Source organism: Mesorhizobium sp. B3-2-1 (assembly GCF_006439515.1).
In the GTDB taxonomy this organism is placed as follows: domain Bacteria; phylum Pseudomonadota; class Alphaproteobacteria; order Rhizobiales; family Rhizobiaceae; genus Mesorhizobium.
Genome location: NZ_VFTI01000001.1, coordinates 1 through 55825, shown reverse-complemented (window position 1 = coordinate 55825; position 55825 = coordinate 1). Strand labels below are relative to the sequence as shown.

57 protein-coding genes are annotated in these 55825 nt (G+C 64.3%); 30 read left to right on the top strand and 27 right to left on the bottom strand.

Annotated features, from left to right (window positions below; translation table 11 throughout):
- Positions 1 to 47 precede the first annotated feature (47 nt).
- Entirely contained in the window at positions 48 to 695 is a 648-nt protein-coding gene (locus FJW08_RS00285) for a GNAT family N-acetyltransferase (RefSeq protein ID WP_140807967.1), read from the bottom strand.
- A 180-nt stretch (positions 696 to 875) separates the two neighbouring features.
- Here FJW08_RS00285 and FJW08_RS00280 point away from each other — a divergent pair, with 180 nt between their 5' ends.
- Genes FJW08_RS00280 through FJW08_RS00265 form a run of 4 tightly spaced genes read left to right on the top strand, consistent with a single transcriptional unit; the run spans position 876 to position 5198 of the window.
- A complete protein-coding gene (locus FJW08_RS00280) occupies positions 876 to 2177 on the top strand; it encodes an ArgE/DapE family deacylase (protein WP_181182795.1) in 1302 nt (433 codons plus the stop codon).
- Positions 2174 to 3232, top strand: a complete 1059-nt coding sequence (locus FJW08_RS00275) for a phosphotransferase (RefSeq protein WP_140807965.1) — start codon at positions 2174 to 2176, stop codon at positions 3230 to 3232. The genes FJW08_RS00280 and FJW08_RS00275 overlap by 4 nt, the downstream gene beginning before the upstream one ends.
- A 6-nt stretch (positions 3233 to 3238) precedes the next feature.
- Positions 3239 to 4528 carry an aspartate aminotransferase family protein gene (locus tag FJW08_RS00270; RefSeq protein ID WP_140807963.1) on the top strand — a complete coding sequence of 430 codons (1290 nt, stop codon included), beginning with the start codon at positions 3239 to 3241 and terminating at the stop codon, positions 4526 to 4528.
- A 13-nt stretch (positions 4529 to 4541) separates the two neighbouring features.
- Complete coding sequence (locus tag FJW08_RS00265; RefSeq protein WP_140807961.1) at positions 4542 to 5198, top strand: GntR family transcriptional regulator; 657 nt, start codon at positions 4542 to 4544, stop codon at positions 5196 to 5198.
- Positions 5199 to 5214: 16 nt separating this feature from the next.
- On the opposite strand, the gene FJW08_RS00260 is transcribed toward FJW08_RS00265, so the two are convergent.
- The 5 genes from FJW08_RS00260 to FJW08_RS00240 are packed head-to-tail and all read right to left on the bottom strand — an operon-like array spanning position 5215 to position 9938.
- A complete protein-coding gene (locus FJW08_RS00260; protein WP_140807959.1) occupies positions 5215 to 6519 on the bottom strand; it encodes an FAD-dependent oxidoreductase in 1305 nt (434 codons plus the stop codon).
- Complete coding sequence (locus tag FJW08_RS00255) at positions 6516 to 7499, bottom strand: branched-chain amino acid ABC transporter permease (RefSeq protein ID WP_181182794.1); 984 nt, start codon at positions 7497 to 7499, stop codon at positions 6516 to 6518. Before FJW08_RS00255 ends, FJW08_RS00260 begins: the two co-directional genes overlap by 4 nt.
- Positions 7496 to 8404, bottom strand: coding sequence for a branched-chain amino acid ABC transporter permease (locus tag FJW08_RS00250; RefSeq protein WP_140807957.1), 909 nt, complete (start codon positions 8402 to 8404; stop codon positions 7496 to 7498). The genes FJW08_RS00255 and FJW08_RS00250 overlap by 4 nt, the downstream gene beginning before the upstream one ends.
- Complete coding sequence (locus FJW08_RS00245; protein WP_140757753.1) at positions 8401 to 9141, bottom strand: ABC transporter ATP-binding protein; 741 nt, start codon at positions 9139 to 9141, stop codon at positions 8401 to 8403. The genes FJW08_RS00250 and FJW08_RS00245 overlap by 4 nt, the downstream gene beginning before the upstream one ends.
- Complete coding sequence (locus FJW08_RS00240) at positions 9138 to 9938, bottom strand: ABC transporter ATP-binding protein (protein WP_140757752.1); 801 nt, start codon at positions 9936 to 9938, stop codon at positions 9138 to 9140. Before FJW08_RS00240 ends, FJW08_RS00245 begins: the two co-directional genes overlap by 4 nt.
- 127 nt (positions 9939 to 10065) lie before the next feature.
- On the opposite strand from FJW08_RS00240, the gene FJW08_RS00235 reads away from it, so the two are divergent.
- The 7 genes from FJW08_RS00235 (at position 10066) to FJW08_RS00205 (ending at position 16022) form a co-directional block, all read left to right on the top strand.
- Positions 10066 to 10800, top strand: a complete 735-nt coding sequence (locus FJW08_RS00235; protein WP_140807955.1) for a GntR family transcriptional regulator — start codon at positions 10066 to 10068, stop codon at positions 10798 to 10800.
- The gene (locus FJW08_RS00230) at positions 10797 to 11279 is read left to right on the top strand and encodes a DUF3830 family protein (RefSeq protein WP_140757750.1); all 483 of its coding nucleotides are present in this window, start codon (positions 10797 to 10799) and stop codon (positions 11277 to 11279) included. Before FJW08_RS00235 ends, FJW08_RS00230 begins: the two co-directional genes overlap by 4 nt.
- Position 11280: 1 nt before the next feature.
- Positions 11281 to 11625: a TIGR04076 family protein gene (locus FJW08_RS00225; RefSeq protein WP_140807953.1), complete on the top strand. Its 345-nt coding sequence runs from the start codon at positions 11281 to 11283 to the stop codon at positions 11623 to 11625.
- Position 11626: 1 nt separating this feature from the next.
- Positions 11627 to 12682, top strand: a complete 1056-nt coding sequence (locus tag FJW08_RS00220; protein WP_140757748.1) for an aldo/keto reductase — start codon at positions 11627 to 11629, stop codon at positions 12680 to 12682.
- Positions 12679 to 13110 carry a DUF4440 domain-containing protein gene (locus tag FJW08_RS00215; protein ID WP_140757747.1) on the top strand — a complete coding sequence of 144 codons (432 nt, stop codon included), beginning with the start codon at positions 12679 to 12681 and terminating at the stop codon, positions 13108 to 13110. The genes FJW08_RS00220 and FJW08_RS00215 overlap by 4 nt, the downstream gene beginning before the upstream one ends.
- 47 nt (positions 13111 to 13157) lie before the next feature.
- Entirely contained in the window at positions 13158 to 14417 is a 1260-nt protein-coding gene (locus tag FJW08_RS00210; protein WP_140807951.1) for an ABC transporter substrate-binding protein, read from the top strand.
- A 210-nt stretch (positions 14418 to 14627) separates the two neighbouring features.
- A complete protein-coding gene (locus tag FJW08_RS00205; RefSeq protein WP_140807949.1) occupies positions 14628 to 16022 on the top strand; it encodes an FAD-binding oxidoreductase in 1395 nt (464 codons plus the stop codon).
- 2 nt (positions 16023 to 16024) lie between these two features.
- Here the strand turns inward: FJW08_RS00205 and FJW08_RS00200 are convergent, their stop codons facing one another.
- The 8 genes from FJW08_RS00200 to FJW08_RS00165 all read right to left on the bottom strand — a co-directional run bounded on the left by FJW08_RS00200 (position 16025) and on the right by FJW08_RS00165 (position 24287).
- Complete coding sequence (locus FJW08_RS00200) at positions 16025 to 16825, bottom strand: ABC transporter permease (RefSeq protein ID WP_140757744.1); 801 nt, start codon at positions 16823 to 16825, stop codon at positions 16025 to 16027.
- Positions 16822 to 17655 carry an ABC transporter permease gene (locus FJW08_RS00195; RefSeq protein WP_246682123.1) on the bottom strand — a complete coding sequence of 278 codons (834 nt, stop codon included), beginning with the start codon at positions 17653 to 17655 and terminating at the stop codon, positions 16822 to 16824. Before FJW08_RS00195 ends, FJW08_RS00200 begins: the two co-directional genes overlap by 4 nt.
- Before the next feature lie 35 nt (positions 17656 to 17690).
- Positions 17691 to 18794 carry an ABC transporter ATP-binding protein gene (locus FJW08_RS00190; protein WP_140807947.1) on the bottom strand — a complete coding sequence of 368 codons (1104 nt, stop codon included), beginning with the start codon at positions 18792 to 18794 and terminating at the stop codon, positions 17691 to 17693.
- A gap of 76 nt (positions 18795 to 18870) precedes the next feature.
- Entirely contained in the window at positions 18871 to 19896 is a 1026-nt protein-coding gene (locus tag FJW08_RS00185; protein WP_140757741.1) for an ABC transporter substrate-binding protein, read from the bottom strand.
- A gap of 53 nt (positions 19897 to 19949) precedes the next feature.
- On the bottom strand, positions 19950 to 20948 hold the full coding sequence (gene araD1 / locus FJW08_RS00180; RefSeq protein WP_140757740.1) for an AraD1 family protein: 999 nt from the start codon (positions 20946 to 20948) through the stop codon (positions 19950 to 19952).
- A 32-nt stretch (positions 20949 to 20980) separates the two neighbouring features.
- On the bottom strand, positions 20981 to 21760 hold the full coding sequence (locus FJW08_RS00175) for an SDR family oxidoreductase (RefSeq protein ID WP_140757739.1): 780 nt from the start codon (positions 21758 to 21760) through the stop codon (positions 20981 to 20983).
- Between the two features lie 11 nt (positions 21761 to 21771).
- Positions 21772 to 23499 carry an IlvD/Edd family dehydratase gene (locus FJW08_RS00170; protein ID WP_140807945.1) on the bottom strand — a complete coding sequence of 576 codons (1728 nt, stop codon included), beginning with the start codon at positions 23497 to 23499 and terminating at the stop codon, positions 21772 to 21774.
- Positions 23496 to 24287, bottom strand: coding sequence for a FadR/GntR family transcriptional regulator (locus FJW08_RS00165; RefSeq protein ID WP_181182793.1), 792 nt, complete (start codon positions 24285 to 24287; stop codon positions 23496 to 23498). The genes FJW08_RS00170 and FJW08_RS00165 overlap by 4 nt, the downstream gene beginning before the upstream one ends.
- Positions 24288 to 24347: 60 nt before the next feature.
- Here FJW08_RS00165 and FJW08_RS00160 point away from each other — a divergent pair, with 60 nt between their 5' ends.
- Entirely contained in the window at positions 24348 to 25277 is a 930-nt protein-coding gene (locus FJW08_RS00160) for an aldose 1-epimerase (RefSeq protein WP_140807943.1), read from the top strand.
- Positions 25278 to 25310: 33 nt separating this feature from the next.
- On the opposite strand, the gene FJW08_RS00155 is transcribed toward FJW08_RS00160, so the two are convergent.
- From FJW08_RS00155 to pcaQ, 8 genes are all read right to left on the bottom strand, one after another.
- On the bottom strand, positions 25311 to 26756 hold the full coding sequence (locus tag FJW08_RS00155) for an aldehyde dehydrogenase (protein ID WP_140807941.1): 1446 nt from the start codon (positions 26754 to 26756) through the stop codon (positions 25311 to 25313).
- A gap of 39 nt (positions 26757 to 26795) precedes the next feature.
- Positions 26796 to 27581 carry a coniferyl-alcohol dehydrogenase gene (locus FJW08_RS00150; RefSeq protein WP_140808373.1) on the bottom strand — a complete coding sequence of 262 codons (786 nt, stop codon included), beginning with the start codon at positions 27579 to 27581 and terminating at the stop codon, positions 26796 to 26798.
- A 2-nt stretch (positions 27582 to 27583) separates the two neighbouring features.
- Positions 27584 to 28651, bottom strand: a complete 1068-nt coding sequence (locus FJW08_RS00145) for a branched-chain amino acid ABC transporter permease (protein ID WP_246682121.1) — start codon at positions 28649 to 28651, stop codon at positions 27584 to 27586.
- Positions 28648 to 29544 (bottom strand): branched-chain amino acid ABC transporter permease, encoded by an 897-nt coding sequence (locus tag FJW08_RS00140; protein WP_140807939.1) that lies wholly within the window; start codon positions 29542 to 29544, stop codon positions 28648 to 28650. Before FJW08_RS00140 ends, FJW08_RS00145 begins: the two co-directional genes overlap by 4 nt.
- Complete coding sequence (locus tag FJW08_RS00135) at positions 29541 to 30269, bottom strand: ABC transporter ATP-binding protein (RefSeq protein WP_140807937.1); 729 nt, start codon at positions 30267 to 30269, stop codon at positions 29541 to 29543. The genes FJW08_RS00140 and FJW08_RS00135 overlap by 4 nt, the downstream gene beginning before the upstream one ends.
- Positions 30266 to 31009 carry an ABC transporter ATP-binding protein gene (locus FJW08_RS00130; protein ID WP_140807934.1) on the bottom strand — a complete coding sequence of 248 codons (744 nt, stop codon included), beginning with the start codon at positions 31007 to 31009 and terminating at the stop codon, positions 30266 to 30268. The genes FJW08_RS00135 and FJW08_RS00130 overlap by 4 nt, the downstream gene beginning before the upstream one ends.
- Positions 31010 to 31030: 21 nt before the next feature.
- Positions 31031 to 32347 carry an ABC transporter substrate-binding protein gene (locus FJW08_RS00125; RefSeq protein WP_140807932.1) on the bottom strand — a complete coding sequence of 439 codons (1317 nt, stop codon included), beginning with the start codon at positions 32345 to 32347 and terminating at the stop codon, positions 31031 to 31033.
- A gap of 139 nt (positions 32348 to 32486) precedes the next feature.
- Complete coding sequence (pcaQ, locus tag FJW08_RS00120; RefSeq protein ID WP_140807930.1) at positions 32487 to 33404, bottom strand: pca operon transcription factor PcaQ; 918 nt, start codon at positions 33402 to 33404, stop codon at positions 32487 to 32489.
- 93 nt (positions 33405 to 33497) lie between these two features.
- Here pcaQ and pcaD point away from each other — a divergent pair, with 93 nt between their 5' ends.
- The 6 genes from pcaD to pobA are packed head-to-tail and all read left to right on the top strand — an operon-like array spanning position 33498 to position 38316.
- Positions 33498 to 34310 (top strand): 3-oxoadipate enol-lactonase, encoded by an 813-nt coding sequence (gene pcaD, locus FJW08_RS00115; protein WP_140757730.1) that lies wholly within the window; start codon positions 33498 to 33500, stop codon positions 34308 to 34310.
- Complete coding sequence (gene pcaC / locus FJW08_RS00110; protein ID WP_140757729.1) at positions 34303 to 34713, top strand: 4-carboxymuconolactone decarboxylase; 411 nt, start codon at positions 34303 to 34305, stop codon at positions 34711 to 34713. The genes pcaD and pcaC overlap by 8 nt, the downstream gene beginning before the upstream one ends.
- Positions 34706 to 35458 (top strand): protocatechuate 3,4-dioxygenase subunit beta, encoded by a 753-nt coding sequence (pcaH, locus tag FJW08_RS00105; protein ID WP_140807928.1) that lies wholly within the window; start codon positions 34706 to 34708, stop codon positions 35456 to 35458. The genes pcaC and pcaH overlap by 8 nt, the downstream gene beginning before the upstream one ends.
- Entirely contained in the window at positions 35458 to 36072 is a 615-nt protein-coding gene (gene pcaG, locus FJW08_RS00100) for a protocatechuate 3,4-dioxygenase subunit alpha (protein ID WP_140807926.1), read from the top strand. The genes pcaH and pcaG overlap by 1 nt, the downstream gene beginning before the upstream one ends.
- A gap of 19 nt (positions 36073 to 36091) precedes the next feature.
- Complete coding sequence (locus FJW08_RS00095; protein WP_140807923.1) at positions 36092 to 37144, top strand: 3-carboxy-cis,cis-muconate cycloisomerase; 1053 nt, start codon at positions 36092 to 36094, stop codon at positions 37142 to 37144.
- Positions 37144 to 38316, top strand: coding sequence for a 4-hydroxybenzoate 3-monooxygenase (pobA, locus tag FJW08_RS00090; protein ID WP_140807921.1), 1173 nt, complete (start codon positions 37144 to 37146; stop codon positions 38314 to 38316). Before FJW08_RS00095 ends, pobA begins: the two co-directional genes overlap by 1 nt.
- 66 nt (positions 38317 to 38382) lie before the next feature.
- On the opposite strand, the gene FJW08_RS00085 is transcribed toward pobA, so the two are convergent.
- Entirely contained in the window at positions 38383 to 39666 is a 1284-nt protein-coding gene (locus tag FJW08_RS00085) for a D-tagatose-bisphosphate aldolase, class II, non-catalytic subunit (RefSeq protein WP_140807919.1), read from the bottom strand.
- On the bottom strand, positions 39663 to 40616 hold the full coding sequence (locus FJW08_RS00080) for a sugar kinase (RefSeq protein WP_140807917.1): 954 nt from the start codon (positions 40614 to 40616) through the stop codon (positions 39663 to 39665). Before FJW08_RS00080 ends, FJW08_RS00085 begins: the two co-directional genes overlap by 4 nt.
- Before the next feature lie 249 nt (positions 40617 to 40865).
- Between FJW08_RS00080 and FJW08_RS00075 the strand changes: the two genes are divergently transcribed.
- Positions 40866 to 41900: a LacI family DNA-binding transcriptional regulator gene (locus FJW08_RS00075; protein ID WP_140807915.1), complete on the top strand. Its 1035-nt coding sequence runs from the start codon at positions 40866 to 40868 to the stop codon at positions 41898 to 41900.
- On the opposite strand, the gene FJW08_RS00070 is transcribed toward FJW08_RS00075, so the two are convergent.
- The 3 genes from FJW08_RS00070 to FJW08_RS00060 all read right to left on the bottom strand — a co-directional run bounded on the left by FJW08_RS00070 (position 41888) and on the right by FJW08_RS00060 (position 45027).
- Positions 41888 to 42838, bottom strand: coding sequence for an alpha/beta hydrolase (locus tag FJW08_RS00070; RefSeq protein ID WP_140807913.1), 951 nt, complete (start codon positions 42836 to 42838; stop codon positions 41888 to 41890). The two genes, FJW08_RS00075 and FJW08_RS00070, sit on opposite strands and share 13 nt — an antisense overlap.
- Before the next feature lie 17 nt (positions 42839 to 42855).
- Complete coding sequence (locus tag FJW08_RS00065; protein ID WP_140807911.1) at positions 42856 to 44004, bottom strand: Gfo/Idh/MocA family oxidoreductase; 1149 nt, start codon at positions 44002 to 44004, stop codon at positions 42856 to 42858.
- Between the two features lie 261 nt (positions 44005 to 44265).
- On the bottom strand, positions 44266 to 45027 hold the full coding sequence (locus FJW08_RS00060) for a DeoR/GlpR family DNA-binding transcription regulator (RefSeq protein WP_140807909.1): 762 nt from the start codon (positions 45025 to 45027) through the stop codon (positions 44266 to 44268).
- A gap of 162 nt (positions 45028 to 45189) precedes the next feature.
- On the opposite strand from FJW08_RS00060, the gene FJW08_RS00055 reads away from it, so the two are divergent.
- The 11 genes from FJW08_RS00055 to FJW08_RS00005 all read left to right on the top strand — a co-directional run bounded on the left by FJW08_RS00055 (position 45190) and on the right by FJW08_RS00005 (position 55754).
- Positions 45190 to 45990: a class I fructose-bisphosphate aldolase gene (locus FJW08_RS00055; protein WP_140808371.1), complete on the top strand. Its 801-nt coding sequence runs from the start codon at positions 45190 to 45192 to the stop codon at positions 45988 to 45990.
- Positions 45991 to 45993: 3 nt separating this feature from the next.
- On the top strand, positions 45994 to 46944 hold the full coding sequence (locus FJW08_RS00050) for a PfkB family carbohydrate kinase (protein ID WP_140757717.1): 951 nt from the start codon (positions 45994 to 45996) through the stop codon (positions 46942 to 46944).
- An 89-nt stretch (positions 46945 to 47033) separates the two neighbouring features.
- The gene (locus FJW08_RS00045; RefSeq protein WP_140807907.1) at positions 47034 to 48179 is read left to right on the top strand and encodes an ABC transporter ATP-binding protein; all 1146 of its coding nucleotides are present in this window, start codon (positions 47034 to 47036) and stop codon (positions 48177 to 48179) included.
- Between the two features lie 112 nt (positions 48180 to 48291).
- Entirely contained in the window at positions 48292 to 49539 is a 1248-nt protein-coding gene (locus FJW08_RS00040) for a sugar ABC transporter substrate-binding protein (RefSeq protein WP_140807904.1), read from the top strand.
- A gap of 120 nt (positions 49540 to 49659) precedes the next feature.
- Positions 49660 to 50556 carry a sugar ABC transporter permease gene (locus FJW08_RS00035; protein WP_140757714.1) on the top strand — a complete coding sequence of 299 codons (897 nt, stop codon included), beginning with the start codon at positions 49660 to 49662 and terminating at the stop codon, positions 50554 to 50556.
- A 6-nt stretch (positions 50557 to 50562) separates the two neighbouring features.
- Complete coding sequence (locus FJW08_RS00030; RefSeq protein WP_140807901.1) at positions 50563 to 51405, top strand: carbohydrate ABC transporter permease; 843 nt, start codon at positions 50563 to 50565, stop codon at positions 51403 to 51405.
- Positions 51406 to 51484: 79 nt separating this feature from the next.
- Positions 51485 to 52306 carry a sugar phosphate isomerase/epimerase gene (locus FJW08_RS00025; RefSeq protein ID WP_140807899.1) on the top strand — a complete coding sequence of 274 codons (822 nt, stop codon included), beginning with the start codon at positions 51485 to 51487 and terminating at the stop codon, positions 52304 to 52306.
- A 4-nt stretch (positions 52307 to 52310) separates the two neighbouring features.
- A complete protein-coding gene (locus FJW08_RS00020; RefSeq protein WP_140807897.1) occupies positions 52311 to 53387 on the top strand; it encodes a Gfo/Idh/MocA family oxidoreductase in 1077 nt (358 codons plus the stop codon).
- Positions 53387 to 54205: a sugar phosphate isomerase/epimerase gene (locus tag FJW08_RS00015; protein ID WP_140807895.1), complete on the top strand. Its 819-nt coding sequence runs from the start codon at positions 53387 to 53389 to the stop codon at positions 54203 to 54205. Before FJW08_RS00020 ends, FJW08_RS00015 begins: the two co-directional genes overlap by 1 nt.
- Entirely contained in the window at positions 54205 to 55035 is an 831-nt protein-coding gene (locus FJW08_RS00010; RefSeq protein WP_140807893.1) for an alpha/beta hydrolase, read from the top strand. The genes FJW08_RS00015 and FJW08_RS00010 overlap by 1 nt, the downstream gene beginning before the upstream one ends.
- Positions 55032 to 55754, top strand: coding sequence for a ribulose-phosphate 3-epimerase (locus FJW08_RS00005; protein WP_140807891.1), 723 nt, complete (start codon positions 55032 to 55034; stop codon positions 55752 to 55754). The genes FJW08_RS00010 and FJW08_RS00005 overlap by 4 nt, the downstream gene beginning before the upstream one ends.
- Positions 55755 to 55825 lie beyond the last annotated feature (71 nt).

The following is a 55825-nucleotide window of genomic DNA, read 5'->3' as shown; positions in this document are numbered from 1 at the left end:
CGGCCAGTGCGGTGTCGCGCGCGTCCTCGCGGGTTGCGACGACGGTCTCATCTGGCGCCGGGCACCCATTCGGTCTCGATCAGCGGGATTTGCGGGGCCGCACCGCGCGGCAGGGTTCCCTTGATCCGCGGATCGTCGGTGATTTCGAACCCGGCGGCGAAGGGTTCAAACCCGCAAGCTCTGTAGAAACCGATGACGCTGTGATGATCGAAGCTGCTGGTGTGCAGCCAGATGCGGCTGGGCTCCAGGCGCCATGCCTGATCGAGTGCGCCAGCCATCAGCCGCTTGCCGAAGCCTCGGCCGGTCAAGGAAGGGAACAGGCCGAAATAGGTGATCTCGATCTCGTTGCTGTCGGTTACTGAGAATTCGACCATGCCGACACGGCCGCCGCTTTCATCGTGGCCGTAATAGAGATGCTGGCGTGGGTCGGCGAAATGCGCCGCGATGTCGCCGTCCGACATTTCGGCGGCGCGGTCCCAGAGCCAGGGTGCGCCGATCTCCAGGAAGACCGCGCGGTAGACGGCGGAGTCGGGCTCGGTGACGCGCGTCATTGCCAGGGGTTGGCCGAGACCCTGCACCGGCGCGCGCGCCTCCATCCACGTCACCGCATTGACGATCTTGCCGGCCGGCACACGCCGGTAGCCGGACGCGAGGTCGGTGATTTCATCCGGCAATGCGCCCTCGGTGACTTGCATCTGTCCTCGAATCTTCCGCCGCGCAGCCTTGCCGACATGTCAAGAAGCTGATGCCAACTCTGCGACCGCCTGCCAAGAGGCTCCAGGGGGTGGGCCATCATTTTGACCCGCCTGTCTTGTTGCCTTTTCGGGAAATGGCATATGAGATATGATACATCATTCATCGGAAAGCGGAATATCATGCCTGAGCGGATTGCGGATGAGGCCATTTTGCGGGCAGTCGACGAAGGCTTCGACCGCCAGCTCGCCTTCCTGGCCGATCTCGTGCGCTTTCCCTCACAACGCGGCGAGGAACATGCCGCGCAATCCTTCATGGCGGCTGCTTATGAAGCCAATGGCTATGCGGTCGATATGTGGGGTGTCGATGTCGATGCTATCCGCGACCTGCCCGGATTTTCACCCGTCGCGGTTTCGTATGGCGATGCCTTCAACGTCGTCGCCACCCACACGCCGAGAAATGCCACCGGTCGGTCGCTGATCCTTAACGGCCATATCGACGTGGTGCCGACGGGACCGCTCGACCGCTGGGTGCGAAACCCCTACGATCCGGCGATCGAGGACGGCTGGATGCATGGCCGAGGCGCCGGCGACATGAAGGCCGGCCTGTCGGCCTGCCTCTATGCGCTGGCCGCATTGCGCGGCCTCGGCTATCAGCCAGCGGCGAAAGTGTTCCTGCAGTCGGTCGTAGAGGAGGAGTGCACCGGCAACGGCGCGCTCGCTTGCCTGCAGCGTGGCTACCGCGCCGATACCGCCTTCATTCCCGAGCCGCTGGAGCCAAGGCTGATGCGGGCACAGGTCGGGCCGATCTGGTTCAGGGTGGAGGTCGACGGCGATCCGCAGCACGCGTCGGGCGCCTTTTCCGCCGGCGCCAATGCCATCGAGAAGGCCTTCCTCATCATCCAGGCGCTGAAGCAGCTCGAAACCGTCTGGAACGCGCGCAAGGTCGATGATCCGCATTTCTGCGATCATCCGCACCCGATCCGCTTCAACCTCGGCAAGATCGAAGGCGGCGAATGGACATCGAGCGTACCGGCGCGCTGTGTCTTCGAGATGCGGGTCGCGACCTATCCCGGCCGGAAGCTGGAGGATGCCAGGGCCGAACTCGAGGCCTGCATCGCCGATGCGGCGCGCGCCGATCCGTTTCTCGCCAATCGCCCGCCCAGAATGACCTATAACGGCTTCATGGCCGAGGGCTACGTGCTGGAAGGCGCCGACGAGATGGAAGCCGTATTGCGGCGCAGCCATGTCGCCGTGTGGGGCGAGCCACTGACCGAGCATGTCACCTCGGCCACCACCGATGCCCGCTTCTTCGGCCTTTATGCCGACACGCCGGCGATCGTCTACGGCCCGATCTGCCGCATGCCGCATGGCTATGACGAGGCCGTCGATCTCGACTCCGTGCGCAAGGTCACCCAGACCATCGCGCTCTTCATCGCCGACTGGTGCGGTCTCGAACCCATCGATCCCGAGGTCGGGCCATGAACGCGGCCGTGTCGGATGCCTTCGGCGACACGCTTGCCGAGGATGCGCCTGACGTTTCGATCGCCGAGGCGCTTGCCCTGTTGCGCCTGCACTACGGGCTCACCGGCAGCGCGCGCGCGCTGCCGGGCGAACGCGATCACAACTTCCATATCAAGACAGGAGGCGAGGGCGACTTCGTACTGAAGGTCTCGCATCCGGCGGAAGAGGCCGGCTTCACCGATTTCCAGAACAAGGCGCTCGACCATATCCTGACGGTCGATCCGGCTTTGCCTGTTCCCTCGGTGCGCAAGAGCCTCGAAGGCGAAGCGCAGTTTACGGTCAGCGTCGGCGGATCGGCGCCGCGCATCGTCAGGCTGGTTACCTATCTGCCCGGCCAGCTGCTTTCGCGCTCGCCCACGTCGGCGGCGCAGGATCGCAATCTCGGCATCTTCCTCGCCCGGCTTGGCCGGGCACTGCGCGGCTTCTTTCATCCGGCCGCCGGCAGCGACCTGCTTTGGGATATCAGGAAGGTCGCCAAGACACGGCCGATGCTGGCGTATATCGCCGACGCCGGCCATCGCGCCATGGTCGAGCGTGTCATCGATGCTTTCGAGGAACATGCGGCGCCGGTCATCCCCGGGCTGCGCGCCCAGATCGTCCATAACGACATGAATTCCTACAATGTGGTGATGGATGCCTCGCGGCCGGAAGTGGTCGGCGGCATCCTCGATTTCGGCGACATGATCCATTCGCCGCTGATCTGCGATCTCGCTATCGGTGCCGTCTATCGCTGGCCGGCCGAAAGTCATCCGCTGGCGCCTGCGGCACGCTTCGTCGCCGGTTATCAATCGGTGCAGCCGCTCGAGATCGAAGAGCTTGGCATTCTCTTCCACCTCATTCGTGCCCGCCTCGCGCTCATCGCCAACATCGCCAGCTGGCAGGCCGACCGGTTCCCGGCCAAGCGCGACTATGTCCTGCGCCTCATCACCGAGGTCTGGGCCTCGCTCGAACGGCTGGACGGGCTGTCGTCCGCTGAAGCCCGCCGCTATTTCCTCGACCATTCCAAGCCGGAGTAGACGCCCGTGTCCCAGTCCTTTCCAAGTGCCTCCGCCGATGCCGAGCGCGCGCTGCTCGAACGCCGCGCCAGGTTGCTCGGGCCGACCTATCGCGTCTTCTACCGCAATCCGATTCATCTGGTGCGTGGCAGCGGTGTCTGGCTCTACGATGCGCACGGCCGAAAATTCCTCGATGCCTACAACAACGTCGCTTCGGTCGGACACTGCCATCCGCGCGTCGTCGAGGCGCTTTCGGGACAGGCCGCCACGCTCAACACGCACACGCGCTATCTCAGCGAGATCATCCTCGACTACGCGGAAAAGCTTCTCGGCACGCTTCCATCCCATCTCGGCCACGCCATGTTCACCTGCACCGGCAGCGAGGCCAACGACCTCGCCATCCGCATCGCCCAGCACTCCAGCGGCAACACCGGCGTGATCATCACCGATTTCGCCTACCACGGCGCCACCATCGCGACGGCGCAGCTGTCACCGGCGGCGGTCGGGGCCAAGGGCGTGCCTGCGCAGCATCGCACCGTGGCAGTGCCGGACACGTTCCGCGACGGCGGCCGCGCCGCCCATGATTTCGGCAGAAATGTCGCCGCCGCCATCGAGGACATGCGCGCGCAAAACATCCGTCCGGCGGCGCTGCTTCTCGATTCCGCCTTTTCCAGTGACGGCATCTTTTTCCCCGATGCTTCTGTCATGCGCGAGGCGGCCGATCACGTCAGAAAGGCCGGCGGCATCGTCATCGCCGACGAGGTCCAGTCCGGTTTCGGCCGGCTTGGCCAGGGCATGTGGGGCTTCGCCAACTACGGCCTCGAGCCTGACATCGTCACCATGGGCAAGCCGATCGGCGATGGGCATCCAATGGGTGCGGTGATCGTGCGGCCGCAACTGGTGAGCTCGTTCGGCTCGAACACCGGCTACTTCAACACCTTCGGTGGCAACCCGGTCGCGGCCGCCGTCGGCATCGCCGTGCTCGAGGTGATCGAAGGCGAGGGGCTGGTCGAGAATGCATCCAACGTCGGCGCCTATACGGGGGACCTGCTGCGCGCCTTGCAGAGCCGGCACGGCATGGTCGCCGATATCAGGCACAATGGCCTCTATTTCGGCGTCGAGCTGAGGGCGGATGATGAGGCCACCGCCGCTGCCAAGACCTCATCCGTCGTCGAAGCCATGCGCGACGACGGCGTGCTGATTTCGTCCTGCGGTCCGCGCGGCAATGTGCTGAAGATCAGGCCGCCGCTGCCCTTTGCCAGGGACAATGCCGAGCAACTGGCCGAGACGCTCGACCGCGCACTGTCGAAATGGTGAGCCGAGCAGGCGCATGCTGAAGCTCGAGCATCAAACCCTCAATGACCGCGCCTATGGCGCGCTCAAGCAGGAATTGATTTCAGGCGGGTTCAGTCCGGGCCAGACCCTGGTCATCCGCAAGCTCGCCGAAACCTTCGGCATCTCGACCACCCCGATCCGAGAGGCATTGCAAAGGCTGGTCGCCGAGCGGCTTCTGGAAATGCAGAACAACCGCTCGATCATCGTGCCCTTGCTGTCCCAACCCGCTTTCGAGGAACTGACGCGTATCCGCATCGCCGTCGAGGGGCTGGCGGGCGAGATGGCCGCCACGCGGATGAGTGAGCGCGCGCTGGTGGACATACAGGTCGCGCTCACCGGGATGCAGCGGGCCATCGAGGCGCAAGACGCCACGACCTATCTCTCCCTGAACGAGGCCTTCCATTTCGCTATCTATGAGCATGCCGGCGCGCCGATCCTCTTGAACATGATCCGCGATCTCTGGGGTCGGGTTGGACCCTATCTCAAGCTCCTGATGCGGGCTGATCGCTACATTCCGCAGTCCAACGACGCGCACCGAAGGATCGTCGCCGCGCTGGAACAACGCAACGGTCCAGCCGTTCGAGCTTCCCTCGAGCAGGACATCGCGGCGGCGGCCGCTATTCTCTCCGAGAATCTTCGCACGGCGCGCTGATCGCACGGCGGTGGGTCTATGCCGCGTGGTCCATCCGGTCACGCAGAATGCTCCAGCCATGCAGCATGTTGGGTGCGTGCCGCAACAGGGTATGGAATGGGATTGGCGCCGGCGGTGCAAAGGGCAGCGGCAAATCACGCGCTTCGGCTCCAGCGGCCCAGTCGGCCAGCACCTTGCCCATCGCCGTGGTCATGGCGATGCCGCGTCCATTGCAGGCGCGGCCGGCGATCAGGCCCGGGCCGAGGTCCAGGAGGTGCGGCAGGAAATCCGGTTCGACCGCCGCCATCCCCGACCAGATGTAGGCAAGCGGCGGCAAATCAGGCAGGTCGAGGTGGCTGGCAAGCCGCCGCCAGATTGTTTGCGGCACGCGCGTATCGGCGCCGGCGCCAAGAATATGCATGCCGCCGCTGATCAGCCGGTTATCGGCGTCGAAGCGAAAGGTGAAGAGATTGCGCCTGGTATCGCCGACGCCTTGCCCACCGGGAAGTAGACGCGTGCGGATTTCGAGCGGTAGTGGCGCGGTCGCGATCTGGAAAACCTTGAGCGGAAAATAAGTCCGCTGCAGCAAAGGATTGAGCGACCCGCCATAGGCGTTGGTGGCGATCAGCACCCTGGCCGCGCGCACCGAGCCCGATGGCGTTTTCAGCGCCCAGCCATCGGCTATGCGATCGACCGACGTGACACGTGTCCGCTCGAAAATTTGCGCGCCGGCCTTTTCCGCCGCATCGGCCAGTCTGCGTGCGTAGGCGACCGGATTGAGCACGCCGCCGGAGCGATCCATCCAGCCACCGACATAGCCGCGCGCGCCGGTCAACGCTTCGACCTCTCGCCGATCCAGGGTGACGACAGGCCGGCCACGCCGCGCCCACTGTCCCGCGCGTGATTTGACCTTCTCCAGCGCGGCGGGCGAGTGCGCCGGCTGGATCCATCCGCTCTGCACCGCATCGCAGTCGATGCCGTGCCGCCGGATCAGGCCGAAGACGAGGTCGGCACTGCCGGCGGCGAAATCGATCAGCCTTTCGCCGCGTTCGGGGCCGAGATGCGCGAGGATGCTATCGGGGTCCATCTTGGCGAAGTTCGGCACGACGAAACCCGCGTTCCTGCCGGTCGCGCCCCAGGCGATGATTTCGGCTTCGAGAACGGCGACCGAAATGCCTTTTTCCGCGGCGTGCAGCGCGGTCGACAGACCGGAAAATCCACCGCCGACGATGGCCAGATCGACATCGAGCCTGCCTTGCAGCGTCGGCCGGTCCCGGTGATCGCGGCTGGTGGCATGCCAGAGCGAAGTGCCGTTCGCACCTTGGCGGATAGCAGTGTTCATGAACCGGAACTGCCTTTGTCCGTAGCGATCCGCCTGCGCTTGCCAAAGCGCGGCCGCCGCGGCCTGTCGCCGAACAACCCGTTCGGCCTGACCAGAAGGATGACGCAAAGCATGACACCGATCGCGACGATCTGCAGCGAGGCGGCGCGCGCCTGCTGCTCGGGCGCAAACAGCACGCTGGTCAGCGTGCCCGACCCTGCCCAGATCGCCCAGACCAGTATGCTGCCGATGACGGCGCCGAGATTGCTGCCCGAGCCCCCGACGATCAGCATCACCCAGACCTGAAAGGTGAGGATCGGCAGGTAATTGTCCGGAGCGATGAAGCCGGTGAAATGCGCCTGCAGCGCGCCGGCCAGCGCCATGATGGCGCCGCCGACGGCAAACGCCTGGACACGGTAGAAGCGCGCGCTCTTGCCGAGTGAAATCGCCGCCCGCTCGTCCTCACGCAGCGCCTTCAGCACGCGGCCCCACGGGCTTCGCGACAGGTGTTCCAAGGCGAGATAGGCAATCAGCGTCACAGCGCAAACAATGGCAAGGTTCGACAGGTTGAACAGCAGCGGCGTCTCCGCAAGGCCGCCAAAGGGACGCGGGATGAAGCCGATGCCGAATGGTCCGCCGGTCAGTTTCTGTGCGTTGAGCGCGACCAGTTGTACGACGACGGCCACGCCGAAGGTGGTGATCGCCAGATAGTCGGATCTAAGACGCAGCGTCGCCATGCCGGTAAGTGCCGCGGCAATACCGCCAACGACCATGGCGCCCGCCCAGCCGGCGAGGATGGGCAGGCCGAAGCCGCCAAGCCGCGCGGGGTCGTCCGGTGTCGTCAGCAGTGCCGAGGTGTAGGCGCCGATGGCAACAAAACCGGCGAGGCCGACATTGAACAGGCCGGTCAGGCCCCATTGCAGGTTGAGCCCGAGCGTGACCAGCGAGAAAATGAGCGCCGTGGTCAGGAAGAACGCGCCGTAGCCGATGAGATCGATCATCTTTCCCGAACTCCGAAAAGGCCGATCGGCCGCACGAACAGTACCGCCATGAGGATGATGAAGGAGACGGCGGCACGCCACTCGGCGCCAATCAGCTGCACCGCGCCGGCTTCGGCGAGACCGATGATCAGGCCGCCGAGCACCGCCCCCGGGATGCTGCCGATGCCGCCCAAAATGGCGGCGGCGAACATGGGCAGCAGCATGTCGAAGCCCATGAACGGGCGGATCTGCACCAGGATGCCGATCATCACGCCAGCCACGCAGGCGAGCGCGCCGCCGATGATCCAGGTCACCCGTACCACGCTGGCGACGTCGATGCCGACGATGCGGGCCAGTGCCGCGTTCTGGCTCAAGGCCTGCATCGAGCGGCCGACTTGAGTGCGTGTCATCAACAGATGCACGCCGAGCACGAGTATAGCGGTCAGCAGCAACAGGGCGATCTGGTCGGGCGTGATGCGGATACCGAAGCCGACCGGCATGGCGATCTGGATCGCCCGGCTGAAATAGGTAGGCCGTGAGGTGAAGGTGAATTCGAGCAGGCTGCGTAGCGCCATCGACGCGCCGAAACTCGCCATCACCACGATGATCGCCTGGCCTTGCGAGCGCAGCCGTGAAAACAGCACCTTGTCGAGCAGCAGCGCCAGCAAGGCGGTAAATGCCATGCCGACGATCAATGCAACGAGGAGCGGCCAGCCGAACGACAGCGGCGCGATCGGCGCGACCTTGCCGAATGTTGCGCCGATGGCGCTGACCATGGTCAGCGTCGCATAGGTGCCCCAGGCCATGAAGTCGCCATGCGCGAAGTTCGAGAAGCGCAGGATCGAATAGGTGAGCGTCACGCCGATGGCGCCGAGGCCGATCATCGAGCCCGTCAGCAATCCGTCGACGATAAATTGCAGGCTCATGCCGCGCCTCCCTGCTGAGGGCGCCGGCCGAGATAGAGTTCGGCCACGACCGGGTCGTTCCACAGTTCGGAGGCAATGCCCTCGTGCCGGTCCCTGCCCTCGACCAGCACATAAGCGCGGTCGCCGATGGCAAGTGCAGCCTTGGCGTTTTGCTCGACCAAAAGGATGGTGACTCCGGACTTGCGGATGCCGCCCAGCATCTCGAAAACCATCGCGACGAATTTCGGCGACAGGCCGGCCGACGGTTCGTCCAACACCAGCACCTTGGGATGGATGATCAGCGCCCGAGCGACCGCGAGCATCTGCCGCTGGCCGCCCGACAGATTGCCGGCGGCGGTGCGGCGCTGGCGGACGAGATCGGGAAAGGCGGCATACATCTCCTCGATGCGGCCGGGGATTTCGCGACGGTCGAGGATGCCGCAGGCAACCCTCAGATTGTCCTCGACCGACATCAGCGGAAAGATGTTCTCGGTCTGCGGCACGAAGGCGAGGCCAAGCCGCACCATGGTGTGCGCCGGTGCGGCGGTGATGTCCTTGCCGTCCAGCAATACCGTGCCGCCGGTGATCGGGATCAGGCCGGCGATCGCCTTGATGAAGCTCGACTTGCCGGCGCCATTGGGGCCGAGGACGACGACGATCTCACCCTTTTCTACGGTGATCGAGGCGCCGCGCACGATCGGTACGCCAGGTTCATAACCCGCTTCGAGATTGCGGATATCGAGGACGGTCTGGCTCACGCGGTGCCTCCGAGATAGGCCTCGATGACGCGCGGGTCCCGGGCGACTTCTTCCGCCGTGCCTTCGCTGAGCAACTGGCCACTCGCCATGACGAGGACGCGATGGCAGAGCCGCGTCACCATGTCGATATTGTGCTCGATCAGCAGGAAGGTGATGCCGTGCGCGTTGATGTCGCGGATGCGGTCGATGATGACTTCGAGCAGCGTCGCGTTGACGCCGGCCGCGGGTTCGTCGAGCAGGATGATCGCCGGGTCCGCCATCATGACGCGGGCAAGTTCGAGCAGCTTGCGCTGGCCGCCGGAAAGCACGCGCGCCGGCTCATGGGCGAGATGGCTGAGGGTGACGAGTTCCAGCAGTTCGAGTGCCTTTGTCCTGGCGGCTTTTTCCTGTGCCGCCACCCGCCACGGCGTGACGAAGTTGGCGAGCAGCCTTTCGCCGGCCTGGCCCTGTGCCGCCAGCATGATGTTTTCGATCAGCGTCAGATTGGGCAGCGGGCGCGGGATCTGGAAGGTGCGGCCGAGACCTCGACCGATACGCAGATGAGCGGCTTCGCCGGAGACTCGCACGCCGTTGAGAAGGATATCGCCACTGGTGGGCAGGATGCTGCCGGCGAGCAGGTCGAACATCGTCGTCTTGCCGGCGCCGTTCGGCCCGATCAGGCCAAGGATTTCGCCCGCTTTGACATCGAACGAGACATCGTTGACGGCGACAAGGCCGCCGAACCGCCTGACGACGTTGCGTGCCGTCAGAACCGGCGCACGGGTCTCCTTCCCCTGCCTTTCCGCTGCCTCGCTCATCAATCCCTCTGGTCGAAGACGATCATCGCCGCCTCCTGATTTTTGATTTGTGATCACACTTGCTTTGATCACGCTATTCGGCTTTAATTTCCTCCGCAAGCCGAAAACCCGCCGAGAACGGAATTCCATGCAAAAGGCTGCCATCGAAAAGAACAACGAGGCGATCGCGGCCCAGCTCGCGCCGGTCGGCCGTGAGACGGTGCAGGATCGCGTCTATTCCGAGCTGCGTCGCGCGCTGATCGGCGGTCTGTTCGAGCCGAGCCAGGTGCTGACCATCCGCGGTCTGGCCGACGCGCTGGTCACCTCGACCATGCCGGTGCGCGAGGCGCTTGGCCGGCTGATCACGGAAAAGGCGTTGGAGGCGCTGCCTAACCGTTCGGTGCGGGTGCCGCCAATCACGCTGGAACGCCTCGACGATCTCTTGCGGGCCCGCATCCTGATCGAGGGCGAGGCGATCGCGCTGGCCGCCGCCCGCATGGGGTCGCGCCAGATAGCCACCATCGAAACCATTCTCGGTGAATGGGACGAGATGCGGGCGCTGAAACACAAGAAGGATGTCGATCGCGAAGTGACGCTCAACCAGAGCTTTCACTTCGAGATCTATCGCTCCTGCGGCTCGGCCGTGCTGATCCCGATGATCGAGAGCCTGTGGCTGCAATCAGGTCCTTGCATCCGCGTCGCCATCTACGCCTTCTCGGAAGCCGGCGAGGTCGACACCGCCCAGTATCACCGGCGCATCGTCGAGGCGCTGGCCACGCAGGACGCGCGGGCGGCACGTGAAGCGCTTGCCGCCGACATCAGCCGGCCCTTCACCTTCCTGCGCAGCAAGCTGCAATCCGCCGCCGCGAGAGACCAGACATGACCTCCATCAAGATCAGCGAGTCGCGCTCGAAACTTTCCGTCACGGCGCTGTTGCTGCCAGGGAAGGCACCGGAAAACGGCGCCTTTCTCACAGCCTATCTCGCCATGCCACGTGTCGTCCCCGCCATTCACGCCATGTGGACGGGACCTGAGATCTCCTGTCCTGTTCCTGCCTCCGATCTCGAGGGGCAGGCCTATGCCCAACCGCTGCCGGCGGAGAATGCGACACTGACGCCGCAGCCGGGCGACATCGTGTTGTCCTACGTGCCGCCGCGCATGTGGGGCGGCAATCCCAATGCCATCTTCGACATCGGCCTGTTCTACGGACAGGGCGCGCGGCTTCTGTTCCCGATCGGCTGGCTGGCCGGAAGCGTGGTGGCGCAGGTGAAGCCCGAGGAGCGCGATCAATTCGCGGCTGCCTGCTGCATCATCCGCCGCAACGGCGCCTGCGACATCACCTTCAGCCTGGTGGGGGCCTGAAATGGCTGACGACAGTTTCGAGCTCTTCGATCTCCGCGTCGAGGCGGTCATTCCCGAAGGCAAACCGATCTATTGCGGCGCCAAGGCCGGCGACTATTTCGAACTCAAGGGCGAGATGCTGTCGATGCCGGCGGGGCAGGGTTTTTCGATCTATTCGCTTGCAGCCGTGTTGCCGCTGCTGGCGGCAAAGCAGCGCCCGACCCACCCGAATGACTGGATGACCTCGGACGCCGAGATCGCCTGTCCCGATCCCAACTGCGCCAGCCGGCTGAGGATCGTCAGGACCGGCAAGCGGCGGTTCAGCCATGCCGAAACCACGGCCGTGCACCGAAGGAGAATGACCTGACATGACCGCCAAGGCCTTCGAGCTCAGTCCTGGCTACACCATCTCGCGCGTCATACGCGGTGGCTGGCAACTCGCCGGCGGCCATGGCGCCATCGATCGCAGCCAGGCGGTGACCGATCTGATTGCCACCTTCGATGCCGGCATCTGGACCTATGACTGCGCCGATATCTACACCGGCGTCGAGGAGCTGATCGGCGCCGCGCGCCTGCGGCTCGCCAACGAGCGCGGCCTCGATGCAGCGGCCAAAATGAAGGTGCATACCAAACTGGTACCCGACCTTGAACGGCTCGCCACGATCAGCCGCGATTACATCAGGGGCATCGTCGACCAGTCGCTGCGCAGGCTGAAGACCGAGCGGCTCGACCTCGTGCAGTTCCACTGGTGGGACTATGCGCAGCCGCGCTATGTCGAGGCGATGGGTTGGCTCGACGAGCTTCGGCTCGAGGGCAAGCTGCGCAATCTCGGCACCACCAATTTCGACACGCCCCGGCTAGCCGAAATCCTGGCAGCCGGTGTCCCGCTGGTCAGCCAGCAGCTGCAATATTCGGTGCTCGACCAGCGCCCGGCGCACAGCCTCGCCGCACTTGCAGAGGAGAACGGCGTCAGCTTCCTCTGCTATGGTTCGGTGGCCGGCGGCTTCCTCAGCGACAAATGGCTCGGCGTGGCCGAACCCGCCATGCCGCTCGAAAACCGCTCGCTGGTCAAATACAAGCTGATCATCGACGATTTCGGCGGCTGGGACCCGTTCCAGCAACTGCTTCGCGCATTGAAGGCGGTCGGCGATCGCCACGGCGTCGACATCGCCACCATCGCCAGCGCCTGGGTGCTGGAGCAGCCGCAAGTGGCGGCGGTCATCGTCGGTGCCCGCAACCAGGCGCATGCGGTGGCCAACGCCAAAATTATGGACGTCGAACTCGATGCCGAAGACCGCGCAATCATCGCTGCCGTGATCGGGCAAAGCCAGGGGCCGCAGGGCGACGTCTACGCGCTGGAGCGCGACCGCGATGGCCGCCACGGCTCGATCATGCATTACAACCTCAATGCAGGCCGGACATGAGTGCCACCAGCGCGACGCTGTTTTCGCAGGCCAGCGCCGAAGTCGTCGACCTGCATCGCTTTTTCGTCGACTGGTTCGTCGCCGCGCGGGCCGACAAAGTGGATTTCGGCCGCCTCGAAGCCGTCATGGGCGAGGGCTTGACCATGATCACACCAGGCGGCCAGACCCTCGATCGCGATGCCGTGATCGACCATGTCCGCTCCAGCCGGGCCACCTGCGACGACGGCTTTGCTATCTCGATCGAGGACATCAAGCCCGGATGGCAGGATGGCAATACGATCGTCGTCCTCTATGTCGAGGCGCAGCTGCGCGCGGGCAAGCACAGCCGTCGCCAGTCGAGCGCGGTTTTCACCACCAGTTCATCGGCGCCCAACGGCGTCCAATGGCGGCATCTGCATGAAACCTGGCTGCAGGTGCCGGAACACTGAGACTTTCCAGACGTCAAATCAGTTCGTGTAACTCAAGGGGAACAACAATGAGAAAGACGATACTCCAACTCACCACCGCTCTTGCTCTCGTCACGATAGCCAGTGCTGCCCAGGCCGCCGATTGCAAGATCACCGTCGGCCTCGTCATGGAACTGACCGGCCCGGCCGGCGAATACGGCCAAGCCGGCGCCAAGTCGGTCGAGATGGCGTTCCGCGACATCAACGAAGCCGGCGGAGTGCGCGGCTGCGATCTCGTCACCGACACGCGCGACAGCCAGAGCCAGGGCAACATCGCGGTCGACGCCGCCACCCAGCTGGTTCAGGTCAAGAAAGTGCCTGTCATCATCGGTGGCATCATTTCCTCGGTGTCGATTCCGATCCTGACCTCTGTCACCGCGCCGGCCAAGATCGTCCAGGTCTCGCCGGCATCGTCTTCGCCGACGCTGACGACACTCGGCCGCGACGGCAAGACCAACGGCATCTTCTTCCGCACCATCACCTCGGACGCGCTGCAGGGCGTGGCCGCTGCCAAATACGCCGTCGACAAGGGCTTCAAGAAGCTGGCGATCATCCACGTCAACAACGACTTCGGCGTCAACATGGTGGCCGAATTCTCGCGTGCCTACAAAGCGCTCGGCGGTACCATCGTCTCCGACACGCCCTACAACGAGAAGCAATCGAGCTATGCCTCGGAAGTCACCGCGGCGATGGCCGGCGAGCCGGATGGGCTTTACCTAGTCAGCACGCCCGTCGACGGCGCGACCATCGCCCGCACCTGGATTTCGCAGGGCGGCGTGCAGAAATTCCTGCTCAATGACGGCATGAACAGCCCTGATTTCATCGAGTCGGTCGGTGCCGACTATCTGAAGGACGCCTATGGCACGTCGTCCGGCACCAGCCCGACCGCATCGACGGAGTATTTCACCAAGAACTACAAGGCGTTCTCCGGCATCGAACCGTCGAACCCGGCGGCCGACCGCTCCTATGATGCCGGCGCCATTGTCGGGCTCGCCATCGCGATTGCCGGCTCCGAGGATCCGGCCAAGATCAAGGACGCCATGTACAAGGCGGTCGACCCGGCCGGCACGCCGATCTATGCCGGCAAGGAAGAATTCGCCAAGGCGCTCGGCCTGATCAAGGATGGCAAGCCGATCCGCTATGAAGGCGTCATCGGTCCGGTCGCCTTCGACAAGTTTGGCGACATTACCGGCCCGTTCCGGCTGTGGAAGATCGTCGACGGCAAGGTGATCACCGATGGTGAAATGACCACCGACGACGTCAACGCGCTGCAGGCCAAGCTTCAGTAAACTGCGCGGCCCTTCCGGCATCAATCTCGGCTCTCGCGATTGATGCCGGCATCGCCTGGGCAGCCGATATCGCTTGCACTGAATGCGATCACGAATAGGATCGGCCGGCTGCAATTCAGGGATGGCGAGCGTGTTGGACAAGAATACTCATCGGGCCATCCGGTTGTTGGATGCTGACGATGCGCCTTGTCACGCAGGCGCCTGAGCCGGATGTCGCCTGAAACGACGCGACTTCTGTCCGCTCTTGGCGACAGGCTGGGCGTGGGCGGCGTGCTCGCCGGCTCCGACGTCGACCAGCGCTACCGCGATGATCCCGACGGCAAGTTCGGCACGCTTCCCGAAGCCGTGCTGCGCCCGCGCGACACCGATGGTGTCGCGGCAGCACTCGCCGCATGCGACGCTCTTCGCCAGCCGGTTGTCATCCAGGGCGGACGCACCGGACTGGCCGGTGGCGCGCGCGTCCAGCCGGGCGAGATCGTGCTGTCGCTGGAGCGCATGACCGGCCTTGGCGCGCCGGACCGGCAGGCCGCCACCATCGTCGCCGAAGCCGGCGCCACGCTGCAGGCGGTACAGGAGGCCGCCGACGGCGCCGGGCTGATGTTCGGCGTCGACATCGGCGCGCGGGGTTCCGCCACGGTGGGCGGCAACATCGCCACCAATGCCGGTGGCATCCGCGTGCTGCGCTACGGCATGTACCGGGCGCAGGTGCTGGGCTTGGAGGCCGTGATCGCCGATGGCAGCGTGCTGACGTCGCTCAAGGGCCTGCCAAAGGACAATTCCGGCTACGACCTCGGCCAGCTCTTCATCGGCGCGGAAGGGACGCTCGGCGTCGTCACCCGCGCCGCGCTCCGGCTGCATCCGAAGCCTGCGTCCGAAGTGAACGCCTTCTGCGCGCTGCCTTCGCTCGATGCGGCGATAGCCCTGCTGGGGCTGCTGCGGCACAAGCTCGGCCCGTTGTTATCGGCCCATGAGGTCAACTTCGCGCCGCTCTATGACGTCATGGTCGCCAGCATGGCCATGCCGGCGCCGTTGCCGGTTGGATCACCCGTCTATGTGCTGGCCGAAATCCAGGGCAGCGAGCCCGACCGCGACGGTGAGCGCTTCGCCGAGGTTCTGATGCAGGCGGTCGAGGACGGCGTCGTCGACGATGTGGTCGTCTCGCAATCGCCGCGCGAATTCCGCGCGCTCTGGGATGTGCGCGAAGACGCCAACCGCGTCCTGTTTTCGATGAAAGGTCTGATCAGCGTCGACATCAGCATCCCGTTGGCTCGTATGGCAACTTTCTTGCAAGAAGCGGACGCCGCCATTCATGCCGTCGATCCCGGGGCCGGCATCTATGTCTTCGGCCATCTCGGCGACGGCAACCTGCACTATCAGGTTCTGACCGAGGATCCGGCGGCGGCCTACGGCATCATCTATCGCGGTGTGGCGGCCGCCGGAGGCGGCGTGTCGGCCGAGCACGGCATCGGCCTCGACAAGAAGCACTGGCTGCATCTGGTGCGCAGCGACGCCGAAATCGCCACGATGCGGCGGCTGAAGGCCGCGCTCGATCCGAACAACATCCTCAACCCAGGTCGCGTCTTCGACCTCAGCCCATTGGCTTAAACTCAATTCCGTTCCGTCGCCATTTGCCTCGGGATCAGAAAACGGGCGGCAAGCACGCACAGCAGCACGGTGAACATCAGGATCAGCGCCACCAGCGCGTTGATGTCGGGCGAAAAGCCAAGACGCATCATCGCCCACAGCCTGACTGGCAGTGTGCTTTGCGTGCCGGTGACGAGGATGGTGATCATCGTCTCGTCGAACGACAGCGCGAAGGCCAGGATGGCGCCGCCGACCATGGCGCTCGACAGGTTCGGCAGGATGATGCGCCAGAAGGTCTGCCAGCCCGTTGCGCCGAGATCGTAGGATGCTTCGACCAGCGTGCGGCTCATCGACTGCAGCCGCATCAGCACGGTGCGATAGACGATCGCCAGCACGAACACCGTATGCCCGATGACGACCGTCAGCAGCGAGCGTTCGAGCCCGATCTCGCGGAAGAAGATCAGCAGCGCCAGGCCGCTGATGATCGGCGGCATCAGGAATGGCAGGAAGATGATGAACTGCAGGATCGAACGTCCCGAGCGGCGGCCGTGATAGTAGAGCGCCAGCAGCGTTCCGCTGACCACCGAGAGCACGACGGTGCAGAGCCCAACGATGAGCGTCGTACGCAGGGCGGCCAGGATGTCATGGTTCCCGGCCAGCGCCCGATAGGTCGAGAGGGTGGGCGACGACCAGTCGACATCGCCATGCGCAATGCTGAAGAACGACGAGACGATCGGCACGAACAGCGGGCTGTAGAGCAATACAGCGACCAGCGCCGTGATCGCGGCCAGGAAGATGGTGGACGGCCGGGGCAGCGCACTCATACCGATGTCCCCCGGCTGCGCCCGAACCGTTCGCCGACGAGAATGGCGGCGATCACCACGATCGCCAGCGCCACCGACAGCGCCGCGCCGAACGGCCAGTTATAGGCCGTGCCGAACTGGCTGTAGAGGATGCGGCCGAAGGTGAAGCCGCTGATCCCGCCGACCATCTGCGGCGTCAGGAAATCGCCGATCGCCAGCACGAAGACGAAGCTCGCCGCCGAGGCGACGCCGGGCAGGCTGAGCGGCAAGGTAATGCGCAGGAACGTCTGCAGGCTGCTGGCGCCAAGATCGTCCGAGGCGCGCAGCAAGGTCTGCGGGATCCGCTCCAGCGACAGGAAGATCGGCAGGATGGCAAACGGGATCAAAAGCAGGCTCAGCGTCAAAAGGATGGCGTTCATGTTGAACACGAAAAGCGTCGATGGCTGATCCAGGATGCCGAGCGCCACAAGTGCCTTGTTGAGGAAGCCGTTGAGGCCGAGAATGCTGCGGATCGCGTAGATCTTGATGACATAGCTCATCAGCAGCGGCACCAGGAGCAGCATCAGCAGGGCATAGCGCCAGCGCCCCTTCAGCGTCGTCAGGAAATAGGCGGCGGGATAGGCGAGCAGGATGCAGATGACCGCAACCGACACGCACAGCACGATGGTGTTCCAGAACACCGGCAGAAAGATTGGATCGGTGAAGAACCTGACATAGTTGCCGAGCGTCGGCGCATAGACGATCGTGCCCTGGTCGACGCTGAAGAAGCTGTAGACCAGGAAGATCGCCAGCGGCACGAGGACGAAGATCACCGGCAGGGCAAAGGCCAGCACTGTGACCAGCTGCGACAAGCGCCTTTCCGCGGAGTGTGTCAAACCCGCTCCGCTCACGCCAGCACCAGATGGCCTTCATGAGGCGCAAAGCAAAGCGAGACCGTCTCGCCTGACTTGAGCGCGCTGCCGTCGATCCGGCTCGGCACGCGCAACCGGAGGCGTTGCGGGGCATTGTCCGGCCCCGCCATGATCGTGGCGACCGTCGACGAGCCGGCAAAGGCCAGATCGGCAATGGTGCCGGAAAAGCGGTTGCCGCCGTCCGTGTCCTGCGCAAGGTGCAAGGCCTCGGGACGGAACGCTGCGAAGGCGCTGGCGCCGTCGGGGGCGGCCTTCAGATGCGGCTGGTCGCCGATCGAGCAGACCAGTTGTCCAAGCGCGGTCTCGATCGACCGTTGCTCGCCCTGCACGGGCCCGAGCCTTCCAGCCACCAGATTGTTCTCGCCGAAGAACCGCGCCACGAACTCGCAATTCGGCTTGTAGTAGAGCTCATGCGGCGTGCCAAGCTGGCGGATATGGCCGGCCTGCATGACGCAGATCCGATCGGCCATGCCGATGGCTTCTTCCTGGTCGTGGGTGACGAACAGGAAGGTGGTCTTGATCTCGCGCTGGATGGATTTCAGGAACTCCTGCATCTGCCGGCGCAACTCGAGATCGAGCGCGGCGAGCGGCTCGTCGAGCAGGATCAGGCGCGGCTGGCAGATGAGCGCCCGGGCGAGCGCGACGCGCTGGCGCTGGCCGCCCGAAAGCTGCGCCGGGAAGCGCTCGGCGAAACGCCCGAGCTGCACAAGCTCGAGGGCTTCTCCGACACGGCGCGCGATTTCCTTGCGCTTGAGATGGCGCACCGAAAGCCCATAGCCGACATTTCCGGAGACGGTCATATGCGGGAACAGAGCATAGTCCTGGAACACGGTGTTGAACGGCCGCCGGTTGATCGGCATGCGGCTGATGTCCTGGCCGTCCAGCCGGATTTCGCCCGAGCTCAACGGCTCCAGCCCGCCGATCAGCCGCAGGACCGTGGTCTTGCCCGAACCTGACGGTCCAAGAACGGTGAGGAACTCACCGTCCCGGATCGACAGGTCGATGTCGTGCAGCACGGGAACCGTGCCGTAGGATTTCGAGACGGACCGCAGCGTCAAGAGGTCGGTGTTCTGGCTCATGGAATATTCTCGCATACGCTTCGGCGGTCCGGAACGTCCGGACCGCCGGGTCCTTCGAGGTCAGGCGCGGAAGGGATCAGGGCGTCGCCTTGACCTCGTTCCACATGTCCGAACGCTTGAGCGGGTCTTCGACATTGTTGAGCCAGACCAGCTTGTCGTTGCCGCCGGCGCTGCCCGACTCGACCACGGTGTTGCCGAAGCCGGTGCGCTCGGAAAGCTCGCCACCGATCTTCTTCGTCAGCATGAAGTCGATCCACTTCTCGGCCGCCGCATTGTCGCGGACGCCCTTGGAGATCACCCAGTTGTCGAGCCAGGCAAGCGCGCCTTCGCTCGGGTTGACGTAGGCGACATGGGCGCCGATCTTCTGCAGCGCCTTGACCTGCTGCTGGCCGTAATTGGCCCAGATCAGCGCAACGTCATTGTTCTGGTAGATCTGCTGGGCCTCGTCGGCGGTGGTGTAGAAGCTCAGCACATTGCGCTTGAGTTCGACTAGCTTGGCCTTGACCGCCGCCATCTGCTCCTCATTGAGGTTGAACGGATCCTTGTAGCCGAGTGTCAGCGCGGTGAACGAGAAATTGTGCTCGCCATTGTCGTAGGCGAGGATCTTGCCCTTGTAGGCCGGATCCCACAGGACCGACATCGAGGTCGGCGCCGGCTTGACCTTGTCGGTGTCGTAGATCAGCCCGATGGAATCGAAGCAGAATGGAATGCCGTAGACCTTGCCGTCCTTGGTGTCGCCGCTGACCTGGGACAAATCGCGGAAGCGCGGCAGCACGTCCTTCTGGTTCGGCAGCTTGGTGATGTCGATCGGCGATACCAGATCGGCCTTGATGTAGCGCTGCAGCTGGGCGGTGTTGACGGCGAAGACGTCGAAGTCCTGACCTTCGCTGCCCTTGATCTTGGCCCAGATCTCGTCATCGCTGCCGATGAAGACGACATCGACGCCGATGCCGGTGGCGGCGGTGAAGTCCTTCACCCAGTCCGGGTCGGCGTAACCGTCCCAGGCCAGCACGCGCAGGTTCGCGGCGAGCGCCGCCGATGTCATCAGGCCGATACCGAGCCCGATCGTCGCTAGTCTCAAAAACGCTTTCTTCAGTCCCATTCTCAATCTCCCATTGTCGTTCTGGTGGACCGTAATTTCCGGGGCTTTTGCCATCACAGCTGGATGACGGCGACCAGCCCCTCGTCCGGCACCGACACCATCCGGTTGCGCAGCGGCTTGCCGAATGTCTGTGCCTGGATTTCAAACTCGTCGCCGGAAGCCGTCTTGACGCCGGAGGCGTAGCTCATCACCGCCGCGCCGAAGAAATAGGCGTGCAGGTCGCCCGCCCTGCGGTGCATCGGATAGCGGAAATGGAAATGTTCGAGATTGGCGATCGAGTGCGACATGTGCGCCTCGCCGGACAGGAACTCCTGTTCCCAGATAACAGTGCCGTCGCGCAGGATGCGGGAATGGCCGCGCACTTCTTCGGGCAGGTCGCCGATCAAAAGCTCCGGGCCGATCGAGCAGGAACGGAGTTTCGAGTGGGCGAGATAGAGGTAGTTCTCGGCCTCCGTCACATGGTCGGAATATTCGTTGCCCAGCGCGTAGCCGATGCGATAAGGGCGGCCATCCGGCCCATTGAGGTAAAGCCCGACGATCTCGGCCTCTTCTGCGCCGGCGCGTGCGAAGGCCGGCATGGGCAGATCGGCGCCGGGTGGCACGACACAGGTGCCTACACCCTTGAAGAACCACTCGGGCTGGATTCCGATCTTGCCGGCGCCGGGCTTGCCGCCTTCCAGGCCCATGCGGAAGATCTTCAGCGAATCCGATTCCTCGGCGTCCTCGCCATGGGTCAGCACATGCATCTTGTCGCGGGCGGCGGCACTTCCGGTGTGGGTGAGGCCGGTGCCGGTGACCAGGAACCGCGCCGGTTCCGGATGGTCGACAGGAGCGAGCACGCGGCCATCGCGCAGCAGTTCGCCATAGTCGACCGTGGCCGTACCCGTCCGCTTCTCGACCAGCGACGCGATGGACGCGCCATCGGCGATTGCCGCTTCGGCGAGTTCCAGTACCGTGCCGGTCTTGTCGAGCGGATGCAGGCGATTGCCGTCATCGGAGACGCGGCCGACCCGCCTGCCGCCATCGAGCGTTGTGTACTGAACAAGACGCATGAAATACCCTTTTTCCCTTGAGGCCGTACCGGTCACACCCAGCCCGCATCGACGATGAACTGCTGGCTCGTGCACATCAGGCTGTCGTCGGCGGCCAGGAACAGCGCCATGCGCGCTATGTCGGATGGCTGCAGCCGGTCGGGCAGGCACTGCCGCTCCGCGATCTGGCGTTCGCCGGCCGGGTTCAGCCACAGCCGCATCTGGCGCTCTGTCATGACCCAGCCAGGCACCATGCAGTTGACGCGGATGCGCTCGGGGCCGAGTTCGCGGGCCAGCGCCCGCGTCATGCCATAGACAGCGGCTTTCGCGGTGACATAGGCGGGACAATCGGGATCGCCGACCATCCAGGTGATGGAACCAAAATTGATGATCGAGCCGCCGCCATGCGCGCTCATCTGAGGGCGCACCGCCTGGGCCGCGAAGAACTGGTGGCGCAGATTGACCGCCATGCGGTCGTCCCAATAGGCCACCGTCACGTCCTTGGTCTGATGGCGGTCGTCATTGCCGGCATTGTTGCACAGCACCTGGATCGGACCGTTGTGCCGCATCGCCTCCACGGTCGCTGCCTGCAGATCTTCGACATTGCGCAGGTCGCAGGGAATGAACAGTGGGGCGGGATGCCCTTCGGCCGCGATCGCATCGACCAGGCGCCGTGAAGGCTCCTCGGCCAGATCGATGAAAGCGACGCGGCTGCCTTGCGCGCAGAAATGGCGCACCAGGCTTTCGCCGATGCCGCTGCCGCCACCGGTGATGAACACGCTGCGGCCCTGGAGGCTGGGGTAGGTCGCGTAGCTGCCGATCTGATCCGTCATCGCGCGCCTCTCTAGTGGGAATGCCGGGGTATGCCGGCATCGCGCCGGCCGACGAGAAAGTCGAAGTCGCAGCCCTTGTCGGCCTGCAGCACGCGCTCGACATAGAGGCTCTGGTAGCCGCCTTGCGGCGGCGCCGGCGGCTTCCAGTCGCGGCGGCGGATCGCCAGTTCCTCGTCCGAAACCAAAAGCTCCAGCCGGCGGCCGGCGACGTCGAGCTCGATGAGATCGCCGTCACGCACCAGGGCGAGCGTGCCCCCAGCCGCGGCCTCGGGCGCCACATGCAGCACCACCGTGCCGTAGGCGGTGCCGCTCATGCGCGCGTCCGAAATGCGCACCATGTCGGAGACGCCTTCTCTGAGCAGCTTGGCCGGCAGCGGCATGTTGCCGACCTCGGCCATCCCGGGATAACCGCGCGGTCCGCAGTTCTTCAGCACCATCACCGAGGAAGCATCGATATCCAGCTCCGGATCGTCAATGCGGGCGTAGTAATGCTCGATATTCTCGAACACGACGGCCTTGCCGCGATGCTGCATCAGCTCGGGCGTTGCCGCCGACGGCTTGATGACCGCGCCGTTGGGCGCCAGATTGCCGCGCAGGATCGAAATGCCGCCTTCCTTGGTCAAGGGCTCGCTCAGCGGCCTGATGACTTCGCTGTTGTAGTTGGGCGCGCCGTCGATCAGTTCACCGATGGTCTTGGCGCTGACGGTCATGGCGTCGCGATGAAGAAGCCCCACTTCATCAAGCGACGCCATGACCGCAGCTAGCCCCCCGGCATAGTAGAAATCTTCCATCAGGAACCGCCCCGACGGCATCAGGTCGACAATGGTTGGAACGTCGCGGCCAAGGCGGTCCCAGTCATCGAGGCTGAGATCGACGCCGACGCGGTTGGCGATGGCGATCAGATGCAGCACCGCATTGGTCGAGCCGCCGATCGCGCCATTGACGCGGATGGCATTCTCGAAGGCTTGCTTGGTCAGGATCTGCGAAATCGTCACGTCGCGGCGGACAAGATCGACGATCTGCCGTCCGGCCAGCTGGGCAAGCACGCCGCGGCGCGAATCCACCGCCGGGATCGCTGCATTGTCCGGCATGCCGATGCCGAGCGCTTCCACCATGCTGGCCATGGTCGAAGCGGTGCCCATCGTCATGCAGCTGCCCGCCGACCGGCTCTGGCCTTGTTCGGCGGCGAGAAAGTCGGCGATCGGCATGCGGCCGGCCTTGACCTCCTCGGCGAATTTCCAGACATGCGTGCCCGAGCCGATATCCTGTCCACGGAACTTGCCGTTGAGCATGGGTCCGCCGGAGACGGCGATGGTCGGCAAGTTGCAGGAGGCAGCCCCCATCAGCAGCGCCGGCGTGGTCTTGTCGCAGCCGACCAGCAGGATGACGCCGTCGATCGGATTACCGCGGATGGATTCCTCGACATCCATGCTGGCCAGGTTGCGGAACAGCATGGCGGTGGGGCGCATGTTGCTTTCGCCAAGTGACATCACGGGGAATTCCAGCGGCAGGCCGCCGGCTTCGTAGACGCCACGCTTGACGTGGTCTGCCAGTGCCCGCAGATGCGCATTGCACGGAGTCAGTTCCGACCAGGTGTTGCAGATGCCGATCACCGGGCGGCCGTCGAAAGCATCTGCCGGAATGCCCTGGTTCTTCATCCAGCTGCGGTGCATGAAGGCGTTCTTGCCTTCACCGCCGAACCAGGCTTCGGACCGCAGTTTGCGTTTGGTCTCTGTCACGATTGCTGGCCCCGGCCGTTGCGGCGTTTGTTGCGGTTCTCGACGCTGCGGCGCACGTCGTCCTCGGCATTGTCGATGAGCACCAGCAGCGCCTTTTGCGCGCCCGCTGCATCACCGGCGGCGATCTTCTCGGCGACTTCCCGGTGCAGCGGCAAGGAGTGGCGCTGGCCCTCGGGATTGTCGTTGGAGAGGCGAAAGCTCATCACCAACGCGGTTTCGACCAGTGCCGCCAGCGAACCGATCAGCTCGTTGCCGGTCATGCGCAGGATGGTCTGGTGGAACACCAAATCGGGCTGGGCGAAGCGGTCGCCGTCATCGCTGACTGCTTCCATTTCGGCCAGTGCCGCATGGATCTCGGCGATCTGCGCCGGCGTGGCGCGCTGGGCGGCAAGGGCCGCCGACATTGGTTCGATGGCCCGGCGCAATTCGAACAGCGCCCGCACATCCTCGGCGCTGACACCGCCGGCGTAGCGCCATGACAGCACGTCCGGATCGAGGAAATTCCAATCGGCGCGCGGACGCACCCGTGTGCCGGTCTTCGGCCGCGATTCGACCAGCCCCTTGCCGGCCAGCACCTTGATCGCCTCGCGCAGCACCGTGCGGCTGACCCCCAGCATCTCACTGGAATCGTCGGCATTGGGCAGGGCCTCGCCGGGCAGGAAGTCACCTTGCACGATGCGCAGGCCGATCTGCTCGACGACGGTCGCGTGCAGCGCGGTGGAACCGCTGGAAACCGCCACGGCAACCCGTGACGTGCGCGCGGTGCTGAACGATTTTCTATTCTTCATACTATTCATATGATATGTCTTATAGCCGTGGCGATTGGAGTCAAGGGATGGGGAGTGCCGATGGCAAAGAATTACGCTGCCGTTGCCGTGCAACGCACGGAACTGGTCTCGATCAGTGACGGCGTCGCGACGGTCGAAATTGCGCCCGCCGCTGGTGGAGCTCTGGCGTCGTATCGGTGGTGGCGGGATGGCTCGGCCGTGGATTGGCTGCGCCCGGCCGGCCCAGCGGCGATCAGCCGTCGCGATGCCGGCGCCATGGCTAGCTTCCCGCTTGTGCCCTATTCCAACCGCATCAGGGACGGCCGCTTCGAATTCGCGGGGCGTCCCATTCAACTGCCGACAGGGCCGGACGATCCACATCATGAGCACGGCCATGGCTGGCGTCGTCCGTGGACGGTCGTGAGCCATGAAGCGAGCACGATCGTCCTGCGCCATCGCCACGCCGCCGATTCCTGGCCGTGGAGCTATGAAGCCGAGCAGGAGATCTCTCTGGCCGAAGGCAGGCTTTGCATGACCATTGCGGTGCGCAATTTGTCGGACGCGCCGATGCCGGCTGGCTTCGGCCTCCATCCCTATTTCCCGTCGACACCGTGGACGCATGTCCAGGCACCGGTATCAGGCATGTGGGAAACCGATACGGAGATCCTGCCCACCCGGCATGTCCTGCCACCCGTTGGGGCCGATCCATCCATCGGTTTTGACGTGTCGGAGGTGGACTTCGACACGGTCTTCACCGGATGGGCGCGCCAAGCCCGGATTTCTTGGCCCGAATACGGACGGCAGTTGGACATCGAGGCCGAGGCGCCGCTCGATTTCCTCGTCCTCTACACGCCGCCGGGCGAGCCGTTCTTTTGCGCCGAGCCGGTCAGCAACATCACCGATGCTTTCAACCGGATGGGCGACGAGGAGATCGACGCCGGCGGCATCGTGCTGGCGCCTGGCCAGAAGCAATCCGCCAGCGTTCGTTTCACGCCGTCGCTGGTCATTTGACCTTCGCTCCCAGTCGTCCGAAGCGAAGCTGGTTCAGAACGGATAGTGCTGGCCCGGATCCTCGATCGTCACCCAGCGCAAATCGGTGAATTCGGCGATAGAGGCCTTGCCGCCGAAACGGCCATAGCCGGAGCCCTTGACGCCGCCAAACGGCATCTGTGCTTCATCTCCGACCGTCGGTCCGTTGATATGGCAAATGCCTGCCTGGATGCGGGCGGCGACCGCCATGGCACGTTTGATGTCGCGGCTGAACACCGCTGACGAAAGGCCGTATTCGGTGTCGTTGGCGACCAGCACCGCCTCGTCCTCGCCCTTCACCCGGATCACCGGCTTGACCGGTCCGAACGATTCCTCAGCGTAGACACGCATCGCCGGGGTGACGTGATCGAGAAGTGTCGCCTCGACCACGGTGCCCGTGCGCATGCCGCCGGCGACGAGCTTCGCGCCTTTGGCCACCGCATCGGCGACGAGTTCCTCCATCTTGTCAGCCGCCTGGCTGCTGATCAGCGAGCCGAGCACGACATGACCCCGCGGGTCGCCGGCTGGAAGCTGGGACGCACGGGCGGCGAGCTTGGCGACGAATTCGTCGACGATCTTTTCATCGACGATCAGCCGCTCTGTCGACATGCAGATCTGGCCCTGATGCATGAAGGCGCCGAAGGTGGCCGCGTTCACCGCGGCGTCGATGTCGGCATCGTCCAGCACCAGGAGCGGCGCCTTTCCGCCGAGTTCGAGCAGCGCCGGCTTCAGATGCCGGCCGGCGAGCTCGGCGATGATCCGGCCGACCTTGGTCGAGCCGGTGAAATTGACGCGTTTCACTGAGGAATGCGCGACCAGTGCTTCGACGATTGCCGCGGCATCCCTGGGGTCGTTGGTGACGACATTGATGACGCCCTTTGGCAGGCCCGCCTCGACCAGCACCTGGCCGATCAGCCGGTGCGTGCCCGGGCACATTTCCGAGGCTTTCAGCACCACCGTGTTGCCGCAGGCGATCGGCATCGCCACGGCGCGCGTGCCGAGAATGACCGGCGCGTTCCAGGGTGCGATGCCGAGGCACACACCGGCCGGCTGGCGGATCGCCATGGCGAGCGTGCCTGGCTTGTCGGACGGGATGATCTCACCTGAAATCTGCGTCGTCATTGCCGCCGCCTCGCGCAGCATGTTGGCCGCCAGCATGACGTTGAAACCAGCCCACGGGCCGGTGGCGCCCGTCTCTTCCATCATCAGCTTGGTGAATTCGCCGACCTTGGACGCCATCACGTCGGCTGCCTTTGACAGCAAGGCGCGGCGTTCGCCGGGACCAGTCTTCGACCATGCCGGGAAGGCGGCGGCCGCGGCTTCGACGGCTGCGTTGGCGTCGGCCACGCTCGCCGCGGCTGCACGCGTCGCCAGCTTGCCGGTGAACGGGTCGATACGGTCGTAGGAGGCCGAACCGGACGCATCCCTTTTGTCGCCGTCGATCAGAAGTCCGATATCCATGGCTGTCTCCTTCGCTCCATCCCGAGCGCCTTGATGGTTTTAGAAGCCGAGCACTTCGGCATTGATCGATGCTTCGAGGCCACCGTCAACCGGCACATTGGCGCCGTTGACCCAGCGTGCGCCATCCGAGCACAGGAACAGCACGACCGGCGCGATGTCACCCGATGTACCGGCACGTCCGACCCGGGCGATGTCGCTGTCGACGCGGGCGTCACCAAGCACGGTGCGGAATTGTTTCAGGGTCGGCGTTTCGACCGGGCCGGGGCTGACCGCATTGACGCGGATGCCTCGGCGCTTGAACAGATCCTGATGCGCAGCGCGGAAGGTCCACAAGAGCAGCAGCTCCTTGGAAACGGGATAGCCTTCCTCGTTCTTCACGGCGTGGTCGGCGACCACTTTGGCGACATCGGGGAAACCCTCGATGGCGACCATCGAGGCGGCGCGGTTGAGATTGGCGCGCCAGCCATAGCCGGCGATCGAAGCGACGTTGACGATGGCGCCGCCTTCGCGAAGTCTTGGCGCAAGCCCTTCCGAGAGTGCCCTGAGACCGAAGAAGTTGACGGCCAGCGTCGATGCCGCGCCGGTGTTGCCGGAGAGGCCGGCGACATTGCAGAGAGCGTCGATGCGTTGCGGCAGGCGCGTGATGAGCTCATCGACGCCCGCCTTCGACGAGATGTCGGCCTTGACGAAACTGCCTATCGGTGCGGCCGGCTCACGCACATCGACGCCGATCACATCGGCACCAAGCTGGCCGGCGAGTTCCGCCGTGCGCGCACCGATGCCGGAGGCGACGCCGGTGATGAGGATGGTCTTGCCGAAAAGCATGGTCATGCCTTCTCCTGATGCGGTGTGGTTTGCCGCGCCGCGGGCGCGTCGTCGGCTGGCGCGGCCGGATTTCCGGGAAGCTTGACGCGGTAGCCGACCGGCAGCAGGCGCAGCCCGAAGCGCTCCTCGATCGTCCCCCAAAGGCCGCGCGGCAGGAACAGCGAGAACAGCACGGCAGTGGCGCCGAGGCCGACGAGGTACCAGACGCCGGCGCCGCCGAACCATGTCTCGATGAGGAAGAACACCACAGCGCCGAGAATGGCGCCTTCGAAAGTGCCGATGCCGCCGACCAGCACCATGAAGATCATGTAGGCGGTCCATTGCACATTGAAGTAGGTCTTCGGCTGGAAGGTGATGGACGTCGCCAGCCACAGCGCGCCGGCGATGCCGATGCCGAAGGCGGCAAGCACGAACAGCAGTCGCTTGGTGCCGGTGACGCGCACGCCGATCGAAGCGGCGGCATCCTCGTTATCGCGGATCGCGCGGATGGCGGCGCCGGTGCTGCCGCGCAGCAGGCCGAAGAGGACAGCGAGCAGCGCCGTCATCGAGGCCAGCGCCAGCCAGTAGATCGTCACCCGCCTTATCGAGGCATCGTAGACATTGAGCGAGATCAGCGACGTGCCGGTTTCGCCTTGCACCAGCCGGTCGAGATTGACCAGCAGATGGGTGAGGGCCGCGATCACCCACATGCCGATGGCGAACTCGCCGTACCTGAGCTTCAGCATGAACAGCGACAGCGGCCAGGAAACCGCGCCGACGACAATTCCGGATGCAAAAAGCGCCAGGAAAGGGTTGAGGCCGGCATCGGCAAGGCGGATAGCGAAATAGGCGCCGAGCCCGAAGAACACTTGCTGGCCAACCGAGACCAGGCCGCCGAAGCCGGCCAGCGCATTCCACATCGCCGCCAGGATCACATAGACGAACAGTGCCGTCATGCGGTCGACGGCGCCGGCCGACAGGAATTGGGGCGCGATGGCGAGCAGCACGATGATGACGGCGACCGCGATCGCCGCGATACGCGACGCCGCTGTGCCGCGCTCGATGACGGGCGAGGTCGGAACGACGCTCATGGCGCGCTCCGGGAAGGCAGGCGTAACAGCCCGCGCAGGCCGAGGCCGGACGCCGAAAGCCGCACGAACAGCACGACTAGGAAGATAGCATGGCCGCCGATCAAAAAGCCTTGCGGATGCACTTGCGCACCGAGTGTCTGGGCCAGCGCCAGCACGACGCCGCCGATCAGCGTTCCCCACAGCGAACCGGCGCCGCCGATCACCGCCGCCTCGAAGGCGAACAGCAGTTGCGGCGCGCCGGCATAGGGATCGAAGGTGGCGCGCATGCCGAGGAACGCGCCGGCAAGGCCGACGGTGACCATGGCTATCGCAGCGGCAATGGCGTTGGCACGCCGCGCATCGACGCCGACCAGCCCGGCTGTGTCTGGGTCTTCCGAAGTGGCGCGGATCGAGCGCCCAAGCCGGGTGCGGCTCAAGAACAGCTGCAACCCGCCAAGCAGGGCCACGGCGGTTGCGAACATGATCACCGCCAGCTTGCCGACATAGACGCTGCCGGGCCATTCCCAGGAATCGTAGGACAGGCTGCCGATATAGGGCGCCAGCGAACGCGTGTTCGCGCCGAATTGCTGGAAGAGCATGTTATCGATGACGATGGCGAGACCGAACGTCGTCAGGATCGGCAGCAGCGCGCCGCCGCGCGCGCTGCGCTCGAGCAGGAAGCGCTGCAGCGCCCAGCCGATCACGGCCATCGCTGGCAAGACGATGAGCAGGCCGAGAAACGGTGAGACGTGGAACCGCGAGGCCAGAAACCACAGCGCATAGGCGGCGAGGACGGCAAGACTGCCATGGGCGAGGTTGATGATGCGCATCACCGAAAACATGAAGGACAGACCGCAGGCGATCAGCGCGTAATAGCCGCCGAGCAGGATGCCCTGGATGATCTGGTTGCTCATGCGGGAACACTCCCGGAGCTTTTCCGGTGCAGGCCGAAATAGGCCTTCGTCACATCCTCACGCGATACGCTCTTGCTGTCGCCCTCGAGCGCAATTCGCCCCTCCAGCATGCAGATGACCTTGTCCGAGACAGACAGCGCCCGATTGAGGTCCTGTTCGACGAGGATGATTGTCGTGCCTGAAGCGATCAGCCCTTGCAATGCGGCATAGACACGGTCGACGATCAGCGGCGACAGGCCGAGCGAAATCTCGTCGAGCAGCAGCAGTTCCGGATTGCTCATCAGCGCCCGGCCGATCGCGGTCGACTGCTGCTCACCGCCCGACAGGTGTCCCGTCTTGGCATGACGGCGCGGCTTCAGATTGGGGAACATCTCGAGCACCTTGTCGACGCTCCAGTCGCCTGGCCGCCCAGCGGTCCTGCCGAGCAGCAGGTTCTCCTCGACCGTCATCTGAACGAACAGCTTTCGTCCTTCCGGCACCAGCGCGATGCCCATGCCGACCCGTTTGTGTGATGGCACGCCGGTGAGATCGGCGCCGTCCAGCAGAACGCAGCCGGCCGCCGGCTGATGCGCGCCGGCGATGGCCCTGAGCAGCGTCGTCTTGCCGGCGCCGTTGGCGCCGACTAGCGCCAGCGTCTCGCCGCGCTCGATGCTGAAGCTCACGCCGCGCACCGCCTGCAGCAGGCCGTGCCGGACAACCAGCTTCTCGACGGACAGCAGGCTCATTTCGGACCTCCGCCGAGATAGGCGCGCACGACCTCCGGGTCGGCCATCACCGCTTGGGGTTCGCCATCGGCGATGATTTTCCCCGCATCCATGCAGATCAGCCGCTCGGCCACCTGCAGCAGGATGTGCACGATGTGCTCGATCCAGACGATACCGATCTTGCGGCGGCGCAACTCCTTGATCGTGTCGACCAGTTCGCCGGCCTCGCCGTCGGTCAGGCCGCCGCCGATCTCGTCCAGCAGCAACAGCGTCGGTCTGGCCGCCAATGCGCGCGCCAATTCCAGCCGCTTGCGATCGAGCAGCCCTAACGTCTCGGCGCGCCGGTTGGCGACGCCAATCATGCCGCACAGTTTCAACGAGTTCAGCGCCTCCTCATAGGCCTCGTCGCGGGCGAGACCGGCACCATGCGACGCGGCGACGAAGACGTTCTCGAAGGTGGTCATGCCGCTGAACGGTTTCGGCACCTGGTGCGTGCGCACCAGGCCGAGCCGGCAGCGCTGGGTCGCCGGCAGGGACGTCACATCATCCCCCTTGAAGCTGACCGTGCCCGAGCTTGGCGGAAAGGCGCCGCCAAGCACGCTGAGCAGCGTCGTCTTGCCGGCGCCGTTAGGGCCGACAATGCCGACCGCCTCGTCCGCTGCCATGGTGAAGTCGACGGCATCCAGCACCACGAGCGCGCCGAAGCGCTTGTGGATGCCGGCGGCAGCGAGAACAGCCTGTTGTTGCGGATGGGTCACCAGGCGTTCCTCGTCAGCGGTTCATCAGCCGTTGTAAGGCAGAAGCTTGGCTTCAACGGGCACTTTCGGATCGGTGGCGTTCTCGGTCACGACGTAGTCGAGCGGGAACTTGGCTCCTTCCTTGGCGGCGATCCACTGCGTGCCGATGATCGGGCCGGGCGAGACATTGGCCACGGGGCCGCTGGTGAAGTCGACCTTGCCGATCATGGTCTCGGTGTTGAGCGTGCTCAGCGCCTTGGCCACAGCCGCCTTGTCCTTGGCGTTGGAACTCGATTTCAAAGCCTCGAAGCCGGCATCGAGCAGCGACATCGAGGCGCCGAGCTGCTGCGTCCACTGCTTGCCGCTTGCCGCCTCGTAGCCGTCTGCCAGTTCGGTTCCCGAAACGCCGGTCAGCGGCGACTTGTAGGGGAAGGCCTTGTGCCAATAGGCGGCGCTCGAAATCTTCATGCCGAGGTCGCCGAGCGCCTCGATATCGGACGGGAACAGCCCGGTCTTGGCGACCTGGCAGATCTTGATCTGCCTGATCAGGCCTTGCTGCGCCGCCTGGCGCCAAAAGGCGGCGAAGTCAGGCGGGATCGGGAAGGAGTTGAAGATCTCGACGCCCTCCTGCTTGAACAGCGCGATCTGCGAGGAATAGTCGGTGGTGCCGGTTTCGTAAGCGCCCGGGTCGACGATGGTGAAACCCTGCTTGGCCAGCAGCGGTGCGAGATGAGCGCGGATGGCGTTGCCGTCGGCGTCGTTCGGATACATGACGCCGACCCTCTTGTTGGTCGCGATCAGGTTCCACTGCGAGACGTAGGCCCTGAAGAATTCGTCGACCCCGAAGCCGAAATGATAGGTCCATTTGAACGGCGAGGGCGCGCCGGGCTTGGCGCCACGGCCGAAATACCAGGCCTCCCACGGCATGACCGTCGACAGGCATGGCACGCCGGCGGCTTCGCAGGCATCGGCCACCGGATTGATCACTTCGGGCGTCGATGTCGCGAGCATCAGGTCGATGGCCTGATTGTTGATCAGGTCCTTGGCGAGCTGGCCCGCGCGGGAGGGATCCGATTGCGTATCCTGATCGAGGATTTCCACATTGTATTTCTTGCCGCCGAGTTCGATGCCGCCGGCCAGCGCCTTGCGGGCAAGATCGAGCACGTAACCGTCGGTCTCGCCGAAGCCGCCGAGCGGTCCGGTGCGCGGGCTGACGAAGCCGACCTTCAGCGTGTCGGCGGCCTGGGCGAAGGCCTTTTTGCCGCCAAGTGCCAGGGCAGTGCCGCCGGCAATCGAGGTGGCGATGAACTGGCGTCGCGAAATGCCGAAAATGCCGGGTTTGCTGCCGATAGAATGGGCCATATGTTCCTCCCTCTGTGGCTCCTCCATCGCCACAGTGCACCAGCGTTTTGGTTCGGTAAAATGATATTTTGCGGCGTTTCATTAACCTCTGGGTTAGCAGAGTTTCGATGAGACGAAGGGCAGTTGGCCGTTCAGCGTCTCAGTTGACCGGCCTTGCCGCCTCGCGAATGGTTTGCAACAGGATGGAGAAGGCGGGCGAGGGGGCGGTGTCGGTGCGCATCGTCAGCCCGACAGGCCCCTTGGTTTCCTCGGTGTCGACCGGCAAGGCGACGAAAGCGCCGCTCGCGATCTCGTTGGCGACCACGCCGGCCGAAATGATCCACACCGCATTGCTCTGCCGCATGAAGGCGCGGCCGAACGAATCCGAGACCGTCTCGATCTCGGTGGCCGGCGCGGTCATGCCGTTGGTTATGAACAGGCGATCGACAAAAGGCCGGATGACGGATTCCCGGGTCGGCATCAGCACCGGAAATTCGTCGAGCCTGGCGAAGATGTCGGCCCCCGGCTCCAGCAGCGGATGTCCGGCCCGCACCACGAACAACACCTGTTCGGAGTAGAGATGCTCGAAGAAGAAACCGGTCATGTTTTCGGGTGCCGCCAGCCGCCCGACGACGAGATCGAGCGCGCCGGTGCGCAGTTGTTCGAGCAGCACGGCGTTCTCGCCGGTGACGATCTTGAGCGCGGCGCCCGTGTTTTCCTTCAGGAACAGGCTCATGGCCCGCGGCATGACCTTCGCCGACACCGTCGGCAGCGCGCCGATGCGGATCGGATGGCGATTGACGGCGCCGTCCTGGCGAACGGAATCGACGCCGCGCTTCAGGGCCGTGATCGCCGAACCGGCATGGCTGAGGAAAATCTCGCCAAGCCTCGTGACGCGGATGCCGCGCCCGTCACGCTCGACGACGGCGACTCCGAGCGCTTCTTCCAGTTCACGCAGCGTCTTGGTCACCGCCGGAGCGCTGACATGCAGGAAATCGGCGGCGCGAGCCACGCTGCCCTGTCGTGCGACTTCCAGGAATGCCTGCAGGTGACGGAACCGGATGCGGCTCTCGGACATGGATTTGATAACCTCTGAGTTAATGAAACGGCGCAAAATATCATTTTACCGAACCAAATGCCTTGTGCAATGTGGAGATGGAGGATCGAAATCGTGCCATTCGTTACCCTTGGCGGCATCACGCTGCATCACCGATATGTCGAGGCGAACGGCAGGACGCCACCGGTGGTGTTCATCAATTCGCTCGGCACCGACTTCCGCATCTGGGACGAGGTCGTTGCGCTTCTGGCCGGCGAGATGTCTCTGCTCGTCTATGACAAGCGTGGTCACGGCCTTTCCGACAATGGCGGCGGCGTGCGCTCCATTGACGACCATGCCGACGATTTGAGCGCCCTCATCGACCATTTCGGTTTCGACAGGGTTGTTCTGGTCGGACTGTCGGTTGGCGGCATGGTCGCGCAACGCCTCTACGCCCGCCGGCCGGAGATCGTCCAGGGCCTGGTCCTCAGCGATACGGCCCACAAGATCGGCACTGCCGAGAGCTGGAACGGCCGCATTGCGACCATCGAGCGCGACGGCATCGAGGCGATAGCCGACGGCGTGATGAAAGTGTGGTTCACGCCGGATTTCCATGCCGCGCGCGCCGCCGACCTTGCCGGCTGCCGCAACATGCTGACCAGGCAGGCGCTGCCTGGCTATGTCGGAACCTGCATGGCGGTCCGCGATGCCGACTTGACCGAGGCCGCGCGCCGCATCGCGGTGCCGACGCTGTGCATCGTCGGCGACAAGGATGGCTCGACGCCTCCCGATCTTGTCCGCTCGCTGGCCACTCTGATCCCTGGCGCGCGCTTCGAGGTGATCCGCGACGCGGGACATATCCCTTGTGTCGAACGGCCCGAAGCACTCACCACCTTGATCCGCGACTTTGTCGCCTCGCTTCCCAAGGGAAAGCCCGCTCATGGATGATGTCTCCAAAACCCCCAACCGATACCGGACCGGGGTCGAAGTCCGCCGCGCCGTGCTCGGCGATCCGCATGTCGATCGGGCCGAGGTAGCTGCCACCGATTTCGACCAGCCTTTCCAGGACCTGATCACCGAGGCCGCCTGGGGAACGGTGTGGGCCAGACCAGGCTTTTCGAAGCGCGAGCGCTCGATCGTCACGCTGGCGTTGCTGGCGGCACTCGGCCATGATGAGGAGGTCGCCTTGCATGTGCGCGCCACCGCCAACACCGGAGCGACGCGCGAAGATATCTGCGAAACGTTCCTGCATGTCGCCATCTATGCCGGCGTGCCGGCGGCCAACCGTGCCTTCAAGATTGCCAAGGAGGTGTTTTCGGAAATGGACGGAGACAAGGCTGCTCATGGCTGAGCCGGGCTCCAACCGGACGCCGGAAACCGGCGCCTTCTTCCAGCGCGACCGCCAATGGCATCCGCCGGCGTTCACGCCGGCCTACAAGAGTTCTGTGCTGCGTTCTCCGCAGAAGGCATTGCTGTCGTTCGACAACACGCTATCGGAACTGACGGGCCCGGTGTTCGGCCATGCCATGATCGGTGAACGCGACAACGACCTGATCCACAATTTCGCCAGGCCGGGCGAGAGCGCCATCGGCGAGCGCATCATCGTCCATGGACGGGTGCTCGACGAGCGCGGCGTTGGCATCCCCGGTGCGCTGCTCGAATTCTGGCAGGCCAATGCCGGCGGCCGCTACCGCCACAAGAAGGACGGTTATCTCGCCCCGCTCGATCCGAATTTCGGCGGATGCGGCCGCACCATCACCGGCGAGGACGGCTCCTATGCCTTCCGGACCGTCAGGCCCGGTCCTTACCCCTGGCCGAATGGCCCAAACGATTGGCGGCCGGCACATATCCACTTTTCGCTTTTCGGCCACGGCTTCGCGCAGCGGCTGATCACGCAGATGTATTTCGAGGGCGATCCGCTGATCTGGCGCTGTCCGATCGTCGGCGGCATTCGCGACAAGGCGGCCGTCGAAGCGCTGATCGCCGCGCTCGACATGCAGTCGACCATCCCGATGGACGCGCTTGCCTACAAATTCGACATCGTGCTGCGCGGGCGCCGCTCGACGCTGTTCGAGAACAGACCGGAGGGCAATTGATGGCGCAGTCGCTCGACCAGCCGAAGGAGAGCCCTTCGCAGACCGCCGGACCTTATGTCCATATCGGGCTGACGCCGAATTTTTGCGGCATCGGCGGCGTTTATGAGAGCGACCTTGGCGCAACAATGGTCAATGAACGGACCAAGGGCGAGCGCATCGAGCTGCGCATTCGCGTGCTCGACGGTACCGGCACGCCCCTGAAGGACGCGCTGATCGAGATCTGGCAGGCGGATGCCGACGGGCTCTACAATTCGCCTGCGGAGATGCGCGGTGCCGCCGATCCGAATTTCCAGGGCTGGGGTCGCTGCCCGACCGACATGGAAACCGGCCTCTGCATATTCGAGACCATTAAACCGGGCCGCGTGCCGTTCCGTGACGGCCGCCTAATGGCGCCGCACATCACGCTCTGGATCGTCGCGCGCGGCATCAACCTCGGTCTGCACACACGGCTCTATTTTTCCGACGAGGAAGAGGCCAATGCCGAGGACCCGATCCTGGCGCGCATCGAGCACCGCATCCGCGTGCCGACGCTGATCGCCGAGCGCAGGGGCAACGCTTACGTCTTCGATGTCCATCTCCAGGGGGAGAAGGAAACGGTCTTCTTCGACAGCTGATGGACGCAAGGAGCAGGACATGACCGTATCGCCCTTCGATCATCCGCTGCTTTCCGGCCTGCTCGGCGACGAGGAAGCGGCGCGGCATTTTTCGGTGGAAGCCGACATTGCCGCGATGATCGCCTTCGAACGCGCGCTGACCGAGGCCGAGGCCGACTGCGGCATCATTCCCAGGGAGGCCGCAGCGGCGATCGTCAAGACGCTTGCCTCGTTCCGGCCGGATACCGGCAAGCTGCGCGCCGGCGTCACCAGGGACGGCGTCGTGGTGCCCGAACTGGTGCGCCAGATCAAACTGGCCGTCGGCGAACCGCATGGCGGTTCCGTCCATTTCGCCGCGACCAGCCAGGACGTCATCGACACCAGCCTCATGCTTCGGCTGAAATCCGTCGCCGAGCATCTTGGCCTGCTACTGACCGAGACCATCATAAGGCTCGCCTCGCTCGAGGAGCGCTTCGGGGGTAGGGCACTGACCGGGGTGACCCGCATGCAGGCGGCGATCCCGATCAAGGTGGCGGATCGCGTGACAGCGTGGCGGGCGCCGCTGCAGCGGCATCAGGAGAGGCTGTCGCAACAGTTGGCGCGCCTGCTCGCCGTGCAGTTCGGCGGCGCCGCCGGAACGCTGGAAAAGCTTGGCGACAAGGGGCCGGCGGTGCGCGCGGCGCTAGCGGGCAGGCTCGGCCTCGGCGACGCCCCGCAATGGCACAGCCAGCGCGATGCGCTCGCCGATCTTGCCGGCCTGATGTCGCTGATAACGGGCAGTCTCGGCAAGTTCGGCCAGGACATCGTGCTGATGGCGCAGGGCGGCACCGATATCGAGCTATCGGGCGGTGGCGGCTCGTCGGCCATGCCGCACAAGCAGAACCCGGTGAAGGCCGAGGCGCTGGTGGCGCTTGCCCGTTTCAACGCCACGCAGCTTTCCGGCATGCATCAGGCGCTGGTGCATGAGCAGGAGCGCTCGGGCGCGGCCTGGACGCTGGAATGGCTGCTGCTGCCGCAGATGATCGTCGCCACCGCCGCATCCTTGCGCCTTGCCGCCGAACTGGCCGCGCGGATCGAGAGTCTCGGCCACTGATGCGCACCCAGGTCGTCATCGTCGGCTCGGGACCCTCCGGCCTGCTGCTCGGCCAGTTGCTCGCCACCATCGGCGTCGAGACCGTCATCCTCGAGCGATCGAGCCGGGAACATGTGCTTGGCCGCGTGCGTGCCGGCGTGCTCGAAGAGGGCACCGTCGACCTGCTCGGCGAAGCGGGCGCCGCGGATCGTCTGCATGCCGAAGGCTTGCCGCATTCCGGCATCTCGCTCGCTTTCGACGGGCGCCTGCACCGCATCGATCTCGCGGCACTCACCGGCGGCAAGCATGTCACCGTCTATGGCCAGACCGAGATGACGCATGATTTGATGGAAAAGCGCGACGCGATGGGGCTCGTCACCGTCTATGAGGCAGCCGATGTCGCGCTGCACGATTTCGATGGCGCGGCGCCGTTCGTCACCTATGAGAAGGACGGCATCACTCATCGCATCGATTGCGACTTCATCGCCGGCTGTGATGGCTATCACGGCGTCAGCCGCAAATCGGCGCCGGAGCGCGCGCTGAAAACCTTCGAGCGGCAATATCCGTTCGGCTGGCTGGGCGTGCTGGCGGAAGTGCCGCCGGCCGATCCTGAACTGGTCTACGCCAACCATGAGCGAGGCTTTGCGCTGTGCTCGATGCGCTCGACGCATCGCAGCCGCTACTACGTGCAATGCCCGCAGGATGATCGGGTCGAGGCATGGTCCGACGACCGGTTCTGGGACGAGTTGCGCCGCCGCCTGCCGGAGCGGACGGCAGCAGGTGTCACCACCGGGCCGTCCTTCGAAAAGTCGATCGCGCCGCTGCGCTCCTTCGTCGCCGAGCCGATGCGTTTCGGCCGGCTGTTCCTGCTCGGCGACGCCGCCCATATCGTGCCGCCGACGGGCGCCAAGGGGCTCAATCTCGCCGCCAGCGACGTGTGCTATCTCTTTGCCGGTTTGCGCGACTTCTATCGCGAAAAATCCATGGCCGGCGTCGAAGCCTATTCGGGCAAGGCGCTGGCGCGGGTCTGGAAGGCGGTCCGCTTTTCCTGGTGGATGACCACAATGCTGCACCGTTTTCCCGACACCGGCGATTTCGGTCAGCGTATCCAGGAGGCCGAGCTCGATTACCTCGTGCACTCGCGCGCGGCCTCGACCGCGTTGGCGGAAAACTATGTCGGCCTGCCCTATTGAGGGTGGCTAACCATGGCGCTGCGCGGCGAAGGTCGCTGGCCGGGCATCGGTGCCGATCATTGGGGCCTAGTCCGTTGCTTCGGCGTAGATGTCGAGAACGTCCGTCACGCTTGCGATCAGGAGTTCCCTAGCTTTTGGCGCGACGGATCCGCTCGCCACCGCGCCGTCGAGACGGCCGAGATACTGGCTGATCAGGGGTGAGGGGATATCGCGTTCGCCCAGTGCCTGCGTCAGCGCGTTCACGGCCTGCCGGGCCGCCTGCGCCGGCCAGTAGTAGCGGATACGGTCGCTGTAGGAGAAATGCCGCTCGATCCGCTGCTCGGCCTCGCCGCCATGATAGTAGTTCTTCCAATTGCCGGGCGCCGCCAGCATGACGCGCTCCATCGCCGCCGGCAGGTTTTCGCGAGCCGGGTCAGGAACCAGAATGTCGGCGATGTGGCTCAGGCCATAGAGCGCTTCACGCAGCGCGAAGGTCAGCCAGGGTCCGACTTTCAGGATGGCGAAGCCATCGTCGACAAGTGCCGTTAGAGCTTCGACCGGCTGGTAGTCGGTCGAGTGGGCCTCGAAGACGAATTGCGGCAGGTCTCGCAGCGTGCCGGCGAGCGCCCGGGCGCGTTCCGGGCGGTAGGCGATCACCTCGGCATTGCCGAATTCGACACCCGGCTGCACGACGACGCCGATCGCCCGCGAGAAGGCCTGGTCGAGGCCACGCCGGCTGAAGGCAGCGCGATGAATGCGCACCGTCTCGCCCGCGGCCTCCGGTGTCGTCACCGCCAGATGGTCCATCGCTTCCAGGGCGCCGCCCGGCACCGGCACTTCCGTGCCGATGACATAGACAGGCCTGGTGCCGCCTGTTCGTTCGACCGCGGCCTCCGCCACCTCGGCCAGTTCGGCGGCGCGCGCGGCGATCGTGGCGTCGGGCGGTGCAGCGCCTTCGCCGGCGCAGCCCATGCTGGCGTCCAGGTGGATCTTGGTGAAGCCGGCCTCGGCATAGGCATCCACCATGCGCGATGCCTTTTCCATGGCCTCGGGCGCCGCCAGGTGCTTCCAGGGGTTGGGGCCCAGATGATCGCCGCCGAGCACCAGCCTGCCCAAGGGAAAGCCGGCCTTGCCGGCGATCGTCTCGACGAAGCGGCGGAAATCGCCTGGCGTCATGCCGGTATAGCCGCCTTCGTGATTGACCTGGTTGCAGGTGGCCTCGATCAGCACGTCGGCGCCGCGCGCCTTGCCATGGCGCAGCGCCGCTTCGATGACCAGCGGATGGGCCGAGCAGATCGAGGCGATGCCGGCGCGGTCGCCGGCCGCACGGCGCTTTGCAATGGCGGCCAGCCTGTCGGTCGCCTGGCTCATGCCGGTGTTCCGGTCCTGGCGGTCGCGATGAACGCCTCGACAGCGGCCAGCGAGGCGATGCCTTCCATCGGCCCCTTCTTCGTCACCGCCAGCGCGCCGCAGCCATTGGCGATCTCGAGCGCCCTTTCGGGGGCTTCTCCACGCAGCCAGAAGGAGACGAAGGCTGCCGCAAAACAGTCTCCGGCGCCGGTCGGGTCGATTTCCTCGACGACGAAGCCGGGTGACGCGATGCGCCCTGACCGGTCGTAGTGGACGGCGCCCTGGGCGCCCTTCTTGACGACCACCGCGGAGATGCCGCGGTCCAGCATTTCGCGCGCCGCGCTTTCCTCGTCGGTTGCCTCGGCGAAGGTGAAGAGTTCAGGCCCGCTCGGCAGGAATACATCGGTCTTGGACAGCACGAAATGCAAGGCATCGCGCATGCCTGGCAGATCGAGCATCTCCTTGCGGATGTTGGGGTCGAAGGAGACCGTGCCGCCGCGCGTCTTGACGGCTTCGATCCCGTTGCGGGCAACCTCGATCACCTCGGGCGAGAACAGCGATGTGCCCATGACGTGGAAATGGTCGGCGCCGGCCAGCAGCGCGCGCGCTTCCGTGCCGATCTCGATCAGCCCGGCGGCACTCTGCTTGATGTTGTAGACGAAGTGCCGGCTGCCATCGCTCTCATAAGTGACGAAGGCGGTTCCGGTCGCGGCACCCTGATGGACCTTGATGGCGGAGATGTCGGCGCCATCGGCGCGCAGACGCTCTATGTTCAAATGTCCGAAATCGTCGTCACCCACTGCCGCGATCAATCCTGCCGGCTGACCGAGCCGCGCCGCCTGGTCGATGAAGATGGCGGGAGCGCCTGACGGAAACGGACCGATCAGCGGGCCGGGAGCGCGAAAACTCTGGCCGATCCGCTCGGCCATGATCTCGGCCAGGATCTCGCCGGCGCAAACCAGTTTCTTCATGTCCTCACCATCTGCCGGACGGTCGGCTGCCGCGTGCTCCCCTATGTCCGTGCGGTTCAAAACCTAAGTCGTCGTTTTCAGAGCGTCAATAAATAATTTGACGTGCGCAATTCTTTTGCGTTGTACTGGAAACGTGGAAATTTGACTGAATAAGTTCGGTCAAGCAATGCTGCCTCACCGCGACGGTCGCAAGACTGATTCTGGCCAGGGCGCGAAGGCTAGCATTGAGAGTAAGGGGCTGAAATATCGATGGCGGAGAAGACCCACCGCACGATGGATGATTTCGCCAGGGCGTCCGGCGTGTCGCGGCCAACCCTGTCGAAGTATTTCGACGATCCGGCCAGCGTGAAGCCGGCGACACGGGCGCGCATCGAGGCGGCGCTTCGTTCCTCGGACTATCAGCCAAACGTTTTCGCGCGCAATCTCAACCGCAAGCGCACCCGCAATGTCGGCATCGTCGTGCCGACGATCACCGATCCGTTCTATGCCGAAATGGTCAGCCGCATCGAACTGCGCTGCCGCGACGAAGGGTTTTGGCCGATCGTCATTTCCTCGCACGGTTCGCCGAAGCTGGAGGCGGAGTCGGTGAGGACGCTGATGTCACTGAAGGTCGCCGGCGCCATCGTCGCTCCTTTGGGAATAGTCTCCGAACCCGGCGTCTTCGAGCGGATGAGCGAGGACATTCCGATCGTCTATTTCGACACCTACATCGAGGGCGACACGCCGTTCGTCGGCAATGACAACCACCAGAGCACCTCGACGATCGTCGATTATCTCTGCCGGTCCGGCGAACCGCCGGTCTATGTCGACATTCCGCACGTCAACCACAATTCGAGCGAACGGCTGCAGAGCTATATCGACACGATGCACGCCGCCGGCCTGGAGTCCGTCGTTCTCAAGGCGGCGGGCGACTACAGCTGGGACTTCGAGCGCATCGGTCACGAATGGATGGACAGGACGCTCGAGAAAGGCGGCCTGCCGGCCCGCACGCTGCTCTGCGCCAATGACCGTCTCGCCTTCGGCGTGATGTCGGCTGCCTTCTCGCGCGGGCTGAAGATCGGCCGCCGCGCCGATTGCGATTTCCGTGTCGCCGCTCACGACGATCATCCGCTGAGCCGCTACACCTGTCCCGCGTTGACCACCATGGCGCAGGACTTCGCCGCCATGGCCGGCCGCAGTGTCGAGATCCTGCTGGCCTTGCTGGACGAGGCTGACCCGCCCGGCCAGGATCTGATGCGCAACGTCAAGCTTGGCGCGACCCTGGTGATGCGTCAGTCGGCCTGAGCACGCGTCTGCCGCTGAAGCCAGGCCGCCGCCTCGCTCACCGCTTGCCGCGCGGCCAGGATGTGGCGTCCCATCGAGACGAAGCCATGGATCTGACCCGGCCAGTGCCGCAACGCCAGCGGCACTCCTTCGGCCTGCAGGCGCCCGGCATAGGCCGTGCCTTCGTCGACAAGGATGTCGTGGCCGGCGATCACGACGAAGGCCGGCGGTGCGCCGGCAAGGCTGGAGGCCAGCAGCGGCGAAACGCGCCAGTCCGCGATATCGTCCGGCGTTCGCACATAGTGGTCGCGGAACCAGGCCATGGTGGCGGCGGTGAGCCCGAAGCCGTCGCCGAAACGCCGGTAGCTGTCCGCCGTCTGGCGGGCATCGGTGTTCGGATAGATCAGGATCTGGGCGGCAAGCGGCGGCGCCAGCCCGTCGCGGGCAAACAACGCCAGAACGGCGGCCAGATTGCCGCCAGCGCTGTCGCCGGCAACGGTGATGCGGCCTGAGTCGATGCCGAGTTCGCCAGCGTTCCCAGCCATGAAGCGCAGCGCCGCCGCGCAATCCTCGAGCCCGGCGGGAAACTTGTGCTCCGGCGCCAGCCGGTAGTCGGGGCAGACGACCACGGCGTTGCCGAGATTGGCCAGCCAGCGGCAGATCTCGTCATGCGAATCGAGATTGCCGATCACCCAGCCGCCGCCGTGCAGGTAAAGCACGGCGCGCGCCCCGGTGCGCGGAGCGCCTATACCGCGATGGATGCGGATCGTGACCGGGCCGTTCGGCCCATCGATCTGCCGTTGCTCGGTTGCCGCGACCGGCTCGTGCTCGCCCTGCTGGGTCGGGAACGAAGCGATATACGCGGCCCGCGCCGCCGCCACACTGCCATTCTCGAACGGTTCGCCACCGGCGGCCCGGACGATTTCGAGCGCACGCAGTGCATCCGGATCGAGTGTCATCGTCATCTCCGTGCGGATCAGGCGAGCAGGCCGCGTGCCTCGTCTTCGCTCAGCAGGGTCGGCTGGACGACGTCACCGGCAATGGCGACCGAGCTTTTCGTCTCGCCTGAATGAAGGATCGCTTCCATGATCTCCAGCACATGCAGCGCCAGAGTGCCGGAAGCGCGAGGCGTTGCCCCAATCTGCAGCGATCGCACCAGGTCGGCGACGCCGAGCATCCGGTAATTGGCGCGGTCGGGCGCCGCGTAAGGCCAGTTGCGGGCGCCGTAGAGTTCGCCTTCGCTGGCGAAATCCTTCCAGTCGGCGCCGCGTTCGGAGAGCGACACCGTGCCGCCGAACGTGTCGGGGTCAGGCAGGCGCAGCGAGCCCTCGGTGCCGTGCAACTCGATCGGATGGTTGGAATGTTTGAAGACGTCCCATGAGGCGCCGAAGGTGACGGTGGCGCCGGAGCGGAATTCAAGCAGCGACAGCACGTTGGTCGGCGTGCCGACCTTGAATTTGGTGTTCTTGAACGGGCCTTCGGCCGATATCAACCGTTCTTCCTGGCCACGCGTCGCCATCGCCATGACGCGCGCGACAGGACCGAGCAGGTTGACCAGCATGGTGAGATAGTAGGGGCCCATGTCGAACACCGGGCCGCCGCCAGGCTGGTAGTAGAATTGCGGGTTGGGATGCCAGTGTTCCATGCCGCGTCCCATCATGAAGGCGGTGCCGGCGACAGGGCGGCCGATGGCGCCCTCGTCCATCAGGCGGCGCGCTTTGCGTCCGGCGGCGCCAAGGAACGTGTCAGGCGCCGAGCCGAGCAGCAGGCCACGCCTGGCCGCCTCGGTCACCAGGCGGCGGCCGTCGCTGGCCGAGGTTGCGAGTGGCTTTTCGGTGAAGACATGCTTGCCAGCAGAAAGGGCGGAGAACGAAATGTCGAAATGCGCCGCCGGGATGGTCAGGTTGAGGACGAGGTCGATTTCGGGGTCGGCCAGGAGCGCATCGACGCCGAGAGCGCGAATGCCGTATTCCTTGGCCCGCAACGCCGCCATCTCGGCCGAAATATCGGCGCAGGCGCGCAATTCGATGCCGCCGAAAAGCGCGGCGTTGCGCAAGTAAGTCATCGAGATGTTGCCGCATCCGATGACGCCGATGCCGAGTTTGGTCTGTGATTTTGCCTGCATTTTCTGTCGTACCCTCCCAATGCGGTCGCGCTGCCCGATCCGTCGCGATGGTGCCGGATCGCATTCGAAATCGATATACAACATTTTAAATATTGACGCGCGTAAAATTTTTATAGAACATGCGGAAATGCTGGCGTGACATCGGGAGGCTGCCAGCGCTGGGAGGAGAAGATGAGAGGCAGGAAAATACGGCTGGCCGATACGAATCCCGTGGGCCATCCGCATCGGATCTTTCGGTTGCGGCCAAGGACCGCGACGGGTTCAGGCATAGATCACCTTGGCTCCCGTTCTATCCAACTGGCTGCGTATTGGACCGGGCAGACCATCGTCGGTGATCACCACATGGACGCCCGACAGCGAAAATGCCTTGGAGGTCCCGCTGACGCCCCATTTGCTCGAATCCGCAAGGAGGACAACGCGCCGGGCCATGCGCACCAGGTTTCGCTTCGTTCGCGCCATGTCTTCGTTCACGTCGACCACATCCAGTGACGAGTCGATCGCATGCGCTCCCACGAAGACCTGATGCGCCACCAAGCCGCCGAGAGCCGTGTCGGCATCGGTAATCAGCGTGCTCACCGTGTCTGGATAGACCCGGCCGCCGATCATGTGCACGTCGAGCCCGGGCCGATGCATCAGATGCTGCACGATATTCATCGCCGTGGCCGCGACCACGACATTGTTGAGTGGCGGTAACTGCATGGCAACCTGCATCAATGTCGAGCCGCCGTCGAAGATGACCGATTGGTTGTCCTCGAACAGTTCTACCGCTGCCCGGGCGATGCGTTTCTTCGCATCGAGGTTCGTTTGCATCCGCCGGGCGAACGCGGCCGTGGTCGAATCCGTGGTCCGGGTCACCGCCCCTCCACGGGTCTTGGTTAGTAGTCCCTTGCGGTCCAGTATCTCGAGGTCGGAGCGCACCGTGACTTCCGACACGCCAAAATCGTCGGACAGATCCTTCGTGCGAACCTGTCCGCTGCGTTGCACCTCACTCAGGATCGATTGGCGTCTCTGCTCCGATAACATTGCCCTGTCCTTGCCTCCATGCGCCGAGCAATCGCCCCGGCCTCGACCCACCTTACCAAAAATACGCAAATTCGAAAGCTTTCGAAAGATTGCATTTATCGTTTCTTTCGAAAACACTGGTTCCAGGATTTTGAAACCAAACGATTGGGACATTTTGCACTCATGAGCCTAGGAACCAAAGTGCGCCTTGCGCGCCTCTTTTCGCATCCATCGGGAAATCTTTTTGGCGGCGCGGTCGACCACTTTGTCGGCTATGGAGACGTGCGCAAAGGAGGCCTTGCCGATCTGCCGGGCGCGCTCGCTCGCGTCATGGTGGGCAAACCCGATTACGTCAGCATCCAGCCCGGCACTGCGCGCCATCTATGGCCGCAATACGCGGGCAAGGCTTCCCTGGTCATCCAGGCCGGCTGCTTCACCCCGGACGATCGCATCAGTGAGCTGATTGCAACGCCCGAGGATGCGGTGCGCGCTGGCGCCGATGCGTTGGCCGTGGCCATTCCGGTACGCGGCGCGACCGAGGGCAAATACATACGCTGGCTGACCGATTCGGTGAATGCGGCGGCCCGCTACGGCATGCCGGTAGTCGCGCATATCTACCCTCGCGATTTCACCGACGGGGCAAAGATCGTCTTCACCCCCGACGAGATCGCCTATGCGGCGCGCATCGGCTACGAGTCCGGCGTCGACGTGATCAAGATCGGTTACACGGGCGATTTCGAGTCGTTCCGAGAGACCGTTCGGACCTGCCCGGTGCCGGTTGTGATCGCGGGTGGCCCGAAGACAGATACGCTGCTCGGCGCCCTCCAGCAGACGGCGGACGCCATCCGTGCCGGCGCGCGCGGTGCCGTGGTGGGCCGCAATCTCTGGGGGCATGGCGATCCGGAGAAAGCAGCGATTGCCTTTCGGGGCGTCATCCATGACGGCCTTTCGGCGCAAGACGCCCTGGCAAGAGCGGGTGCCTGAACGATGCACACCGTCCCTTCAATCCTCGGCTTCGGAGCTATTGCGATCGACGACATCGTCTATGTCGATCAGCCGTTGTCGGCGGGCAAGGGGAAGGTTCTGCAAAGCACCAGAGCTTTCGGCGGAAATGTCGCGACGGCCCTTGCCGCCGTCGCGCGGCTCGGCGGAACCGCCGGGTTCGTCGGATGGCTGGGCAGTGCCGAGGACGACGCCGTGCTGTGCGATCTCGTTGCGAGCGGCGTTGAAACCGCATTCGCGCCTCGCCACCCGCACGCACGCCCGGTGCGCTCGCGGATCACCGTCGGCTCGGATGGGGAGCGGTTCATCGCGTATGACGACGAAGCGATGCTGGGCACCGCGCCGGACTTTCCGGACGAGGTCCTCAGTCGCGCGACAGTCCTGATCGTGGATAGTTACGCGATCCGATCGCTGGATGTCGTGGTTCGGGCTCGCGATCTCGGCCTTGCGATCCTCGGCGATATCGAATGGAGCAGCGGCCCGGCCACCGAGAGACTGATCGCGCTCTGCGACCATCTCATTCTTCCCCTCGGCTTTGCGCGGGCTTTCACGGGGTGCCGATCGCCCGCCGAGATGCTCGATGCATTGTGGTTGCCGTCGCGGTTCGCCGTGGTTCTGACGGATGGCGGCAAGGGCGTCTATTATCGCGGACGCGACGAGACCGGGCTCTGGCACCTGCCTCCGCATCGGGTCGCCGTCGTCGATTCGACCGGCGCCGGTGACTGCTTTCACGGCGCCTATGCCCTTGCATTGACGCGCGGGGCCGACACCGCAGGCCGGGTCGCATTCGCCGCCGCAGCGGCGGCCCTTTCGATAACGGGGCGGGGCGGGCGCGAAGCGCTTCCGACCGACGGCCAGGTGATGGAATTCCTGGCATCGACGAACGCGCCGTCGGCAGTCGAATTGAAATATACGCAGCTCGATACCGGAACATAGCCTGAAACTGTCCGAGGAAACATTTCACAGGCGGAATAAGCCAAGGAGCACAATAAAAATCAGTGGCTTAGACTTGTGGAGGGAGGAAGATGGCAGAAGTCATTCTTGAGAATATCTGCAAGACCTACGGGAACAATTTTCGCGCAATCGACCACTTGAACCTGTCGGTCGAGCACGGTGAGTTCTTGATTCTCGTCGGGCCGTCCGGCTGTGGCAAATCCACCGCGTTGCGGATGATCGCGGGGTTGGAGGACATCACCAGCGGCAGCCTTCGGATCGGCGGGGTCGACGTCGTCGACATGCCGCCCAAGGACCGCGATATCGCGATGGTCTTCCAGAGCTATGCGCTCTACCCGCATATGACCGTGTTCGAAAACATCGGCTTTTCGATGCGGCTGGCAGGCAAACCGAAGGCCGAGCGCAAGAAGCGCGTGGACGAGATCGCCAAAACCCTGCAATTGACGTCGCTGCTGGACAGCAAACCCGCAAACCTCTCAGGCGGGCAGCGTCAACGGGTTGCCATGGGCCGCGCCATGGTGCGCGAGCCGGCTGCCTTTCTCATGGACGAACCCCTTTCCAATTTGGACGCGAAACTGCGTGTTCAAATGCGCGCCGAAATCACCAGTCTGCAAAAGCAGCTCGGCGTTACGACCATATACGTGACCCACGACCAAACCGAAGCGATGACGATGGGGGACAGGGTCGCGGTGTTGAAAGGCGGAGTGCTGCAGCAGGTCGACACCCCCAAGAGGCTCTATGAATCGCCGGTGAACGCCTTCGTTGCCGGCTTCATCGGCTCTCCTTCGATGAACCTTTTCGAGGCAACCCTGAAAGGTAGCGAACTGATTTCCGGCACCTTCGCCATCCGGCTGCAGGATGAGGCCTTCGTGCGCAGGCCGGGCTTGAGATCGTATGCGGGACGCAAGGTCGTGTTCGGGGTCCGACCGGAGCATCTCTATGACAGCAACCTCGAATCCGGCCGCAAGTATCAGACGATACCGGCAAAGGTGACCTCGATCGAAGAACTCGGGTCCGAGCACATCGTCCATCTGAACATCGAAGCGGTCCGGGTGGACTCCGGCGACCCGGACGCGGTGGATGATTTCGGCCGGGCGTCGAACGCGGTGGCGAAATTCGAACCGGTCAGCGCAGTCCGCTCCGGCTCGGAAATCCAGTTGGCCCTGGATGACTCCAAGCTCCATTTCTTCGATCCCGAGACGCATCTGGCGATCTGAAGATCCGGGGCAAGGCCCGCAGGCGAGAGCGAGGGTGTCTGCGTAAGAAGACTTCTGAATAACCACACGATCGGCAGCATTGTGCAGCCGATCCCAAAAGAAGGAGGAGAAAATGACCTTTCGTATAAAACCCGCGATGCTGAAAATAGCCGCGGCCGCGTGGTTGCTTGGCGCAACCGGCGCCATGGCGGACACGACGCTGGAATTCACCCAATGGTGGGAGCCCGAATTGCCGGCTGGCTCGCTCAGGGCAATCATGGACGATTTCGAGGCCGCAAACCCCGGAATCAAGGTGACGCTGGTCAGCGGCCCCTACGCGACCACGCGAGACCAGATCTCGGTTGGTGCTGCAACCGGAACGCTCAGCGACGTCGTCGGTCTCGACGGCGCATGGGTGAACAATCTGAATGCGCAGAACGCGCTCGCCGACATGAACCCGATGATGGATGCGAGCAAGTTCGACAAGAGCCAGGTCGCCGACATCATCAAGGTCGACGGCAAGGCGGTGATGTTCCCGGTCGCTTCGTTCGTCTATCCGGTCTTCGTGAATATGGACCTCGCCGCCCAGGCAGGCGTGACCAAGCTGCCGTCGACCCGCGCGGAATTTCTCGAAGCCGCCAAGAAGATGACGCACGCCGACAAGAACCAGTATGGCTGGGTGCTGCCCCTGTCGTTGCAAACGCCGTCCGGTGTCCAGAACGACATGATGTCGTGGGTCTGGGCTTCGGGTCAATCGATGATGGCGAACGGCAAGCCCGACCTCGAGGGCAAACCGGTGGTGGACATGCTCACCTTCGTCAAATCGCTCAACGACGCCGGCACCATCTCGCCCGGCATCGCCACCAAGACCGAGCAGGAAAAGGTCGAGGAATTCGTCAACGACCGCGTCGGGATGATGATCGACTCGCTCGCGCATGTGAACCTTATCCGCAAGCGCAATCCCAAGCTGAACTTCGACCTCATCCCGGTTCCGGTCGTGGAAAACTATACGGGAAAGCGCGGCCTTCCCTATGCCTCCTGGGGCATCGGCATCTCCGCGGCCTCGAAACACCAGGAGGAGGCCTGGAAACTCGTCCAGTATTTGATGAGCGAAAAGGTGAACGCCAAGCTCGTTTCGCTTGCAAACGCCTTCCCGGGCAACGTCAACGCCAAGCCTGACTTCGTGACGTCCGACAAGGCTTTCGGCAAGGCTTTCGAGATCTTCAAGACCGGCTATCTCGCCAACGAGTTCACGGGCTTGCCGGTGGCTGAAGACCTGATGACCCAGTTCGACGTGCAGGCGCAAAAGATGCTTGCCGGTGAGCAAACGCCGGAAGAGGCGGCCGCTGCCGCGCAAAAGGCCTGGATGGCGAAATTCTGATCGCCATGCTTCGCTCTTGCGGCCCACTTATCGGCTGGCCCGCCACTAGGCGGGCCAGCCGGCAAATGACGAACCTGAATGGTATTTGAAGCTCTTTTCTCTTGTCGCGAGGTTGCCACCATGACCCGGCAGAAGCGCTCCCATCACAAGCTCAGACGAGCTGTGGCGCCCTATCTCTATCTGTCGCCCTCGCTGCTCATAGTCGGGCTCCTGATGCTGTTGCCGATGGTCACGGTGATTGCCTATTCCTTTCAGAACAGCGCGGTACTGCGTCGTGATCCATCCTTTGCCGGGCTAAAGCACTACCAGGCGATCTTTGACGATCCCGTGTTCTGGGCTTCGCTGTGGCATACGCTCTATTTCACGTGCATGAGTGTCGTTTTCCATATGACCATCGGCATGATCTTCGCACTCATGCTGAACAGCGACCGCATCAATCCAACGCTGCGCAATGTGCTGCGCGTGCTCTACATACTGCCTTGGCTGTTCACCGCGGTGATCATCGCGGTGATCTGGCGTCTCCTGCTCGAGCCGAACGGTGTCGTGAACAGCATTCTCATGCAGATGGGCATCATCGGTTCCAAGGTCGAGTGGTTTTCCTCGCCCGAGACCGCGCTGCACGCCGTCACTTTCGCCAATATCTGGGCGGGCTACCCGCTTTTCATGGTCAGTCTGCTTGCAGGCCTGCAAGGCATTCCCAAGGATTTCTACGAGGCCGCCGATATCGACGGGGCGAAGGCCTACCAGAAGCTGATCTTCATCACCATCCCGCAGCTGATGCCGATCATCATCAGCATCTCGCTGCTCGATTTCATCTGGACCATGCAGGTCTTCCCGTTGATCTGGATAACCACGGGCGGCGGCCCGATCTACGCGACCGAGGTCCTCAGCACCTACACCTACAAGCTGGCGTTTTCGAGCTACAACCTGTCCCAGGCGTCGGCGAGTGCTGTGGTCATCCTGCTGATCTCTCTCGGACTGACGTTGTTCTATATTCGCTATCAGCGGGCCAGGTAGGACGCCATGAGGAAGCGGAATTCTGGCAAAGACAAGCTGATCACCGTCGCGCTGCATGTCGCTCTTGCGGCTGGACTGTTCTTCGCAGCCTTCCCGATCTATTGGATGCTCAGCAGCTCGTTCAAGTCGAATACCGAAATCTTTGCGCTGCCTCCAACCATCCTGCCGAAGGCCTTCACGCTGGAAGCGTATGCAGCCATCCTTGGCGATCCGGTGAAGCTGCGTTTCTTCTTCAACAGCTACTTCGTTGCGGGAGCGGTGACCGTGCTGACGGTGCTGATCGCCTTGCTGGCGGCCTATGGGTTTAGCCGCTTCAACTTCCGCGGCAAGGGCAGCCTGAACACACTCATCATCAGCACGCAGACGATCCCGCCGATCACACTTTTGATCCCCTTCTTCGGGCTTGTCGTCTCGTACGGCATCTTCGACACCTATGCCGCGCTGATCCTGACCTACCTGGTGTTTACGTTGCCCTATGCGATCCTGCTGATGACAGGGTACTTGAACACGTTGCCACGCGATCTCGATGAAGCCGTTGCCGTTGACGGCGGCACGAGTTGGACGGCGCTCTGGCGGGTGATCGTCCCGATCTCACTGCCTGGTATCGTGGCGACCTCGGTCTACACCTTCCTGTTGTGCTGGAACGAATTTCTCTTTGCGCTGACGCTGACGAAGTCGACGTCCATGCGCACCGTCCCGATCGGCATACAGCTGTTGATGGGGCAGCACGCCTTCGAATGGAACCAGATGATGGCGATGAGCGTGCTCGGCTCGCTGCCGCTCTTGCTCATCTACCTCGTTGCCCAGAGGTTCTTCCTCGCCGGCATGACCGCGGGCTCGGTCAAGTAGGATGTTCTTCCAGCGCCACATCATCGAAGGACTGACACAGGGCGGCCCCAAGGAATAGGCGGAATCAAGGAATGAAAGGATGAACGTGAAAGACCTCAAAGTCGGCTGCCAGACCTTCACCTGGGAAATGCTGGGCAAGGACTGGACGGGTGGCCCCGACGATCTGTTGAAGGCGATCGCGGATGGCGGTTATGCCGGCATGGAGATCACCGACACCATGATCGGCCGCTACGCCGGCAAGCCGGCCGAGTTCGCCGCCGCGCTGAAGTCGTCCGGCTTGGCGTTGGTTTCCTTCGCCTTCGGCTCGAAGAGCGGCTTCACGCTCAAGGATGAGATCGGCGCCGACCTCGAAACCGCCAGGCGCTGGATCGATTTCGTGGCAAACTTTCCCGATGCGCTGGTGTCGATGGGCTCGGCGACCGTCGTCTCCGAGGGGCCGCGCGACGGCAAATTCGCTATCGCGGCCGAGCTGTACAACAAGGCCGGCGAGCTCGGCCGCAAGGCTGGTGTCCAGATAGCCTTGCATCCGAGCTCGCATCACAACACGCTGCTGTTCGACCGCGCCGATTACGACGCGATCTTTGCCTTGCTCGACCCAGATCTGGTCGGCTGGGTGCCGGATACCGGCCACATCCTGCGCGGCCACAAGGACATGGCGGATACACTCACCACCTACCGTGACCGCATCCGCTACATCCACCTCAAGGACGTCGACGCCAAGGGCACATGGGCGATGCTGGGCGAAGGCGTCTGCGACACGCCTCGAGTCATCGAGATCGCCGGTACCGCGCCGAACTTCAACGGCTGGCTGGTGCTGGAAGAAGAATCCGACACCGCTGCCGCCGATCCGGCCGGTGCGGTCAAGACCAACCGCCAGACGATGCGCGGCTACGGGGCCTGAGACGATGATCAAGAAACAGGACAGACGCCTCAGGGTCGGTGTGCTTGGCTGCGGCCCGATCGCGCAGTTCGCGCATCTGGAATCCTGCGTCAAGGCCGGCAATGCCGACCTCTACGCTATCTGCGACGCGGCACCCGATCTCCTCGCCCGCATGGGCGCCACCTATGAACCGCAGAAGATGTATGCCGACTATGACGCCATGCTCGCCGATCCGGATCTGGAAGCAGTCATCGTCGCCACATCGGATGCCTATCACGTGCCGATGTCGATCAAGGCACTCGATGCAGGCAAGCATGTTCTCTGCGAAAAGCCGATCGGCACCTCGATCGAGGAAGGCGAGGCGCTGGCCGCAGCGGTCAACCGCTCCGGCAAGGTGCTGCAGGTCGGGCACATGAAGCGTTTCGACCCGGCGCTGGAGGCCGCGCGCGATTTCGTCCGCGACGAGATCGGCGAGGTGCTGGCGCTGAAGGCCTGGTATTGCGATTCCACCCACCGCTACACCAACACCGATGCCGTGCAGCCGCTACCCGTCACCAGCAAGTTGGCGAAGAAGCCGGGCGGAAATCCCAAGGCCGATCTCAGGCAATATTTCATGCTGGCGCACGGCTCGCATCTGGTCGACACCGCCCGCTTCCTCTGCGGCGAGATCACCGCCGTGCGTGCTCGCCTCAACGAGCGCTTCGGCGCCTATTGCTGGTTCGTCGAGACCGAATTCGCCAGCGGCGCGCTCGGTCACCTCGATCTGACCGTCGCCGTGCGCATGGACTGGCACGAGGGTTTTCAGCTCTATGGCGAGAACGGGTCCGTCATCGCGAAAACCTTCAACCCCTGGTACTTCCGCGCCAGCGAGGTCGACATCTTCCATGAGAAGGACGCGACCTCGCGAAAACCGCTCGGCGCCGACGGCCATTTCTTCCGTCGCCAGCTCGAAGGCCTTGCCGACACCGTGCTCACCGGCGCACCGATGCATGGCGCCAATGTCGAGGACGGCATCGCCTCGATCCGCGCCATGGTGGCGATTGCCCGTTCTGTCGAGACCGGCGAACGGGTTGAGCTCGCCTCGGTTTCGGGTGCGGTCTGATGCGTCTCGGCATCTTCGCCAAGACCTTTTCGGGCACCGACCCGGGTGCTGTGCTGACGACGGTGAACCAGGCCGGATACGAGACGACGCAGTTCAATCTCGCCTGCGCCGGCCTGTCGTCGATGCCGGATGTCGTGCCGGCGGATGCCGTCGCCGCCATCCGCACCGCAGTGCGATCGTCGGGCGTTTCGCTGGCCGCGCTGTCGGGCACCTACAACATGGCGCACCCCGACAAGGCTATGCGCGACGACGGACTTCGCCGCCTTGGCATCGTCATCGAGACTGCCGCCGCCCTCGGCATCCCGCTGGTCACGCTCTGCACCGGCTCGCGCGATGCCGCCGACCAATGGGCCTACCACCCCGACAATGCCGATCCGTCCGCCTGGTCCGACATGGCCGCCGAGATGGCAAAGGCGCTGGCGCTGGCCGAGGAGGCCGGCGTTGATCTCGGCATCGAGCCCGAGCAGGCCAACATCGTCACCTCGGCCACGGATGCGACGCGCCTGATCGCCGAGATGGGCTCCAGGCACCTGAAGATCGTGCTCGACCCCGCCAACCTGTTCGAACATGCGACGCTGGATGAGGCGCGCATGATCGTCGCTGCCGCGATCGATGAGGCCGCCGGCCACATCGCCATGGCGCATGCCAAGGACCGTTTCGCCGACGGCCGCTTCGCTACTGCAGGGCAAGGCATCGTCGACTTCCCGGATTTCGTCGCGCGGCTGAAGGGCGTGGGTTTCGATGGCGCGCTCGTCACGCACGGTCTGTCCGCCGATGAGGCTGCTGGCGTAGCCACCTTCCTGCGAGGGCTGCTCTGATGGACGTCGCGCCAACGATCATGCTGCGAGATGACGCCGCGCTCCGTGTCTTCGACACGGGGCAGGGACTTCCCATCGTCTTCCAGCACGGTCTCGGCGGCGACGCCGCCCAGGTGGCGCAGAACTTTCCCGACGGCCCCTCGCGCCGCCGGCTGACCGTCGAATGCCGCGCGCAAGGCGGCGCCAGTGCCGGCAGTAGCCGTCCGTTCTCGATCGCCATGTTCGCCGACGATGTGCTGGCCGCTGCCGATGCGGCGGGAATGGAGCGCTTTGTCGCCGGCGGTATCTCGATGGGTGCCGCCATTGCATTGCATCTGGCGGCCCGGCATCCCGATCGCGTCTCTGGCCTCGTGATGGTGCGCCCAGCCTGGGCCTTCGACGCGGCGCCTGGGAATATGCAGCCTTACGTCGAAGTGGCGGAACTGATCGACCGGCTTCCGCTGGACGAGGCGCGCGCGGCCTTCGCGTCCTCCGCGACAGCAACCCGCTTTCGCAGAGAGGCGCCAGACAATCTCGCTTCGCTGCTCGGCTTCTTCGAGCGTGACAACGCGACCGTTTTTGCCGAGGTGATGCAGGCGATCGCAAATGACGGACCTGGCGTGACGCGGGCCGAAGCCGCCGGCCTTGCAAGGCCCACGCTCGTCATCGGCAGCGGCATCGATCTCGTCCATCCCTTGGCGACCGCCCGCGAACTCGCCAACACCATCCCCGGCGCGGCCTTTGCCGAGGTGACGCCGAAGGCTACCGACAAGAATAGCCACTTCGCCGAAATCCGTGCCGCCATCGGCGGCTTCCTCGATAGAAATTTCAACAACCAGGACCAGTCATGATCTCGAAACCCCTGTCAGGCCCGGCCGCCATCGCCGCATTGCCGCGCGACCGTCTGATCGCCGAATTCTCATCGTGGTCCGCCAATCTCGCCAATTTCGAGAGCGACCTCAGGCGCATCGAACCCTATGTCGATCTGCACCACATCGACGTCGCGGACGGCCATTTCGCGCCGTCCTTCCTGTTCTTCCCCGATCTCGTCGCCCGTATTGCCAAACTGACGGCCAAGCCCATCCACGTCCATCTGATGGTCGATGGGGCAATCGTCGAAGAACAGACGCGTCAGTTCATCGAGGCTGGCGCCGACATGATCAGCGTCCATGCCGAGAATGGCGAAGCGGGCCTGCGCGCGGTGCAGCTGGCGCGTGCACTCGGCGCCGAGGCCGGCGTCGTGCTGAGGCTGGAGACCCCGGTCGAGGCGGTGACGCCTTTCGTCTCCGAGGTGGCTTTCGTCACGCTGCTCGGCACCGCGATCGGGGTCAAGGGCCAGGGCCTGTCGGAGAATGCCTGCGACAGGCTGGGGGAGGCTCGCGCCATCCTGAGGAACCACGGCCGCGAGGCGGCCGTGGTGCTCGCCGCCGATGGCGGCATCCGTCACGAAACGGTGCCGCTGCTGCGCGCCGCCGGCGCCGAGACCGTGGTGCTCGGTTCGCTCGCTTTCGGCGACAAGGATCTCGCCGGCCGCATCGGCTGGCTGCATGGTTTGAAGGTCGCGGCATGAGACTTCCTGTGTCAACCTGTTGTGAGCAAGAAGCTAGCGGCGGGGTGTTTGTTGGGGTCGTAGGATGTGCC

Coding starts and splice junctions, on each gene's coding strand:
- FJW08_RS00015 (WP_140807895.1), top strand. CDS start 53,387: ATGCGTCTCGGCATCTTCGCCAAGACCTTTTCGGGCACCGACCCGGGT.
- FJW08_RS00065 (WP_140807911.1), bottom strand. CDS start 44,004: ATGCAGGCAAAATCACAGACCAAACTCGGCATCGGCGTCATCGGATGC.
- FJW08_RS00060 (WP_140807909.1), bottom strand. CDS start 45,027: ATGTTATCGGAGCAGAGACGCCAATCGATCCTGAGTGAGGTGCAACGC.
- FJW08_RS00150 (WP_140808373.1), bottom strand. CDS start 27,581: ATGCTTTTCGGCAAGACCATCCTCATCACCGGCGTCGCCTCCGGCATC.
- FJW08_RS00085 (WP_140807919.1), bottom strand. CDS start 39,666: ATGAGCCAGGCGACCGACAGGCTGGCCGCCATTGCAAAGCGCCGTGCG.
- pcaQ (WP_140807930.1), bottom strand. CDS start 33,404: ATGTCCGAGAGCCGCATCCGGTTCCGTCACCTGCAGGCATTCCTGGAA.
- FJW08_RS00030 (WP_140807901.1), top strand. CDS start 50,563: ATGAGGAAGCGGAATTCTGGCAAAGACAAGCTGATCACCGTCGCGCTG.
- FJW08_RS00175 (WP_140757739.1), bottom strand. CDS start 21,760: ATGACGGATCAGATCGGCAGCTACGCGACCTACCCCAGCCTCCAGGGC.
- FJW08_RS00025 (WP_140807899.1), top strand. CDS start 51,485: ATGAACGTGAAAGACCTCAAAGTCGGCTGCCAGACCTTCACCTGGGAA.
- FJW08_RS00040 (WP_140807904.1), top strand. CDS start 48,292: ATGACCTTTCGTATAAAACCCGCGATGCTGAAAATAGCCGCGGCCGCG.
- FJW08_RS00205 (WP_140807949.1), top strand. CDS start 14,628: ATGTCGCCTGAAACGACGCGACTTCTGTCCGCTCTTGGCGACAGGCTG.
- pcaG (WP_140807926.1), top strand. CDS start 35,458: ATGGCGCAGTCGCTCGACCAGCCGAAGGAGAGCCCTTCGCAGACCGCC.
- FJW08_RS00080 (WP_140807917.1), bottom strand. CDS start 40,616: ATGAAGAAACTGGTTTGCGCCGGCGAGATCCTGGCCGAGATCATGGCC.
- pobA (WP_140807921.1), top strand. CDS start 37,144: ATGCGCACCCAGGTCGTCATCGTCGGCTCGGGACCCTCCGGCCTGCTG.
- FJW08_RS00200 (WP_140757744.1), bottom strand. CDS start 16,825: ATGAGTGCGCTGCCCCGGCCGTCCACCATCTTCCTGGCCGCGATCACG.
- FJW08_RS00275 (WP_140807965.1), top strand. CDS start 2,174: ATGAACGCGGCCGTGTCGGATGCCTTCGGCGACACGCTTGCCGAGGAT.
- FJW08_RS00235 (WP_140807955.1), top strand. CDS start 10,066: ATGCAAAAGGCTGCCATCGAAAAGAACAACGAGGCGATCGCGGCCCAG.
- FJW08_RS00280 (WP_181182795.1), top strand. CDS start 876: ATGCCTGAGCGGATTGCGGATGAGGCCATTTTGCGGGCAGTCGACGAA.
- FJW08_RS00230 (WP_140757750.1), top strand. CDS start 10,797: ATGACCTCCATCAAGATCAGCGAGTCGCGCTCGAAACTTTCCGTCACG.
- FJW08_RS00045 (WP_140807907.1), top strand. CDS start 47,034: ATGGCAGAAGTCATTCTTGAGAATATCTGCAAGACCTACGGGAACAAT.
- FJW08_RS00020 (WP_140807897.1), top strand. CDS start 52,311: ATGATCAAGAAACAGGACAGACGCCTCAGGGTCGGTGTGCTTGGCTGC.
- FJW08_RS00260 (WP_140807959.1), bottom strand. CDS start 6,519: ATGAACACTGCTATCCGCCAAGGTGCGAACGGCACTTCGCTCTGGCAT.
- FJW08_RS00125 (WP_140807932.1), bottom strand. CDS start 32,347: ATGGCCCATTCTATCGGCAGCAAACCCGGCATTTTCGGCATTTCGCGA.
- FJW08_RS00160 (WP_140807943.1), top strand. CDS start 24,348: ATGGCAAAGAATTACGCTGCCGTTGCCGTGCAACGCACGGAACTGGTC.
- FJW08_RS00135 (WP_140807937.1), bottom strand. CDS start 30,269: ATGAGCCTGCTGTCCGTCGAGAAGCTGGTTGTCCGGCACGGCCTGCTG.
- FJW08_RS00225 (WP_140807953.1), top strand. CDS start 11,281: ATGGCTGACGACAGTTTCGAGCTCTTCGATCTCCGCGTCGAGGCGGTC.
- araD1 (WP_140757740.1), bottom strand. CDS start 20,948: ATGCGTCTTGTTCAGTACACAACGCTCGATGGCGGCAGGCGGGTCGGC.
- FJW08_RS00075 (WP_140807915.1), top strand. CDS start 40,866: ATGGCGGAGAAGACCCACCGCACGATGGATGATTTCGCCAGGGCGTCC.
- FJW08_RS00215 (WP_140757747.1), top strand. CDS start 12,679: ATGAGTGCCACCAGCGCGACGCTGTTTTCGCAGGCCAGCGCCGAAGTC.
- FJW08_RS00155 (WP_140807941.1), bottom strand. CDS start 26,756: ATGGATATCGGACTTCTGATCGACGGCGACAAAAGGGATGCGTCCGGT.
- FJW08_RS00070 (WP_140807913.1), bottom strand. CDS start 42,838: ATGACACTCGATCCGGATGCACTGCGTGCGCTCGAAATCGTCCGGGCC.
- FJW08_RS00145 (WP_246682121.1), bottom strand. CDS start 28,651: ATGAGCGTCGTTCCGACCTCGCCCGTCATCGAGCGCGGCACAGCGGCG.
- FJW08_RS00005 (WP_140807891.1), top strand. CDS start 55,032: ATGATCTCGAAACCCCTGTCAGGCCCGGCCGCCATCGCCGCATTGCCG.
- FJW08_RS00140 (WP_140807939.1), bottom strand. CDS start 29,544: ATGAGCAACCAGATCATCCAGGGCATCCTGCTCGGCGGCTATTACGCG.
- FJW08_RS00285 (WP_140807967.1), bottom strand. CDS start 695: ATGCAAGTCACCGAGGGCGCATTGCCGGATGAAATCACCGACCTCGCG.
- FJW08_RS00255 (WP_181182794.1), bottom strand. CDS start 7,499: ATGATCGATCTCATCGGCTACGGCGCGTTCTTCCTGACCACGGCGCTC.
- FJW08_RS00010 (WP_140807893.1), top strand. CDS start 54,205: ATGGACGTCGCGCCAACGATCATGCTGCGAGATGACGCCGCGCTCCGT.
- FJW08_RS00165 (WP_181182793.1), bottom strand. CDS start 24,287: ATGAAGAATAGAAAATCGTTCAGCACCGCGCGCACGTCACGGGTTGCC.
- FJW08_RS00095 (WP_140807923.1), top strand. CDS start 36,092: ATGACCGTATCGCCCTTCGATCATCCGCTGCTTTCCGGCCTGCTCGGC.
- FJW08_RS00210 (WP_140807951.1), top strand. CDS start 13,158: ATGAGAAAGACGATACTCCAACTCACCACCGCTCTTGCTCTCGTCACG.
- FJW08_RS00190 (WP_140807947.1), bottom strand. CDS start 18,794: ATGAGCCAGAACACCGACCTCTTGACGCTGCGGTCCGTCTCGAAATCC.
- FJW08_RS00055 (WP_140808371.1), top strand. CDS start 45,190: ATGAGCCTAGGAACCAAAGTGCGCCTTGCGCGCCTCTTTTCGCATCCA.
- FJW08_RS00035 (WP_140757714.1), top strand. CDS start 49,660: ATGACCCGGCAGAAGCGCTCCCATCACAAGCTCAGACGAGCTGTGGCG.
- FJW08_RS00220 (WP_140757748.1), top strand. CDS start 11,627: ATGACCGCCAAGGCCTTCGAGCTCAGTCCTGGCTACACCATCTCGCGC.
- FJW08_RS00050 (WP_140757717.1), top strand. CDS start 45,994: ATGCACACCGTCCCTTCAATCCTCGGCTTCGGAGCTATTGCGATCGAC.
- FJW08_RS00250 (WP_140807957.1), bottom strand. CDS start 8,404: ATGAGCCTGCAATTTATCGTCGACGGATTGCTGACGGGCTCGATGATC.
- pcaC (WP_140757729.1), top strand. CDS start 34,303: ATGGATGATGTCTCCAAAACCCCCAACCGATACCGGACCGGGGTCGAA.
- pcaH (WP_140807928.1), top strand. CDS start 34,706: ATGGCTGAGCCGGGCTCCAACCGGACGCCGGAAACCGGCGCCTTCTTC.
- FJW08_RS00265 (WP_140807961.1), top strand. CDS start 4,542: ATGCTGAAGCTCGAGCATCAAACCCTCAATGACCGCGCCTATGGCGCG.
- FJW08_RS00185 (WP_140757741.1), bottom strand. CDS start 19,896: ATGGGACTGAAGAAAGCGTTTTTGAGACTAGCGACGATCGGGCTCGGT.
- FJW08_RS00240 (WP_140757752.1), bottom strand. CDS start 9,938: ATGAGCGAGGCAGCGGAAAGGCAGGGGAAGGAGACCCGTGCGCCGGTT.